General features: G+C 59.6%; 65 protein-coding genes and 2 tRNA genes. 56 read left to right on the forward strand and 11 right to left on the reverse strand.

What is annotated here, in order from left to right:
- The first annotated feature begins 196 nt into the window (after positions 1-196).
- From rpsJ to Q0106_RS02650, 29 genes are all read left to right on the forward strand, one after another.
- Positions 197-508, forward strand: coding sequence for a 30S ribosomal protein S10 (gene rpsJ, locus Q0106_RS02510; RefSeq protein WP_005431601.1), 312 nt, complete (start codon positions 197-199; stop codon positions 506-508).
- Positions 509-683: 175 nt separating this feature from the next.
- Positions 684-1,328: a 50S ribosomal protein L3 gene (gene rplC, locus Q0106_RS02515; RefSeq protein WP_297608448.1), complete on the forward strand. Its 645-nt coding sequence runs from the start codon at positions 684-686 to the stop codon at positions 1,326-1,328.
- Positions 1,329-1,339: 11 nt separating this feature from the next.
- Positions 1,340-1,957, forward strand: coding sequence for a 50S ribosomal protein L4 (gene rplD / locus Q0106_RS02520; RefSeq protein WP_139688400.1), 618 nt, complete (start codon positions 1,340-1,342; stop codon positions 1,955-1,957).
- Entirely contained in the window at positions 1,954-2,253 is a 300-nt protein-coding gene (gene rplW / locus Q0106_RS02525) for a 50S ribosomal protein L23 (protein WP_139688401.1), read from the forward strand. Before rplD ends, rplW begins: the two co-directional genes overlap by 4 nt.
- Positions 2,253-3,080 (forward strand): 50S ribosomal protein L2, encoded by an 828-nt coding sequence (gene rplB / locus Q0106_RS02530; protein ID WP_139688402.1) that lies wholly within the window; start codon positions 2,253-2,255, stop codon positions 3,078-3,080. Before rplW ends, rplB begins: the two co-directional genes overlap by 1 nt.
- 12 nt (positions 3,081-3,092) lie before the next feature.
- Positions 3,093-3,371 (forward strand): 30S ribosomal protein S19, encoded by a 279-nt coding sequence (gene rpsS / locus Q0106_RS02535; RefSeq protein ID WP_139688403.1) that lies wholly within the window; start codon positions 3,093-3,095, stop codon positions 3,369-3,371.
- Complete coding sequence (rplV, locus tag Q0106_RS02540) at positions 3,372-3,710, forward strand: 50S ribosomal protein L22 (RefSeq protein ID WP_152157512.1); 339 nt, start codon at positions 3,372-3,374, stop codon at positions 3,708-3,710.
- Between the two features lie 17 nt (positions 3,711-3,727).
- Complete coding sequence (gene rpsC / locus Q0106_RS02545) at positions 3,728-4,513, forward strand: 30S ribosomal protein S3 (protein WP_139688405.1); 786 nt, start codon at positions 3,728-3,730, stop codon at positions 4,511-4,513.
- A 2-nt stretch (positions 4,514-4,515) separates the two neighbouring features.
- Positions 4,516-4,932 carry a 50S ribosomal protein L16 gene (rplP, locus tag Q0106_RS02550; RefSeq protein ID WP_005431612.1) on the forward strand — a complete coding sequence of 139 codons (417 nt, stop codon included), beginning with the start codon at positions 4,516-4,518 and terminating at the stop codon, positions 4,930-4,932.
- 18 nt (positions 4,933-4,950) lie between these two features.
- Complete coding sequence (rpmC, locus tag Q0106_RS02555) at positions 4,951-5,145, forward strand: 50S ribosomal protein L29 (protein ID WP_139688406.1); 195 nt, start codon at positions 4,951-4,953, stop codon at positions 5,143-5,145.
- Positions 5,142-5,411, forward strand: a complete 270-nt coding sequence (gene rpsQ / locus Q0106_RS02560; protein WP_139688407.1) for a 30S ribosomal protein S17 — start codon at positions 5,142-5,144, stop codon at positions 5,409-5,411. The genes rpmC and rpsQ overlap by 4 nt, the downstream gene beginning before the upstream one ends.
- Before the next feature lie 240 nt (positions 5,412-5,651).
- Positions 5,652-6,020: a 50S ribosomal protein L14 gene (gene rplN, locus Q0106_RS02565; protein ID WP_139688408.1), complete on the forward strand. Its 369-nt coding sequence runs from the start codon at positions 5,652-5,654 to the stop codon at positions 6,018-6,020.
- A gap of 13 nt (positions 6,021-6,033) precedes the next feature.
- Complete coding sequence (rplX, locus tag Q0106_RS02570) at positions 6,034-6,357, forward strand: 50S ribosomal protein L24 (RefSeq protein ID WP_139688409.1); 324 nt, start codon at positions 6,034-6,036, stop codon at positions 6,355-6,357.
- Positions 6,358-6,365: 8 nt separating this feature from the next.
- The gene (gene rplE, locus Q0106_RS02575) at positions 6,366-6,905 is read left to right on the forward strand and encodes a 50S ribosomal protein L5 (RefSeq protein WP_139688410.1); all 540 of its coding nucleotides are present in this window, start codon (positions 6,366-6,368) and stop codon (positions 6,903-6,905) included.
- Between the two features lie 12 nt (positions 6,906-6,917).
- Positions 6,918-7,223, forward strand: coding sequence for a 30S ribosomal protein S14 (rpsN, locus tag Q0106_RS02580; protein ID WP_139688411.1), 306 nt, complete (start codon positions 6,918-6,920; stop codon positions 7,221-7,223).
- Between the two features lie 16 nt (positions 7,224-7,239).
- Positions 7,240-7,635 carry a 30S ribosomal protein S8 gene (rpsH, locus tag Q0106_RS02585; protein WP_139688412.1) on the forward strand — a complete coding sequence of 132 codons (396 nt, stop codon included), beginning with the start codon at positions 7,240-7,242 and terminating at the stop codon, positions 7,633-7,635.
- A 15-nt stretch (positions 7,636-7,650) separates the two neighbouring features.
- Positions 7,651-8,184 carry a 50S ribosomal protein L6 gene (rplF, locus tag Q0106_RS02590; protein ID WP_139688413.1) on the forward strand — a complete coding sequence of 178 codons (534 nt, stop codon included), beginning with the start codon at positions 7,651-7,653 and terminating at the stop codon, positions 8,182-8,184.
- Between the two features lie 15 nt (positions 8,185-8,199).
- Complete coding sequence (rplR, locus tag Q0106_RS02595; protein ID WP_152157513.1) at positions 8,200-8,568, forward strand: 50S ribosomal protein L18; 369 nt, start codon at positions 8,200-8,202, stop codon at positions 8,566-8,568.
- A 14-nt stretch (positions 8,569-8,582) separates the two neighbouring features.
- Positions 8,583-9,101 carry a 30S ribosomal protein S5 gene (gene rpsE / locus Q0106_RS02600; RefSeq protein WP_139688415.1) on the forward strand — a complete coding sequence of 173 codons (519 nt, stop codon included), beginning with the start codon at positions 8,583-8,585 and terminating at the stop codon, positions 9,099-9,101.
- A gap of 15 nt (positions 9,102-9,116) precedes the next feature.
- Positions 9,117-9,299 carry a 50S ribosomal protein L30 gene (rpmD, locus tag Q0106_RS02605; protein WP_139688416.1) on the forward strand — a complete coding sequence of 61 codons (183 nt, stop codon included), beginning with the start codon at positions 9,117-9,119 and terminating at the stop codon, positions 9,297-9,299.
- Between the two features lie 18 nt (positions 9,300-9,317).
- Positions 9,318-9,752: a 50S ribosomal protein L15 gene (rplO, locus tag Q0106_RS02610; protein ID WP_139688417.1), complete on the forward strand. Its 435-nt coding sequence runs from the start codon at positions 9,318-9,320 to the stop codon at positions 9,750-9,752.
- Between the two features lie 25 nt (positions 9,753-9,777).
- A complete protein-coding gene (gene secY / locus Q0106_RS02615; protein WP_152157515.1) occupies positions 9,778-11,103 on the forward strand; it encodes a preprotein translocase subunit SecY in 1,326 nt (441 codons plus the stop codon).
- A 316-nt stretch (positions 11,104-11,419) separates the two neighbouring features.
- Complete coding sequence (rpmJ, locus tag Q0106_RS02620; RefSeq protein ID WP_139688419.1) at positions 11,420-11,533, forward strand: 50S ribosomal protein L36; 114 nt, start codon at positions 11,420-11,422, stop codon at positions 11,531-11,533.
- A 12-nt stretch (positions 11,534-11,545) separates the two neighbouring features.
- Positions 11,546-11,911, forward strand: coding sequence for a 30S ribosomal protein S13 (gene rpsM / locus Q0106_RS02625; RefSeq protein ID WP_139688420.1), 366 nt, complete (start codon positions 11,546-11,548; stop codon positions 11,909-11,911).
- Between the two features lie 13 nt (positions 11,912-11,924).
- Positions 11,925-12,332, forward strand: a complete 408-nt coding sequence (rpsK, locus tag Q0106_RS02630) for a 30S ribosomal protein S11 (protein WP_139688421.1) — start codon at positions 11,925-11,927, stop codon at positions 12,330-12,332.
- A gap of 110 nt (positions 12,333-12,442) precedes the next feature.
- A complete protein-coding gene (gene rpsD / locus Q0106_RS02635; protein ID WP_139688422.1) occupies positions 12,443-13,069 on the forward strand; it encodes a 30S ribosomal protein S4 in 627 nt (208 codons plus the stop codon).
- Positions 13,070-13,340: 271 nt separating this feature from the next.
- Positions 13,341-14,360: a DNA-directed RNA polymerase subunit alpha gene (rpoA, locus tag Q0106_RS02640; RefSeq protein ID WP_297608463.1), complete on the forward strand. Its 1,020-nt coding sequence runs from the start codon at positions 13,341-13,343 to the stop codon at positions 14,358-14,360.
- 193 nt (positions 14,361-14,553) lie between these two features.
- A complete protein-coding gene (rplQ, locus tag Q0106_RS02645; RefSeq protein ID WP_297608466.1) occupies positions 14,554-14,982 on the forward strand; it encodes a 50S ribosomal protein L17 in 429 nt (142 codons plus the stop codon).
- Positions 14,983-15,104: 122 nt separating this feature from the next.
- Positions 15,105-15,491 carry an RNA-binding S4 domain-containing protein gene (locus Q0106_RS02650; RefSeq protein WP_297608469.1) on the forward strand — a complete coding sequence of 129 codons (387 nt, stop codon included), beginning with the start codon at positions 15,105-15,107 and terminating at the stop codon, positions 15,489-15,491.
- A gap of 107 nt (positions 15,492-15,598) precedes the next feature.
- On the opposite strand, the gene hemB is transcribed toward Q0106_RS02650, so the two are convergent.
- The 5 genes from hemB to Q0106_RS11860 form a co-directional block, all read right to left on the reverse strand.
- Positions 15,599-16,612 carry a porphobilinogen synthase gene (hemB, locus tag Q0106_RS02655; RefSeq protein ID WP_139688426.1) on the reverse strand — a complete coding sequence of 338 codons (1,014 nt, stop codon included), beginning with the start codon at positions 16,610-16,612 and terminating at the stop codon, positions 15,599-15,601.
- A 5-nt stretch (positions 16,613-16,617) separates the two neighbouring features.
- Complete coding sequence (yihA, locus tag Q0106_RS02660) at positions 16,618-17,322, reverse strand: ribosome biogenesis GTP-binding protein YihA/YsxC (protein WP_297608472.1); 705 nt, start codon at positions 17,320-17,322, stop codon at positions 16,618-16,620.
- 135 nt (positions 17,323-17,457) lie between these two features.
- On the reverse strand, positions 17,458-18,504 hold the full coding sequence (locus Q0106_RS02665; RefSeq protein WP_297608475.1) for a GMP reductase: 1,047 nt from the start codon (positions 18,502-18,504) through the stop codon (positions 17,458-17,460).
- Between the two features lie 121 nt (positions 18,505-18,625).
- Positions 18,626-20,011 (reverse strand): diaminopimelate decarboxylase, encoded by a 1,386-nt coding sequence (gene lysA, locus Q0106_RS02670; protein WP_297608478.1) that lies wholly within the window; start codon positions 20,009-20,011, stop codon positions 18,626-18,628.
- Between the two features lie 12 nt (positions 20,012-20,023).
- Positions 20,024-20,233, reverse strand: coding sequence for a lipoprotein (locus Q0106_RS11860; protein ID WP_366139468.1), 210 nt, complete (start codon positions 20,231-20,233; stop codon positions 20,024-20,026).
- Between Q0106_RS11860 and cyaY the strand changes: the two genes are divergently transcribed.
- Positions 20,174-20,473 (forward strand): iron donor protein CyaY, encoded by a 300-nt coding sequence (gene cyaY / locus Q0106_RS02675; protein ID WP_297608481.1) that lies wholly within the window; start codon positions 20,174-20,176, stop codon positions 20,471-20,473. The genes Q0106_RS11860 and cyaY overlap by 60 nt on opposite strands.
- A gap of 144 nt (positions 20,474-20,617) precedes the next feature.
- Here cyaY and Q0106_RS02680 read toward each other — a convergent pair whose 3' ends face one another.
- Entirely contained in the window at positions 20,618-22,984 is a 2,367-nt protein-coding gene (locus Q0106_RS02680) for a PBP1A family penicillin-binding protein (protein WP_297608484.1), read from the reverse strand.
- 274 nt (positions 22,985-23,258) lie between these two features.
- On the opposite strand from Q0106_RS02680, the gene Q0106_RS02685 reads away from it, so the two are divergent.
- The 13 genes from Q0106_RS02685 to tatC all read left to right on the forward strand — a co-directional run bounded on the left by Q0106_RS02685 (position 23,259) and on the right by tatC (position 31,345).
- A complete protein-coding gene (locus Q0106_RS02685) occupies positions 23,259-23,756 on the forward strand; it encodes a thioesterase family protein (RefSeq protein WP_297608487.1) in 498 nt (165 codons plus the stop codon).
- Positions 23,757-23,759: 3 nt separating this feature from the next.
- Entirely contained in the window at positions 23,760-24,575 is an 816-nt protein-coding gene (locus Q0106_RS02690; RefSeq protein ID WP_297608490.1) for an ABC transporter ATP-binding protein, read from the forward strand.
- On the forward strand, positions 24,576-25,352 hold the full coding sequence (mlaE, locus tag Q0106_RS02695) for a lipid asymmetry maintenance ABC transporter permease subunit MlaE (protein ID WP_297608493.1): 777 nt from the start codon (positions 24,576-24,578) through the stop codon (positions 25,350-25,352).
- 24 nt (positions 25,353-25,376) lie between these two features.
- Positions 25,377-25,847 carry an outer membrane lipid asymmetry maintenance protein MlaD gene (mlaD, locus tag Q0106_RS02700; RefSeq protein ID WP_152157527.1) on the forward strand — a complete coding sequence of 157 codons (471 nt, stop codon included), beginning with the start codon at positions 25,377-25,379 and terminating at the stop codon, positions 25,845-25,847.
- Positions 25,848-25,851: 4 nt separating this feature from the next.
- Positions 25,852-26,619, forward strand: a complete 768-nt coding sequence (locus tag Q0106_RS02705) for a VacJ family lipoprotein (RefSeq protein WP_297608497.1) — start codon at positions 25,852-25,854, stop codon at positions 26,617-26,619.
- A gap of 38 nt (positions 26,620-26,657) precedes the next feature.
- The gene (locus Q0106_RS02710; RefSeq protein WP_297608500.1) at positions 26,658-27,332 is read left to right on the forward strand and encodes an ABC transporter substrate-binding protein; all 675 of its coding nucleotides are present in this window, start codon (positions 26,658-26,660) and stop codon (positions 27,330-27,332) included.
- Entirely contained in the window at positions 27,329-27,598 is a 270-nt protein-coding gene (locus Q0106_RS02715) for an STAS domain-containing protein (protein ID WP_297608503.1), read from the forward strand. The genes Q0106_RS02710 and Q0106_RS02715 overlap by 4 nt, the downstream gene beginning before the upstream one ends.
- Positions 27,599-27,676: 78 nt before the next feature.
- Positions 27,677-28,930, forward strand: a complete 1,254-nt coding sequence (gene murA, locus Q0106_RS02720; RefSeq protein ID WP_297608505.1) for a UDP-N-acetylglucosamine 1-carboxyvinyltransferase — start codon at positions 27,677-27,679, stop codon at positions 28,928-28,930.
- A 153-nt stretch (positions 28,931-29,083) separates the two neighbouring features.
- A complete protein-coding gene (locus tag Q0106_RS02725; RefSeq protein WP_139688439.1) occupies positions 29,084-29,431 on the forward strand; it encodes a histidine triad nucleotide-binding protein in 348 nt (115 codons plus the stop codon).
- Positions 29,432-29,445: 14 nt separating this feature from the next.
- Positions 29,446-29,694, forward strand: coding sequence for a Sec-independent protein translocase subunit TatA (tatA, locus tag Q0106_RS02730; RefSeq protein WP_152157532.1), 249 nt, complete (start codon positions 29,446-29,448; stop codon positions 29,692-29,694).
- A gap of 16 nt (positions 29,695-29,710) precedes the next feature.
- A complete protein-coding gene (locus Q0106_RS02735) occupies positions 29,711-29,851 on the forward strand; it encodes a hypothetical protein (RefSeq protein WP_297608508.1) in 141 nt (46 codons plus the stop codon).
- Positions 29,852-29,884: 33 nt separating this feature from the next.
- Positions 29,885-30,523, forward strand: a complete 639-nt coding sequence (gene tatB / locus Q0106_RS02740) for a Sec-independent protein translocase protein TatB (RefSeq protein ID WP_152157533.1) — start codon at positions 29,885-29,887, stop codon at positions 30,521-30,523.
- A gap of 15 nt (positions 30,524-30,538) precedes the next feature.
- Positions 30,539-31,345 carry a twin-arginine translocase subunit TatC gene (gene tatC, locus Q0106_RS02745; RefSeq protein ID WP_139688442.1) on the forward strand — a complete coding sequence of 269 codons (807 nt, stop codon included), beginning with the start codon at positions 30,539-30,541 and terminating at the stop codon, positions 31,343-31,345.
- A gap of 121 nt (positions 31,346-31,466) precedes the next feature.
- Here tatC and Q0106_RS02750 read toward each other — a convergent pair whose 3' ends face one another.
- Positions 31,467-32,687, reverse strand: a complete 1,221-nt coding sequence (locus Q0106_RS02750) for a trypsin-like peptidase domain-containing protein (RefSeq protein ID WP_297608512.1) — start codon at positions 32,685-32,687, stop codon at positions 31,467-31,469.
- A gap of 43 nt (positions 32,688-32,730) precedes the next feature.
- On the opposite strand from Q0106_RS02750, the gene Q0106_RS02755 reads away from it, so the two are divergent.
- The 11 genes from Q0106_RS02755 (at position 32,731) to Q0106_RS02805 (ending at position 45,972) form a co-directional block, all read left to right on the forward strand.
- Positions 32,731-33,483, forward strand: a complete 753-nt coding sequence (locus tag Q0106_RS02755) for a Nif3-like dinuclear metal center hexameric protein (RefSeq protein WP_297608515.1) — start codon at positions 32,731-32,733, stop codon at positions 33,481-33,483.
- 286 nt (positions 33,484-33,769) lie between these two features.
- Positions 33,770-34,390 (forward strand): glutathione S-transferase N-terminal domain-containing protein, encoded by a 621-nt coding sequence (locus Q0106_RS02760; protein ID WP_297608518.1) that lies wholly within the window; start codon positions 33,770-33,772, stop codon positions 34,388-34,390.
- 36 nt (positions 34,391-34,426) lie between these two features.
- Entirely contained in the window at positions 34,427-34,891 is a 465-nt protein-coding gene (locus Q0106_RS02765; RefSeq protein WP_297608521.1) for a ClpXP protease specificity-enhancing factor SspB, read from the forward strand.
- Positions 34,892-34,918: 27 nt separating this feature from the next.
- Positions 34,919-34,994: transfer RNA gene (locus Q0106_RS02770), tRNA-Thr, on the forward strand.
- Positions 34,995-35,419: 425 nt separating this feature from the next.
- Entirely contained in the window at positions 35,420-36,181 is a 762-nt protein-coding gene (locus tag Q0106_RS02775; protein ID WP_297608524.1) for an ESPR-type extended signal peptide-containing protein, read from the forward strand.
- Between the two features lie 126 nt (positions 36,182-36,307).
- Positions 36,308-37,612 (forward strand): IS21 family transposase, encoded by a 1,305-nt coding sequence (istA, locus tag Q0106_RS02780; protein WP_297608526.1) that lies wholly within the window; start codon positions 36,308-36,310, stop codon positions 37,610-37,612.
- The gene (gene istB, locus Q0106_RS02785) at positions 37,609-38,457 is read left to right on the forward strand and encodes an IS21-like element helper ATPase IstB (protein WP_297608528.1); all 849 of its coding nucleotides are present in this window, start codon (positions 37,609-37,611) and stop codon (positions 38,455-38,457) included. Before istA ends, istB begins: the two co-directional genes overlap by 4 nt.
- A 46-nt stretch (positions 38,458-38,503) precedes the next feature.
- A complete protein-coding gene (locus Q0106_RS02790) occupies positions 38,504-39,112 on the forward strand; it encodes a DNA-binding protein (protein ID WP_297608530.1) in 609 nt (202 codons plus the stop codon).
- A gap of 317 nt (positions 39,113-39,429) precedes the next feature.
- Entirely contained in the window at positions 39,430-43,587 is a 4,158-nt protein-coding gene (locus Q0106_RS02795) for an autotransporter outer membrane beta-barrel domain-containing protein (protein WP_297608532.1), read from the forward strand.
- Positions 43,588-43,766: 179 nt separating this feature from the next.
- The gene (locus Q0106_RS02800; RefSeq protein ID WP_297608536.1) at positions 43,767-44,237 is read left to right on the forward strand and encodes a helix-turn-helix domain-containing protein; all 471 of its coding nucleotides are present in this window, start codon (positions 43,767-43,769) and stop codon (positions 44,235-44,237) included.
- Positions 44,227-45,972 (forward strand): AAA family ATPase, encoded by a 1,746-nt coding sequence (locus Q0106_RS02805; protein WP_297608539.1) that lies wholly within the window; start codon positions 44,227-44,229, stop codon positions 45,970-45,972. The genes Q0106_RS02800 and Q0106_RS02805 overlap by 11 nt, the downstream gene beginning before the upstream one ends.
- Before the next feature lie 109 nt (positions 45,973-46,081).
- Here Q0106_RS02805 and prmC read toward each other — a convergent pair whose 3' ends face one another.
- The 3 genes from prmC to hemA all read right to left on the reverse strand — a co-directional run bounded on the left by prmC (position 46,082) and on the right by hemA (position 49,456).
- The gene (gene prmC, locus Q0106_RS02810) at positions 46,082-46,915 is read right to left on the reverse strand and encodes a peptide chain release factor N(5)-glutamine methyltransferase (protein WP_152159014.1); all 834 of its coding nucleotides are present in this window, start codon (positions 46,913-46,915) and stop codon (positions 46,082-46,084) included.
- Positions 46,916-46,935: 20 nt separating this feature from the next.
- Complete coding sequence (gene prfA, locus Q0106_RS02815; RefSeq protein ID WP_297608542.1) at positions 46,936-48,012, reverse strand: peptide chain release factor 1; 1,077 nt, start codon at positions 48,010-48,012, stop codon at positions 46,936-46,938.
- A 154-nt stretch (positions 48,013-48,166) separates the two neighbouring features.
- Positions 48,167-49,456: a glutamyl-tRNA reductase gene (gene hemA, locus Q0106_RS02820; protein ID WP_297608545.1), complete on the reverse strand. Its 1,290-nt coding sequence runs from the start codon at positions 49,454-49,456 to the stop codon at positions 48,167-48,169.
- Between the two features lie 156 nt (positions 49,457-49,612).
- Between hemA and Q0106_RS02825 the strand changes: the two genes are divergently transcribed.
- Together Q0106_RS02825 and queC are read left to right on the forward strand one after the other, a co-directional pair.
- Positions 49,613-50,164 (forward strand): hypothetical protein, encoded by a 552-nt coding sequence (locus Q0106_RS02825; protein WP_297608548.1) that lies wholly within the window; start codon positions 49,613-49,615, stop codon positions 50,162-50,164.
- Positions 50,165-50,190: 26 nt separating this feature from the next.
- Entirely contained in the window at positions 50,191-50,928 is a 738-nt protein-coding gene (gene queC / locus Q0106_RS02830) for a 7-cyano-7-deazaguanine synthase QueC (protein WP_297608550.1), read from the forward strand.
- Between the two features lie 52 nt (positions 50,929-50,980).
- On the opposite strand, the gene Q0106_RS02835 is transcribed toward queC, so the two are convergent.
- A tRNA-Phe gene (locus Q0106_RS02835) sits at positions 50,981-51,056 on the reverse strand.
- Positions 51,057-51,182: the final 126 nt, after the last annotated feature.

Raw genomic sequence — 51,182 nt, forward strand, 5'->3', positions numbered from 1 at the left:
CTATTCGCGAAGGCGGCCACACGGTCGGCGCCGGCGTCGTTGCCCAGATCATCGAATAATTGCTGAGAAGCTTAGATTTTTTCGCTTCTTCAAAGAGGAGCGAAAAAGTCCCTGATTCGACTTGATCGACAGAGGGAGCGGGGTTATACTCCGCTCCCTCTGTTCTTTTAACTGTTCTTTTTTCTAGGAAAACGAAATGCAGTCTCAGCGCATTCGCATCCGCCTCAAGGCCTACGACTACAAGCTCATCGACCAGTCCGCTCTCGAGATCGTCGATACCGCCAAGCGCACCGGCGCTGTCGTTCGCGGCCCCGTTCCTCTTCCCACGCGCATCCAGCGCTTTGACATCCTTCGTTCGCCGCACGTCAACAAGACGAGCCGTGACCAGCTCGAAATCCGTACGCATCAGCGTCTGATGGATATCGTTGATCCGACCGACAAGACGGTTGATGCTCTGATGAAGCTCGACCTCCCCGCCGGCGTGGATGTCAAGATCAAGGTTCAGTAACCTTTTCAGATTCAAGCTAAAAACTCCGGCGATTTCGATTGCACGAAGTGCCGGAGGTCGCTAGAATCGCGCCTTTCTTGTCCCCAAACAGATTTTGTTTTGTCTATTTGAAGCAGAATCAGGGACATTTTTATGAAACCGGTCCCGGCCAATCGCAGCCGGGGTGGAGAAAACAATGAGTGAAAAGCTCGGCCTCGTCGGTCGCAAGATCGGCATGACGCGTATCTTCACGGACGACGGAACGACCGTTCCCGTGACCGTGCTCGACGTGTCGAACAACCGCGTCACCATGGTCAAGACGCAGGACACCGACGGCTACAACGCCGTTCAGGTCGCGTACGGCACGAAGAAGCCCTCGCGCGTCAACAAGCCGCTCGCCGGCCAGTTTGCCAAAGCTGGCGTCGAAGCTGCCTGCACCCTTAAAGAGTTCCGCATCGATGCGGAGAAGGTCGCCGAATTCAAGCCCGGCCAGGCCCTCTCTGTCGAAATCTTCACGGAAGGCCAGAAGGTCGACGTGACGGGTACGACCATCGGTAAGGGTTTTGCCGGCGCCATCAAGCGCCACCACTTCTCGTCCAACCGTGCTTCCCACGGTAACTCCGTGACGACGAATGCCCCCGGCTCCATCGGTAATCGCCAGGACCCGGGCCGCGTGTTCCCCGGCAAGCGCATGGCCGGTCACCTCGGTGACGTCCGCCGCACGACCCAGAATCTTGTGGTCGCCCGCGTTGACAAGGAACGCCAGCTTCTGCTCGTTCGCGGTGCCGTTCCGGGCGCCAAGGGCGGTGAAGTCATCGTTCGTCCTGCTGTTAAGGCGTAAGGAGCGAAACAATGGAACTCAATATCCTTAACGAACAGGGCAAGGTCGAAGCTGCTGACGCCGTGTTCGCCCGCGAATACAACGAAGCCCTCGTGCATCAGATCGTTGTCGCCTTCCAGGCCAACGCTCGTCTGGGCACCCGCGCTCAGCTCAACCGTCGCGATGTTCATCACTCGACGAAGAAGCCCTGGCGCCAGAAGGGTACCGGTCGTGCCCGTTCGGGTATGACGAGCTCGCCGCTGTGGCGTGGTGGTGGACGTACATTCCCCAACACCCCGGACGAAAACTTCAGCCAGAAGGTCAACAAGAAGATGTTCCGCGCTGCCATGGCTTCGATCTATTCGAAGCTCGTGACGGACGCCCGCTTCGCTGTCGTTGAAGCCCTCAAGGCTGAAACGCCGAAGACCAAGGACTTCGCTGGTCAGCTCAAGACGCTCGGCCTCAACGAGCGCACTCTCATCATCATTGGTGAGGAAGAACTTGACGACAACATCATTCTCGCCTCGCGCAATCTGAAGGATGTGCTCGTCGTTACGCCCCGCTATGCGGATCCGCTGTGCCTTCTCTACTTTGACAAGGTCGTGGCCACCAAGGCGGCTGTTGCTCAGATCGAGGAGATGTTGGCATGAATCAGGAACGTCTGATGAAGGTGCTCGTCGGTCCCATCGTCTCCGAGAAGAGCACGATGATCGGCGAAAAGCACAATCAGTGGTCTTTCGTCGTCGTCCCGGATGCGACGAAGTCCGAGGTTAAGTCCGCTGTTGAACTGCTCTTCAAGGTGCAGGTCAAGGCGGTGCAGATTCTGAACCTGAAGGGCAAGCAGAAGCGCTTTGGCCGCTTCATGGGCAAGCGCAATGACGTCCGCAAGGCGTACGTCACGCTCGCTGAGGGTCAGGAAATCAAGTTCGAGCAAGAGGTGATGTAATGGCTCTCGTCAAACTCAAGCCGACGTCCCCCGGCCGCCGTCATGCGGTCAAGGTTGTCAACAAGGAGCTCCACAAGGGTAAGCCCTGGGCCGCTCTTGTTGAGAAGAAGAATCGTACGAATGGCCGCAACAACAACGGTCATATCACCTGCCGTCATAAGGGTGGCGGTGCCAAGCGTGCGTATCGCATCATCGACTTCAAGCGCGATAAGGATGGAATTCCCGCCCGCGTTGAACGCATCGAATACGATCCGAACCGCTCGGCCAACATTGCTCTCGTGCTTTATGCCGATGGCGAACGCCGCTACATCATTGCTCCGAAGGGCCTGACGGTTGGTCAGCAGATCTTCAATGGTCCCGAATCCCCGATCAAGGCCGGCAATACGCTCCCGCTGCGTAACATCCCGGTCGGTTCGACGATTCACTGCATCGAGCTGCTCCCGGGCAAGGGTGCTCAGCTTGTGCGCGCTGCCGGTGCTTTCGGCCAGCTGATCGCCCGCGAAGGCGAGTACGCTCAGGTCCGTCTGCGTTCTGGCGAAGTCCGTCGCGTTCTCATCGAGTGCCGTGCCACCATCGGCACCGTCGGCAACGAAGAGAACAGCCTGCGCGAGCTCGGCAAGGCCGGTGCCAAGCGCTGGCGCGGTATCCGTCCGACCGTTCGTGGCGTTGCCATGAACCCGGTGGACCATCCGCACGGCGGCGGCGAAGGCAAGACCGGCACTGGCCGCGCTCCTGTCACGCCGTGGGGTCAGCTCACGAAGGGCTATCGTACCCGCAACAGCAAGCGCACGGATTCCATGATCATCCAGCGCCGTAACCGCAAGTAAGGGAGCCCTAGAATGTCTCGCTCTTTGAAAAAAGGCCCGTTCGTTGACGGGCACCTCATGAAGAAGGTTGAAGCCGCCCAGGCGAGCCGCGACAAGCGTCCGCTCAAGACCTGGTCGCGTCGCTCGACGATTGTTCCGGAATTCATCGGTCTGACCATTGCCGTTCACAACGGCCGTCAGCATGTTCCGGTTTACATCAATGAAAACATGGTCGGCCACAAGCTCGGCGAATTTGCGCTCACCCGCACGTTCAAGGGCCACAGCTCCGGCGACAAGAAGGTGGGTAAGTAAATGGAAACGACAGCTAAAGTTCGTGGCGTTCGCCTTTCCGCCCAGAAAGGTCGCCTCGTTGCTGACCTCATCCGCGGCCAGCAGGTGGGCAAGGCTCTCACGATTCTGGAGTTCACCCAGAAGCGTGCTGCCGGCATCATCCGTAAGGCGCTTGAAAGCGCGATTGCCAACGCCGAGCACAATGACGGTGCTGACATCGATACGCTTTATGTGAAGACGATCCATGTGGAAAAGGCTGCTACGCTGCGCCGTTTCGGCGCCCGCGCCAAGGGCCGCGGTACGCGCATCAACAAGCAGACGAGCCACATCTACATCACCGTCGGCGACGGCGAAAGCTAAGAAACAGGTGAATTACCATGGGTCAGAAAATTAATCCCACCGGCTTCCGCCTCCCGGTTACGCGCAACTGGACGTCGCGTTGGTACGCGAGCGGCCGCGATTACCCGAGCACTCTCCAGGAAGATCTGAAGGTTCGCGCCTTCCTCCTGAAGAAGCTCCGCAATGCGTCCGTCGCCCGCGTTCTCATCGAACGTCCGGCCAACAATGCGCGCATCACGATCTTCACGGCTCGTCCGGGCATCGTGATTGGCAAGCAGGGCGCTGATATTGAAGCTCTCAAGGCTGAAGTTCAGAAGATGATGGGCGTGCCCGTTCACGTCAACATCGAAGAAGTTCGCCGTCCTGAACTTGACGCTCAGCTCATCGCTGACGGCATCACGCAGCAGCTCGAAAAGCGCGTGATGTTCCGCCGTGCGATGAAGCGCGCCATGCAGAACGCCATGCGCCTCGGCGCTCTCGGCATTAAGGTGCAGTCCTCCGGCCGTCTCAACGGCGCGGACATCGCCCGTGACGAGTGGTACCGCGAAGGCCGCGTGCCTCTGCAGACGCTTCGCGCCAACATCGACTACGCCACGAGCGAAGCTCACACGACGTACGGTGTTGTCGGCGTCAAGGTTTGGGTCTACAAGGGAGACAACTTCGGCGCGGAAGAACCCGCTGAAGCCCAGGCTCCGCGCGAAGACCGCCGCGGCCGCCGCTCGGATCGCAACGGCAAGCCCGGTGCGCGCCGCAACAACGGCCGTCGCAACGATATGAAGCAGGACCGTGCTCCCCGCAAGCCGGCTGCTAAGGACGGAGAATAACGATGCTGCAGCCTAATCGTCGCAAGTACCGCAAGGATCAGAAGGGCCGTAACTACGGCCTCGCCACCCGCGGTGCGAACGTTTCCTTCGGTGAGTTTGGTCTGAAGACGCTTGAGCGCGGCCGCATCACGGCCCGCCAGATCGAAGCCGCACGCCGTGCCATTACGCGCCACATCAAGCGCGGCGGCCGCGTCTGGATTCGCATCTTCCCGGACAAGCCCATTTCCTCGAAGCCTGCCGAAGTCCGTATGGGTAACGGTAAGGGTAATCCTGAATACTGGGTTGCGCTGGTCCAGCCGGGCCGCGTGCTCTACGAAATGGACGGCGTGGAAGAGTCGCTCGCCCGCGAAGCCTTCGCGCTCGCAGCTGCCAAGCTGCCCGTGAAGACCACGTTCGTTGTCCGCCAGGTCGGCATGTAATTACAAGGAGACACGGACATGAACGCTAAGGAACTGCGTGCCAAGAGTGAGACCGAGCTCAAGCAGGAACTGCAGGAACTTCTGAAGACGCACTTCAAGCTGCGTATGCAGAAGGCCACCCAGCAGCTGCAGAACACGGCTTCGCTGCGTCAGACGCGTCGCGACATCGCGCGCGTTCGCACTATCCTCACCCAGAAGGCGACCACGAAATGACCGAACAGACGAAGGAATCGCTCACCCGCACTCTCATCGGTGTGGTCACGAGCAACAAGATGGACAAGACGGTCACCGTTCTTGTCGAGCGCAAGGTGAAGCACCCGCTCTACGGCAAGTATGTCGTCAAGAGCAAGAAGTACCACGCGCACGATGAGCTCGCCTGCGGCGAGGGTGATCGTGTCGAGATTGAGGAAGTTCGCCCCGTTTCCAAGACTGTGTCCTGGAACGTGACGAAGATCCTCACGAAGGCCGAAGTCCTCTAAGAAAGTCGAGCGGGGTGAAAAAAATCACCCCACATCGCTTGCAAAGTAACTGAACGTTCAGTTATATTTGCACCCCGTCGCCCGGATGCCACTTCTGGTGGGATTCCGGGCGATGCATTTCTTAGTCCGTCGTCCGCACATGCCATTGCTGCATGACTCGCGCGGATGATCGGACCTCATCCCCGCCATACGGGGCCAATACTGTCCGCGTATGCGGAATAAGTTGGGAATTTTTCAGTAATGATTCAGATGCAAAGCCGACTGGACGTCGCCGATAACACCGGTGCGCGTTCGGTCATGTGTATCAAGGTGTTGGGCGGTTCCAAGCGCCGCTACGCCAACATCGGCGACGTCATCAAGGTGACGGTCAAGGAAGCTGCTCCGCGCGGCCGCGTGAAGAAGGGCGAGGTCTACAACGCTGTTGTGGTCCGTACCGCTCACGGCGTTCGTCGTCCTGACGGCTCCAAGATCGCCTTTGACGGCAATGCCGCCGTCCTCCTCAACAGCAAGCTCGAGCCGATCGGCACCCGTATCTTCGGGCCGGTGACTCGTGAACTGCGCACTGAGCAGTTCATGAAGATCGTGTCGCTCGCTCCTGAAGTCATCTAATTGAGGAGAGAAAATGCAGCGCATTCGTAAAGGCGACCAGGTTGTGGTCATCGCCGGCCGCGACCGCGGCACCAAGGGCACGGTTCTCGCCCGCGTTGACGACCGCCACGTTCTCGTGGAAGGCGTCAATGTCGTGAAGAAGGCCGTTCGCCCGAATCCGACCCTCGGCATCGAGGGCGGCATCGTCGACAAGACCCTCCCGATCGATCAGTCCAACGTTATGCTGGTCAATCCGGAAACGGGCAAGGGCGAACGCATCGGCTTCAAGGAAGTTGATGGCAAGAAGGTTCGCGTGTTCAAGTCCAATGGCGCCGTTGTCGGTGCCAAGGCCGAATGAGGGTACCCATGTCGCGTTTCAGCTCCCTTTATCACGACACCATTGTCCCCGAACTCATGAAGAAGTTCGGCTACAAGACTGTCATGCAGGTTCCGCGCATCACCAAGATCACGCTCAACATGGGCGTTGGTGAAGCCGTTAACGACAAGAAGAACATCGAATTCGCCGTTGGCGACATGACCAAGATCGCCGGCCAGAAGCCGATGGTCACCCGCACCCGCAAGGCTATCGCGAACTTCAAGATCCGCGAAAACATGCCGATCGGCTGCATGGTCACCCTCCGTGGCGAACGCATGTACGACTTCCTTGATCGTCTCGTTACGATCGCCTTCCCGCGCGTTCGCGACTTCCGTGGCGTGTCTGGTCGTGCTTTCGACGGCCGCGGCAACTACAACATCGGCCTCAAGGAACAGATCATCTTCCCGGAAATCGAATACGACAAGATCGATTCGATCCGCGGCATGAACATCTCCATCACCACGACGGCTAAGACCGACGAAGAAGCCAAGGCTCTCCTCGCTGGTTTCAGCTTCCCGTTCCGCAACTGAGGTTGACGCAAAATGGCAAAACTTGCTCTCATTAACCGCGAAGCCAAGCGCCGCGCGACGGTCGCTAAGTTCGCGGCCAAGCGCGCCGCCCTCAAGGCGATCATCAACGACGCTACCCGCTCGATGGATGAACGTCTCGAAGCCCGCGCACAGCTCGAAGCGCTGCCGCGCAACGCTTCCCCGGTCCGTCTGCGCAACCGTTGCGCGATTACCGGTCGTCCCCGTGGCAATTTCCGTAAGTTCGGTCTTTGCCGTGAAATGATTCGTGACGCCGCCATGCGCGGTGACATCCCCGGCCTCCAGAAGGCCAGCTGGTAAGCGAGGAGATTGCGAAATGAGTATGAGTGATCCGATCGCCGACATGCTGACCCGCATCCGCAACGGTCAGATGGTCGACAAGGCCGCGGTGGTTATGCCTTCCTCCAAGCTGAAGGTTGCCATCGCCAAGGTCCTCAAGGAAGAAGGCTACATCGAGAACTACGAAGTGGCGGCTAACAACGGCAAGAACGAGCTCAACGTTACGCTCAAGTACTATGCCGGCCGTCCGGTTATCGAACGCCTCGAGCGCGTGTCCCGTCCGGGCCTGCGCATTTACAAGAACCACGACAGCATCCCCCAGGTGATGAACGGTCTCGGCATCGCGATCGTTTCGACCCCGAAGGGCGTGATGACCGATCGCGCTGCCCGCGCGGCCGGCGTCGGCGGCGAAGTTATCTGCTACGTCGCCTAACCCGAGGAGTGTGAAATGAGTCGTATCGCTAAGATCCCCGTCACCATCGCCAAGGGCGTGACCGTTACGCTCACCCCCGAATACGTGACCGTCAAGGGTCCCGTCGGCGAAGTGAAGATGCACGTCCTGCCGCTCGTCAAGGTTACCGAAGCTGAGGGCCACCTCCACTTCGAGCAGCTCGATGAGTCCCGTGAGTCCAACGCCAACGTCGGCACGATGCGTGCCCTCGTCAATGACATGGTGAAGGGTTGCTCGGTCGGCTTCGAAAAGCGCCTCGCCCTCGTCGGCGTGGGCTATCGTGCCCAGGCTCAGGGTGACAAGCTCAATCTGTCGCTCGGCTTCTCCCATCCGGTTGTGCACCACATGCCCGCCGGCATCAAGGTTGAGACGCCCACCCCGACTGAAATCATCATCAAGGGTGCTGACAAGCAGAAGGTTGGTCAGACGGCTGCTGAAGTTCGCGCTTATCGTTCCCCCGAACCCTACAAGGGAAAGGGTGTCCGTTATGCGAACGAGCATGTCGTGATCAAGGAAACCAAGAAGAAGTAATTCGGACGTTAGAAGATGATCAACAAGAAACAAAGCCGCCTGCGTCGCGCCCGCGCCACGCGCGCCCGCATTCTGCTGCAGAAGGTCGATCGCCTGACGGTCCATCGTACCAATCTGCACATCTACGCCAGCATCATTTCGGCCGACAATGGCCGCACGCTCTGCTCCGCCTCCACGGTCGAGCCGGAAGTGCGCGCTCAGCTCGCCAACCAGACTGGCCGTGGCGGCAACGTCGCCGCTGCCAAGATCGTTGGTGCTCGCATCGCCGAAAAGGCGAAGGCTGCCGGTATTGAAACCTGCGCCTTCGACCGCTCTGGCTACCGTTACCACGGCCGTGTCGCCGCGCTCGCTGAAGCTGCGCGCGAAGCCGGCCTCAAGTTCTAACCGAGGTGCTGGCAATGGCTAAGGTTCAAGGTAAAAACGCGGTCGAAGAACAGGACGACGGCCTGCGTGAAAAGATGATTGCGGTCAACCGCGTCAGCAAGACCGTCAAGGGCGGCCGTATTCTCGCTTTCGCAGCGCTCACGGTTGTGGGCGACGGCGACGGTTCCATCGGCATGGGCACGGGCAAGTCCCGCGAAGTGCCGCAGTCCGTTACGAAGGCTATGGAACGTGCCCGTCACACGATGAAGCGCGTCCCGCTCAAGAACGGCACGCTGCATCACGCTGTTGAAGGCCGTCATGGCGCTTCCCGCGTCATCATGATGCCGGCTCCGGAAGGTTCCGGCGTCATCGCCGGCGGCCCGATGCGCGCTGTCTGCGACGCTGTCGGCATCCGCAACGTTGTTGCGAAGGCCTACGGCTCGACCAATCCGTACAACCTCGTCCGTGCGACGCTCAACGCCCTCGAAAACCTCCGCTCGCCCGCTGAAATCGCGGCCAAGCGCGGTAAGACGGTCGAAGAGCTGCTCGGCTAATCCGGAGTCCAAGACATGTCCGAAAAGAAGACCATCAAGGTCACTCTGGTGAAGAGCCCGATCGGGACGAACGCGGATCACCGCGCCACCGTTCTCGGTCTCGGCCTCAAGAAGATCGGCCAGACGCGCGAGCTCGAAGATACGCCCGCCGTTCGCGGCATGATCACCAAGGTTGCGTACCTCGTGCGCGCTGAATGATCCGAAGGATGACCCAAAATGCGTTTGAATACCATCAAGCCCGCTGAGGGCTCGAAGCACGCTCACCATCGCGTTGGCCGTGGTGTCGGCTCCGGTTGGGGCAAGACCGCGGGTCGCGGTCACAAGGGCCAGAAGTCGCGTGCCGGCGGCTTCCACAAGGTCGGTTTCGAAGGCGGCCAGATGCCGATGTATCGCCGCCTCCCGAAGCGCGGCTTCACGTCCCTCTCCCGCAAGTTCGTCGAAGTGGTTCGCCTCTCCGATCTCGAACGTCTCGGTGTCGATGAAATCGATCTGCTCGTCCTTAAGGAAGCTGGCGTTGTTTCGACGCTTGCCAAGGACGCTCGCGTGATCCTGTCGGGCGCCATCACCCGCAAGGTGACGGTGCGCGGCCTCGGCGTGACGAAGGGCGCCCGCGCTGCCATCGAGGCGGCCGGCGGCTCCGTCGCAGAGTAAGAGACAAACTGCAAGAGGATAGGACGTGGCGAATAGCCCCAGCTCAAAGCAGCAGTCAGGCCTCAGCAAGTACGGCGACCTTAAGGGTCGCCTGATCTTCCTGGCGCTTGCACTCGTTGTATACCGCATCGGCGCTCATGTGCCGGTTCCCGGTATTGATCCCGATATGCTCCAGCAGCTGTTCAATCAGCAGCAGGGCGGCATTCTCGGGCTGTTCAACATGTTCTCCGGCGGTGCTCTCTCGCGCTTTTCCGTCTTCGCGCTCGGCATCATGCCGTACATCTCGGCATCTATTATTTTCCAGATGCTGTCGTACGTGCTGCCGAGCCTGGAGGCGATCCGCAAAGAGGGTGAACAGGGCCGCAGAAAGATCACGCAGTACACCCGTTACGGGACGCTGCTGCTCGGTCTTTTCCAGGGCTTTGGCATCGCTGTAGCGCTCGAAACGCAGCCCGGGCTCGTTATTGATCCCGGGTTCCTCTTCCGCATTACCACGACCGTTTCGCTTCTCACGGGCACCATGTTCCTCATGTGGCTCGGTGAGCAGATTACCGAACGCGGTCTCGGCAACGGCATTTCGATCATCATCTTCGCAGGTATTGTGGCCGGCCTCCCGAACGGCACGAGCGGACTTTTCCAGCTTGTGTCGACCGGCGCCATCAGCCCGCTTGCCGCGATTTTCGTGATCGCCATCGTCCTCGCCGTCACTGCTTTCGTGGTCTTCGTTGAGCGCGGCCAGCGCCGCATCACGGTCAACTACGCCAAGCGTCAGATCGGCAACAAGATCTATGGCGGGCAGAGCTCTTATCTGCCTCTCAAGATGAACATGTCGGGCGTTATTCCCCCGATCTTTGCTTCGTCGCTGATTCTGTTCCCGGCCACGCTGGCGGGCTGGTTTACTTCGGGTGATTCCACTCGCTGGATTCGCGACCTCGCGGCCGCGCTTTCGCCCGGACAGCCGCTTTACACGCTCCTCTACGCAGCGCTCATCATTTTCTTTGCCTTCTTCTACACGGCGTTGGTCTTCAACCCGAAGGAAACGGCTGAGAATCTGAAGAAGAGCGGTGCCTTCATTCCGGGCATTCGTCCGGGTGAGCAGACGGCGCGTTACATTGACCGCGTGCTCCTGCGTCTTACGCTCGGCGGTGCGGCTTATCTCGTCTTTGTGTGTCTTGTCCCTGAGTTCCTTAACCTCAAGTTCAATGTTCCCTTCTACTTCGGCGGCACTTCGCTGCTGATCGTTGTGGTCGTGACGATGGACTTCATGAGTCAGGTTCAGGCGTACATGATGACGCACCAGTACGAAAACCTGCTGCGGAAAACCAATTTCCGCGGTCTCACCCGGAAGTGATCATCTTTCGAAAGTTCAGGTTCTGAACTTTCGAGTTCGATCGCTTCCTCAGGCGGAAGAGACCAAATTGCTTTGAAAGGGCGGCATGTGCTGCCCTTTCAGGCTGAATGGAAAGCTCAACTTCCCACTGATCATTCCGGTCAGCGGGAAGTTGCTCTCTATAAAGCTTTCCCCCTCGCACAACCGTTACGGAGGCAAATTTTTGAAGCCCGGGCCTCTATTCGGTTGCGCGTTTCCGTAATGTCGATTATTATTCGACGTTTCTGCCGTGTGGGCATCGAAATTCCAAGCTCATCAGCTTGTGGAGATTATTTAAATGAAGGTTAGAGCTTCAATTAAGAAAATGTGCCGCAACTGCAAGATCATCAAGCGCAAAGGCGTTGTTCGAGTGATCTGCACTGACCCGCGTCACAAGCAGCGTCAAGGCTAAAGAGGTAACACAATGGCTCGTATCGCCGGTATCAATATTCCGCCGCAGCAGCATGCTGAGATCGGTCTCACTGCCATTTATGGCATTGGCCGTCCGCGTGCCCGCCAGATTCTCAATGCTTGCGGCATTCCCTGCACGAAGAAGGTCCAGGACCTCGACGACGCTGAACTCGAACGCATCCGTGATGCCGTTTCCAAGTTCACCGTTGAAGGCGATCTCCGTCGTGAGATCCAGCTCTCGATCAAGCGTCTGATCGACCTCGGCACCTATCGTGGCATGCGTCATCGCCGCGGCCTCCCGGTCCGTGGTCAGCGTACCCGCACCAACGCTCGCACCCGCAAGGGCCCGCGCAAGGTTGGCGTCACGCTCAAGAAGTAATTAAAGGTTAGTTATGGCTGGCAACAACTCCAAGTCCTCCGCTACCGCCCGCGGCCGCAAGAAGGTCCGCAAGGTCGTTACGGAAGGCATCGCTCATATTCACGCCTCGTTCAACAATACGATCGTGACGATCACCGACCGTCAGGGCAACTCCATCGCTGCCTCGTCGTCGGGTGCGCAGGGCTTCAAGGGCTCGCGTAAGTCCACCCCGTTCGCTGCTCAGGTTGCTGCGGACCACGCTGGCAAGATCGCCCTCGAACATGGCCTGAAGAACATCGAAGTCCGCATCTGGGGCCCTGGTCCCGGCCGCGAGTCTTCCGTGCGTGCGCTTAACGCGCTCGGCATCCGCGTCACCTCCATCCAGGACGTGACTCCGGTCCCGCACAACGGCGTTCGCCCCTCCAAGCGTCGCCGCGTCTAATACTCCAGAATTATTCATTCTGTTGTTGAATCCCGCGTCCGTTGTTCCGCATGCTGAGGCGGCACGGACTGAATGTAGGGAGTCCTACAGGATAAGAGAGGCATTTTTAAATGGCACGATATCTCGGTCCCAAGCTCAAGCTTTCGCGTCGCGAAGGCATTGACCTGAATCTGAAGAGCGCCCGTCGTTCGTTTGAGTCCAAAGTCAAGGACGTCGGCTCCAAGCCGGGCCAGCACGGCAAGATCTCCGGAGCCCGCATGTCCGACTATGGCAACCAGATGCGTGAAACGCAGAAGGCCAAGCGCATGTACGGCGTTCTCGAACGTCAGTTCCGTCGTTATTTCGCTGAGGCTTCCCGCCTCCGCGGCAACACGGGCGAAAAGCTCCTTCAGCTCCTTGAGAGCCGCCTTGACAACGTCGTTTACCGCATGGGCTTCGGCTCGACGCGCGCGGAAGCCCGCCAGCTCGTCAGCCACGGCGCTATCGAAGTGAACGGCCGCAAGGTGAACATTCCCTCCTACTCCGTTCGCGCCGGCGATGTGATCGCCGTCCGTGAAAAGGCTCAGAAGCAGGTCCGCATCGCCGAGGCTCTCGACCTCGCGCAGCAGAACGGCTTCCCGGCCTGGGTTGAAGTGGATGCCAAGAAGTTCACCGGCACCTTCAAGACCCTTCCGGCCCGCGACGAAGTCGCTCCGGAAATCAACGAAGCGCTCATCATCGAACGCTACTCCCGCTGATCTGGGAGGATCCTCTGGGCACCGGACATTCTGTTCGGTGCTCTCCGGGTCGAAAGATCGATGCACACACGGCGAAACGCGGCTCCTTTCGAGCCGCGTTTTGTTCTTGAATCCATCCGCAAAATTCTCTTTGATTCCGCAAAGGATTTTGCTGATGCATTTAAAATGCATCTGTTTAGGGACAGCTTGCGCCACCTGCAATCTGTCCGCCTTTTCAGCCTTATCGGTGTAACGAGCCGAGGGTATTGAACTAAAAGGAACTTGTTTAGAGATGGCTAATACAGCTCTCCTGAAGCCCACCAGCGTCGACGTTGACGTTGATCCGCAGAACCCCAACCGTGCCGTCATCACGCTCGAGCCTTTTGAACGCGGCTACGGCCACACGCTCGGCAATGCTCTGCGCCGCATTCTTCTTTCCTCCATGGTCGGCTTTGCCCCCACGGAAGCGCAGATCACCGGCATCGTTCATGAGTATTCTCAGATCGACGGCGTTCTCGAAGACGTGGTCGACATCCTTCTCAATCTGAAGGGCGTTGTCTTCAAGCTCGAAAAGCGCGATGAAGTCACTGTGATGCTCCGCAAGGACGGCGAAGGCGTCGTCACCGCTGCCGACTTTGATCTTCCGCACGACGTTACGGTCCTCAATCCCGATCACGTCATCGCTCACCTCTCCGGCGGCCGCCTCGAGATGCAGGTCAAGATCGAAAAGGGCCGCGGCTATCAGCCCGGCGACGTCCGCGGCTTCCGCGACGACTACTCGAAGAGTTCGATCGGCCGCATCATCATGGATGCCTCCTTCTCGCCGATCCGCCGCGTTGCCTATCAGGTGATGGCTGCCCGCGTTGCTCAGCGCACCGACCTCGACAAGCTCGAGATCACGATTGAAACCAACGGCGCTATCGGCCCGGAAGAAGCGCTGCGCGAATCCGTGCGCATCCTCCAGGATCAGCTCGCCGTCTTCGGCTCCATCCATCCGGAACAGGATGTTGAAGGTCAGAAGACTGAGGATTCGTCGAACAATCCGCCGCCCCTCGATCCGATCCTTCTTCGTCCGGTCGACGATCTTGAACTCACCGTTCGTTCGGCCAACTGCCTCAAGGCAGAGAGCATCTACTTCATCGGCGACCTCATTCAGCGCACTGAGAACGAGCTTCTCAAGACGCCGAATCTCGGCCGCAAGTCGCTCAACGAAATTAAGGAAGTCCTCGCCGCTCACGGCCTTACGCTCGGCTCCAAGCTCGAGAACTGGCCGCCTGCCGGTGCCGGCACCCCGGGCCTCACGGACCGCTGAAATTTCTGAGCCCTAAGGCTTGATTACGGAAGGCGCGATCATATAAAATCGCGCCTTTCGTACATTAGTACGTCTTACGAGCGCCTCCACCCGACCGCTTCACTTCGCGTGAAGATAGAAGATGACGGGGAAGAGCGCTTCTGCAGTGCCGGCTTCTTCCGCCGGCCGATTTTTAGATTCAAGGAAATATAAAATGCGTCATCGCAACGGCTATCGCAAGCTTAACCGCACCTCTGCTCATCGTCTCTCGATGCTGCGCAACATGGCTTGCTCGCTCATCACGCACGAAGCCATCCGTACGACCCTTCCGAAGGCCAAGGAACTCCGCCGCGTTGTCGAACCCCTGATCACGCTCGCCAAGGAGCCGACGGTCGCCAACAAGCGTCTCGCCTTCAATCGCCTTCGTGACCGCGACGTCGTCGTCAAGCTCTTCAACGAAGTTGCTCCGCGCTTCGCCAACCGTCAGGGCGGCTACACCCGCATCCTGAAGATGGGCTTCCGCAACGGCGACAACGCTCCGATGGCCTACATGGAACTCACCGAACGCGCCATGCCGGTTGAGGAAGTTGCTGCTCCGGCTCCCGCCGCTGCCGCCCCCGCCGAAGACGTCAAGGCTGAATAATTGCCTTGAGGCGCATCCCGCATGACTGCGGGATGAGGTACGAGAAGCCCGTATTTCCCTCGCGTGGAAGTGCGGGCTTTTCCATATCCGATCGTATATTGACCCGAGGGGGAAAGCCCATAATGGAATCCATGCGCATCGATAAGTGGCTCTGGGCTGCGCGCTTCTTCAAGACCCGCTCCATTGCTCAGGATGAAGTGGGACTCGGCCGCGTGCTGATCGGCGGTCAGCGGGCAAAGCCTTCGCGCGACGTCCGCGTGGGCGACAGGCTTGAAATTCACCGGGGCGAAGAGGTCTTTACCGTTTATGTCGAAGGGCTTTCTGCTGTGCGCGGCCCGGCTTCGCAGGCGCAGCTGCTCTATCGGGAAACGGAAGAAAGCATGAAGGCGCGCGAAGAGCGGCGCGCCATGATGAAGCTTGCCTTCGAACCCTCGAGCACCATTCGCCAGGGGCGTCCCACCAAACGGGAAGGGCGCGAACTCCGCCGCTTCAAGGAAGATTTCCGCTGATCGTGCGCTCAAACAAAAAGCCCGCCGTTCTTCCGAAGAGAACAGCGGGCTTTGCGGCCTGATGCGTTCATTGCCCCGCCCATCTCAGGGCTGGCGGACCTGGCTCATCAGTAGTTGTAGCCTTCCTTGATCCAGCGGGCAACGTCAAGCGCACAGTAGGTAAGGATGCCGTCGGCACCCGCACGCTTGAAGCAGACCATAGTCTCGAAGGTGATCTTCTTTTCGTCGATCGCGCCGGCAGCAGCGGCGAACTTGATCATCGCGTATTCGCCGGAAACGTGATAAGCAAAGGTCGGAGCGCCGAACTCCTGCTTCACGCGCCAGAGAACGTCGAGGTAGGGAACGCCCGGCTTCACCATGACCATGTCAGCGCCTTCGGCAAGGTCGAGCCCCACTTCCCAGAGGGCTTCGTTGCCGTTCGCCGGATCCTGCTGGTAGACGGCCTTATTGGACTTGCCCAGATTCGAGGCGGAGCCCACGGCATCGCGGAAGGGACCATAGTAGGAGGAGGCGTACTTGGCCGAATAGGCCATGATGCGCGTGTGGATGAGGCCTTCATCCTCGAGCGCCTTGCGGATGATGCCGATGCGGCCGTCCATCATGTCGGAGGGAGCAACAACGTCTGCACCCGCCTTGGCCTGGGCCATCACCTGCTTGACGAGCATCTCAATCGTTTCGTCGTTGAGGATGTAGCCCGTTTCATCGATGAGGCCGTCCTGACCGTGCGTCGTGTAGGGGTCGAGCGCGACGTCGCACATGACGCCGAGCTGCGGATAAGCGGCCTTAAGCGCCTTGACGGCGCGCGGAATAAGGCCGTCCGGGTTGGCGGCTTCACGGCCGTCCGGCGTCTTGAGCGCATCCTCAATGTGGGGGAAAAGCGCAATCATCGGAATGCCGAGCTCGACGCACTCGCCGGCGACCTTCAGCAGCTCGTCGATCGTGAGACGATCCACCCCGGGCATGCTCGGAACGGGTTCGCGGCGGGCGGTTCCCTCCATCACGAAGACCGGAAGAATCAGATCATTCGGCGTGACGACGTTCTCGCGCATCAGACGGCGGGAAAAATCGTCGTGGCGCATGCGGCGCATGCGCACCATCGGATAGGCACCAAGAGTTTGCATTTCAATTACCTCTCGTTTGTTCCGGAGATGTCGCTCCGGACGGATGAAGTGTTTTCGCCTTCCGCAGCAGGTGCTGCTGAAGCCGGAGCCGGAAGCCAGGATTCAAGCGTTTCGATCAGCTGATCAACGCCTTCGCGCTTCAGGCCCGAGAAAAACTGCACGGAAACCTGGGGGCCGAAGGCGGCGGCGCGCTCCTCGGCCTTTCGGAGCGTCTGACGGCGCTCCATGTTCTTGATCTGGTCGCACTTGTTGAGGAGCCAGAGCTGACGCACTTCGGGACGCCCCCGCATGAAGTCGATGAGCCATTCATCGGTCGGCATGAAGGGACGGCGCGAATCCATCACGATGACGAGTCCGGCGAGCTGACGACGGCCGGCGATGTAGCCGCCCACCAGATCGGACCAGGATCCGCGCACGGATTCATTCGCCTTCGCGAAGCCGTAGCCCGGCAGGTCCACGAGGCGGCCGACCGTTTCGCGGGCCTTCCCGTCGGGCGTTTTCCGCGAGAGCTCAAAGAAGTTGATGAGCTGCGTGCGGCCGGGGGTTTTCGACGCAAAGGCGAGACGGGTCTTTCGCGTGATCACATTGATCGTTGTGGACTTCCCGGCGTTGGAGCGTCCGGCAAATGCGATTTCAGGCTCAATCGAGGTCGGCAGACCTGAAAGCTTGGCGGCTGAAATCTGAAAGCGGGCGGAATCGAAAAGGCTCACGTGATGGGTTTCCCAAAAGTGCGCCGGCGGCAATGCCGCCGGCTGAAAGCATCATTATTCTAGGATTGAGAGCTTACAGGCGCGTTAATGCGGGCGCCTGGCTCTGGCTCATGAAAAGATGAGCGCTCCGGGACTTCAGAGCGTATGCCCGAAGATGTCGTTGGTCTGCATGGAGGTGCGGATGAAGGTGGTCCGCATCGTGAGCTCCTTCAGACGCTTCGCGCCCACGTAGGTGCAGGCGGAACGCACGCCGCCGAGAATGCCCTGAACAGTACCCTCGACGGGGCCTCTCGCCGGAAGCAGCACGGACTTCCCTTCAGCGGCGCGGTATTTCGCAACGCCTCCGGCATATTTGTCCATGGCGTCCTTGCTGCTCATGCCGTAGAAGCGCTTGAAGGTCTTCCCGTCAATCTCAACGATTTCGCCCGCCGCTTCATCGTGTCCGGCGAGCATGCCGCCGAGCATCACGAAGTCTGCGCCGCCGCCGAAGGCTTTGGCGATGTCGCCCGGAACGGTGCAGCCGCCGTCGGCGCAGATGCGTCCCGAGAGACCGTGGGCGGCGTCCGCGCACTCGATGATGGCCGAGAGCTGCGGGTAGCCGACGCCCGTCATTTTGCGCGTGGTGCAGACCGAACCCGGGCCAATTCCGACCTTGATGATGTCAGCGCCGGCGAGGACGAGTTCTTCAGCCATGTCGCCCGTGACGACGTTGCCCGCCATGATGACGTAGTCGGGACAGGCCTCGCGCGCCTTCTTCACGAAAGAGACGAAGGCTTCGGTGTAGCCGTTGGCGACGTCGATGCAGAGATACTGAATAGCGCCCTTCGGGGCCTTCTTTTCCACGGCAAGGAACTTTTCCCAGTCGGCGTCGGAAATGCCGAGCGAATAAAAGGCGGTGTGCTTCTCTTCGAGCCTGGAGAAGAAATCGACGTATTCATCCACCGAATAGTGCTTGCAGAGCGCCGTCGACATGCCGTGGCGGCCGAGCGCGCGGGCCATTTCGAAGGTGCCCGTCGTATCCATATTGGCCGCGATGATGGGAATCGCATGGTATTTCAGGGGCGAATGACGGAATTTGAATTCGCGGGTGATGTCGACTTCGCTTCTGCTCGTGAGCGTGGAACGCTTCGGGCGGATGAGCACGTCCTTGAAGTCCAGACGAATGGTGTTCTCAATATGCATCGCGGGGCACTCCTTCGGGATGAGCGGAGCCCGGGCGGAGGCTCCGTAAACGCAAAAACGCCGCATTCCGGGGCGATTACCCGGAATCCGGCGTTAATTGATTCTACAGACTTTTGCGTATCTACTGGATGTTCATGCCGAGAGATTCAGCAAACAGACTGCGCACGGCTTCTTCGGACATGCCGGGATTCTCCACCAGACCGAGCGCTTCCTCGTCCCGCGTGAGGTCAAGCGCCGTCTGCGGACGGCGCAGAGGAATGATGCGGTCGTGGTCGACGAGCACTTCCATCGGAAGCGGCCGCGAGTTGTAGGTCGAGGCCATTGCCATGCCGTACGCGCCCGCCGTGCGGATGGCGAGGAGGTCGCCGGCTTCAATCGCAAGATTGCGGTCATTGCCGAGGAAGTCCGTGGATTCGCACACCGGCCCCACGATATTGAGGATTTGCCGCCGGGCCTTCGGATTCGGAACCACCGGTTCGATCAGGTGGTAGCTCCCGTAGATGGCCGGGCGGACGAGCTCGGTCATGGAGGCGTCCACAATCGCGAACTGGCGTTCGAAGAGCCCTGACTTCAGGTACTGCACTGTTGTGAGGAGGACTGCCGCCTGAGCGATGACGGAGCGGCCGGGCTCCACGAAGATTTCAATGTCGGGAACTGAGACTTCCGTGCGGACCGCCCTGATGAGGGCAGGGATCAGTTCGGAAGGCTCAAGGGGCTTTTCGTCCGGGTGATAGGCGACGCCTGCGCCGCCCCCGAGATCAATGTGGTGCAGAACGATGCCGCGGCGCGCGAGTTCGTTGACGAACCCGGCGAGGACGGTCACCATGCGGAGATAGGGTTCCGCCGACTCCACCTGGCTTCCGATGTGGCAGGAAATGCCTTCGATCCGGATCATCGGGAGCTTTGCGGCTTTTTCGTAAAGAGGAATCACCTCAGTGAGCTTCACGCCGAACTTGCTGTCGCCGAGTCCGGTGGCGACATGCGCGTCGACGTGGGCATCGATGTTGGGATTGACGCGCACGGAAACGTGCGCCTCAATGCCGAGTCGCTCCGCGACGGCATGAATGCGGTCGAGCTCGGCGGGCGACTCAATGTTGAAGCACTTGATCCCGGCGCGAAGCGCGAATGCTATGTCGGAGACCGACTTCCCGACGCCGGAGAAGACGACCTTCTTCGGATCTCCGCCCGCTTCGAGCGCGCGCAGGATTTCTCCGCCGCTCACGCAGTCGAAGCCCGCTCCCTGGCGGGCGACAAGCTCGAGGATGCCGCGGGTGGACGCTGCCTTCACGGCGTAGCAGACCTGGTGGGGTTCAGCGCCGAAAGCCTTTTCATAAGCCTCAAGCCGCTCCACGATCCCGGCGCGCGAGTAGACGTAGAGCGGCGTGCCGAACCGGCGGGCAAGGTCCCTGAGCGGAATGTCCTCGCAGAAGAGCTCGCCCTCAGGGGAACGGTAGAAGGAAAGACCCGGGGAAAGCTCGTCCGGACGGGTAAGATTGCGGTCAGCCATTGTCATCTCTCATTACCTCCCGGACTGAAAGGTGCCAGACTGGGCGGGTTCGCCCGGCATGTAGAGCGGCCCCTTGAGGCCGCATCCGGAAAGGACGAGGCACAGGGCCAGAGCGATGCCGGCAGCGCCGGCGGCAAAGGATTTTTTCATGGGAAGAAGGAAATGACGGAAACGGAATTTCTGGAAAAGGCCGAGGCGGAAATGAATCGCCTTCAGGACCATATTGAATCGAAGTACGAGGATGCCGACTGCACAAGGAGCGGAAACGTCCTCACGATTGAGCTCGAGGACGGCGCTCAGGCAGTCGTCAACATCCAGACGCCGATGCAGGAAATCTGGTTTGCCTCGCATCTGGGAGGCATGCATTTCAGGGAAACGGACCGGGGCTGGATCAATCCGCGCGACGGACGCACGCTCGAGGAAACCGTCGAGGGCGCAATCGATGCGCTCATGAGCCGCTAGCGCGCTCTCCGCTCGCTTCTGATGGGGATCCCCCTTGAGGCGAGTGCTTTTCATTTTATCCAGCGAACTTCGTGAGGCGCTTCCCGCAAAGGGGAAAAGATCCGCCGGAAAGACGGGTCTTTTCCTCAGAAGCTCTGCGGCGCGTCAGAAGATCTGATCGCGCACCAGGTCGCGGGCATCCAGATCGCCCGAGAAGGCGTCGCCCCCCTTCACCGGGTCGCGGTAGTAGTAGAGGCCGTCCCTTTCAACAACGGATTCAGGCTGAATGCGGACCGTTTCCGGCACATCCTTCAGGGCCGTCCTCATGAAGTCGACCCAGATCGGGAGCACCAGGCCGCCGCCGGTTTCCCGCGAACCCAGGGGCTTGGGCTGGTCGTAGCCCATCCAGCCGACGGCAACCGTGTTGCCCGCATAGCCGCAGAACCAGGCGTCCTGGCTGTCGTTCGAGGTGCCGGTCTTTCCCGCGATGTCGTCGCGCTTCAATTCCCTCGTCGCCCGGCGGGCGGTGCCGTTGATGGCAACCCGGTGCAGAAGCGAATTCATGACGAAGGCGTTTCTTTCATCAATCGCACGGATCGAGGGGTCGCCCGCCTGGCGGTTTGTCGCCTGCATGAGTGTCGCGCCCTGCGCGTCCGTCACCCGGTCGATGAGATAGGGCTGCACGCGGTAGCCGCCGTTCGCGAAGACCATGTAGCCCCCGAGCATCTGCCAGGGCGTGACGCTGCCGGCACCCAATGCCATCGGGAGATTCGCAGGGTGGTTCTTCCCTGAGAAGCCGAAGCGCTCGATGTACTGCTGCGCATAAGCGGGCGTGATCGACTGCATGATGCGGATCGTCACGAGGTTCTTTGAAAGTTCGAGCGCCCGGTAGAGCGGCATCGGACCGTCAAAGCGCCCTTCGTAGTTCTTCGGCTCCCAGAGCTTGTTGCCCGTGAGCTTGGGGTCGATCGAAATGGGTGCGTCGTTGATGACGGTGGACGCAGTGAAGCCCTTTTCGAGCGCTGCGGAGTAGATGAAGGGCTTGAAGCTCGATCCGGGCTGACGCCACGCCTGCGTGACGTGGTTGAACATGTTGAGGTTGAAGTCGAAGCCGCCTACGAGCGCCTTCACCGCACCCGAATTGAAGTCCGCGGCAACAAAGGCCGTTTCGACGCGGGGCACCTGTGCAAGGGTCCAGGTTTGAGCCGCGTTCTTCCCTGTCAGCGGGTGCATCACGCGGATGACCGACCCCGGGCGGAGGGGCGTGATGCCGCGCGCGGGCTTCTTTGCAAGATGGCGGCGGCCGAACCGGAGGCTTTCCTTGTCGAGCGTGATGGTTTCTGATGGGGAGATCGCCGCCACGATCTTTTCGGGCGACGCTTCCGTCACGACGGCAGGGAGCATGAAGGGCGAGGAAGCCGTTTTGGAGAGCGCGGTGCGGATGGCCTTTGCACGGTCGCCGGCGCTTCCGAGCTCCACAAAGTCCTCGGGGCCGCGGTAGCCGTAGCGGCGGTCGTACGTGATGAGCTGACGGCGCACGGCATCAACCGCAGAGCGCTGCTCGTCCATGCGGATCGTGGTGTAGACGTTAATTCCGCGAGAATAGGTTTCGTCGCCGAAGATGTCGAACATCAGCATGCGGGCGAGTTCAGCGGCGTAATGCGCCGTCACCTTGTCGGCGCTCGCATTGGCGTTGGCCGGAGCATCTTCCTCCACCACGCGGCGAACCTGCATCGGGAGCGATTTTTCCGTCTGGTAGGTGAGGTCGTCGATGTGTCCGAGGTCGTACATGCGCCTGAGCACGTAGTTCCTGCGCATCGTTGCGCGCGTCGGATTCGCAATCGGGTTGTAGGCCGAGGGCGCGACCGGAAGGCCCGCGATGGTCGCGGCTTCACCGACGGAAATGTCGGTGAGCGGCCGGCCGAAATAGGTTCTCGCCGCGGCGGCGAACCCGTAGGCGCGCTGACCGAGGTAGATCTGGTTCATGTAGATCTCGAGAATCTGGTCCTTCGTGAGCTCGTGCTCGATCTTGAAGGACATGGCGATTTCATAGAGCTTTCGCGTGTAGGTGCGCTCGGTCGTCAGAAAGAAGTTTCTCGCCACCTGCTGCGTGATGGTGGAGCCGCCCTGACCGCGACGGCCCGTGAGGATGTTGATGAGCGCCGCGCGCACGATGCCTGTGATCTCAATCCCGGGGTGCTCGTAGAAGCCGTCGTCCTCGGCAGAGAGGATCGCGTACTTCACGTGGTCCGGCACGTCGGAGAGCTTCACGAAGTCGCGCCGCTCCTCGCCGAATTCGCCGATCAGCTTTCCGTCCGCGCTCCAGACGCGAAGCGGCACCTTGGGGCGGTAGTCCGTGAGGGCGTCAATGGGAGGAAGCTCCCGATAGATGTATGCGAAGACAAAGACGAGAAGCAGAATTCCGGAAAGAGCTCCGGCTGCGCCGATGCCGACAACCCATTTGAGAACGCGCCAGAAGGCGGAGGGTCTGGAGGATTTCTGAACCTTCTTTTTGGAGCGGGCAATCGGCACGGGCGGAGTCCTCAGGAGGATGAATGGAGACGGAAAGGAAAATGTCCGTGATTATAAAAACTGCGCCTCTCTTCTGTTCCCGCTTCATTGGACTGCGGCAACAAGCTTTTGCAGTTTTTCCGCTGAGATAATGCTTCCGGCGGGCCTTCCGGCAGCGTATCGACCCCGGGCTCTGTCGTAAAATTGTCCGCTCCATGGACTGTGCGCCCGGAAGTTGTGCCGGGCATTTTTTGGCAGTCCGCAATGAACGGTCGTTCACTTTTCTTCCGCATTCATGTCCGCAGCGCGCATTTATCACGAAAGCCTTGTCGTGGGGCCCGAATCCATTGATATTCAGGGGCACGTCAACAACCGCGAGTATCTCCGGTGGATGGAGCATGCCGCGACGGCGCACGCCGCAGAGATCGGCTGGGGCATTGAGGCGCTTAAGGCCGCGAAGCGCGCCTGGGTTGCGCGCGAGCACTGGATTGAATATCTGCGCCCGAGCTTTGAGGGAGAAAAGCTTGACGTCTACACCTGGATTCAGAGCGCTCACGGGGCGGCGAGCCTCAGGCGCTATGCAATCCGCCGGGGCGAAACGCTTCTCATGGTCGGCGCGACCGAGTGGGTCTACATCGACGCCGAGCGCGGCCGTCCCGTGCTTCTCCCCGAAGCCGATCTCGCGCACGTGGCGCTTGTCGCTGCCGACGACCCGGAACTCAGGACGCTCGGGATCGCGCGGCCGATACGGTTTTCGCCCGGCGCGAATCTGCTCGGACTCAAGGAGGCGTAACCGGTGGCGCTTGAAACCTATCTTTCGATCAAGAATCTCTCCTTCGGCTACGGCAGCCGCCGGATTCTCGAGAATGTCTCGATGGACTTCGGCCGCGGCAAGGTGGTCGCCATCATGGGCGGCTCCGGCATGGGGAAAACGACGCTCCTGAAGCTTATCGGCGGGCTCCTCACGCCCGACGCGGGCGAAATCCGTGTCGGCGGCGAAAAGCTCGATCCTGCGGACCGCAGGGGCCTCTACCGGCTGCGTCGCCGCATGGGGATGCTTTTTCAGTTCGGCGCGCTCTTCACCGACCTCTCCGTCTACGACAACGTTGCCTTTCCGATCCGCGAGCAGACGAATCTTGATGAAGAGACCGTGCGCGATCTCGTTCTCATGAAGCTCAATGCCGTGGGACTGCGCGGTGCGGCGAATCTCATGCCGGCGGAAATCTCGGGCGGCATGGCGCGTCGCGTCGCGCTCGCGCGCGCCATTGCGCTTGATCCGGCCCTTATTCTTTACGACGAACCCTTCGCGGGGCTCGACCCCATTTCGATGGGCGTGACGGCGCGCCTCATCCGGTCGCTCAACGACGCGCTGGGCGCGACTTCGCTCATCGTCACGCACGACGTGGCGGAGACCTTTGAGATTGCCGACTACGTCTACATGATTTCGGACGCGCGCGTGGCGGCCGAGGGGGATCCGGCATCGCTCAAGGTGTCTTCCGACCCCTTTGTGAAGCAGTTTGTCGGGGGACTTCCCGACGGCCCGGTACCCTTCCAGTACCATGCGCCCGACTATGCTTCGGATCTTGGATTCAAGAGCGGGAGGAACCAGTAAATGACGGACCTTCTCGCAAAGCTCGGCGCCTGGGTGCTCGGGCTCTTCGCATCGACCGGGCGCTTCGGCATCTTTTCCGGTCAGGTGCTTTCGCGCCTCTGGGGCGCGGGATTCGGCAACATCATCCAGCAGATCCACTTCATCGGAAACTATTCGCTCCTCATCATCGGGGTGTCGGGTCTGTTTGTGGGTTTCGTGCTGGGACTTCAGGGCTACTACGTGCTCGTGAGCTACGGGAGCGAGGAAGCGCTCGGCGTGCTTGTTGCGCTTTCGCTCGTGCGCGAGCTCGGTCCCGTCGTCACGGCGCTCCTTTTTGCCGGACGCGCCGGAACGGCGCTCACGGCTGAAATCGGCCTCATGCGCTCGGGCGAACAGCTCGCCGCCATGGAAATGATGGGCGTCGACCCCTTCCGGCGGGTGCTCGCTCCCCGCTTCATCGGCGGATTCGTCGCGATGCCTGTGCTCGCGCTCATCTTTTCCGCCGTCGGCATCATCGGCGCCTGGATCGTGGGCGTGGGCCTCATCGGCACCGACAGCGGCTCCTTCTGGTCGCAGATGCAGGCGGCCGTCGACATCTTCCATGACGTCGGGAACGGCTTCATCAAAAGCGTCGTCTTCGGCATTGCCGTGACGCTTGTCGCCCTCTATCAGGGCTATGCCTCGAGACCCACCCCGGACGGCGTGGCGCATGCAACGACGATTACGGTCGTCGTCTCCTCGCTTCTCGTTCTCGGACTCGACTTCATCATGACGGCCTCGATGTTCACCGTGGTTTGATTTTCTTCCAGTAGAGAAAGAAAAATGCAGAAAAATCGCTCTCTCGAAATAATGGTCGGCTTCTTCATCGTGCTCGGCTTTGCGGCAGCGCTCTTCATGGCGCTGCAGGCGGCCAACCTCGGAAGCTTCTCCTTCGGACACAAGACCTATGCCGTCACGGCGGACTTCGACAACATCGGGGGTCTGAAGGCCCGTGCAGCCGTGAAGAGTGCCGGCGTCGTCGTCGGGCGCGTGCGCTCCGTCGTCTTTGATCCGGAAACCTTCCAGGCGCGCGTCACGATGGATATGGACGCCCAGTACCCGTTCCCCGACGACAGCTCGGCCAAAATTCTCACTTCGGGGCTTCTCGGCGAACAGTATGTCGGCATTGAAGCGGGCGCAGACGACAAGAACCTTGAGGAAGGTTCGGTCATCCGCCGCACGCAGAGCGCCGTGGTGCTTGAGAACCTGATCAGCCAGTTCCTCTATTCAAAGGCTGAGGACGGCGGGAAGTAAAAAAATGAAGAAGCAGATATTGAGGCCTGCCGCAGGGGCAGCGCTCTGCGCCTCGCTTTTCCTTGCCGGGTGCGCGCAGGTGCCGCCCAATGCGGGCGAAAACCCGGTTGATCCGTATGAGGCCTTCAACCGCAACGTCTATGCCTTCAACGATGCGCTCGACCGCGCGGTGGCTAAGCCCGTGGCTGAAGCTTACGTGGCCTGGACGCCCGGCTTCGTGCAGACCGGGGTTTCGAACGCGATGGACAACCTCGGCGAACCCACGAATACGGTGAACAACCTCCTGCAGGGCAAGGCCGACAAAGGGATCAGCACATTTTTCCGCTTCCTCGTCAATTCCACCTTCGGCATCGCCGGGCTCTTTGACGTCGCCTCCGAAATCGGACTAGAAAAGGCGCCCGAGGACTTCGGGCAGACGCTTGGCGTCTGGGGCGCCGGAGAAGGCTCATACCTCGTCCTTCCGGTGCTCGGGCCTTCGTCGACCCGCGACTGGACGCGTTATCCGGCAGGATGGGCCACGAGCCCGACCACCTGGGCGCTCTGGGATGAGGACTGGTACTGGAGTGCCGGCCTCTGGGTCGTCGACGGGCTCGACACCCGTGCGCGGCTTCTTGAACTTGAGAAATTCCGCGAGTCGACCGTTGACGAATATGCCGCCGTTCGCGATGCATACCTGGCGGCGCGCCGCCGCGCGGTAGCGGACGGCGAGGCCATGGATGCCGAAGAAGAGCTTGAGACGCTTACGCCGCTCGACTTCGATGACGAGGAATAAGGTCCCGCAGGACAAAGATCATTGGGAGAATCAATATCATGCAGCGCAGAACATTTCTTACGAGTTCGCTCATTGCGGCCGCCGCAGCCGCAGCGCCTCTCCTTCCCGCCCGGGCGGCCGGGAGCCTCCCCTATGACGACAAGGGCGACCCCTTTGCCTTCGTGGTGGATCTTTCCAATGCCGTGCTCGAGCGGATCCGCGGCAGCGACTCCCTGAAGTCGGGCAATATTGACGCCCTTCGCGAGCTCGTTGACGGCATCATCATGCCGGCGACCGACTTCACGATGATGACCCGCATGACGGTGGGGCCGAAGTGGAGAACGGCGACGAAGGAGCAGAGAGCCGCGCTCGAGGAAGGCTTTGAGACGCTCCTCATGCGTGTTTATGCGGGCGGACTCTCCGCAGTCAAGGATCAGAAGTGCGAACTGAGGCCGACGCGCGTCAAAACCGTGCGTCCGGAAATGGTGATCCGCACGCTCCTCACGAGCGGTTCGGAAAATCCCATTGCGCTCGACTACCGCATCTATCAGGCGAAGGACAAGAGCTGGAAGATCGTCGACGTCAATATCGAAGGGATCTGGATGGTGGAGAACTACCGTTCGCAGTTTGCGTCCGTTCTGTCGCAGGACGGCGTCGACGGGTTGATCAAGCTCTTCAATGAAAAGGGAGCCGAGCTCGCCGAAACCATGAAGAAGAAAGAGGCTTCGAAGTGAGAGTCGCTGAGGAAGTCATCGACTTCGAGAATGCTCCGGCCGTAAAGAAGGAACTCCTCGCCGCACAGGCAGCGGGCGACTTCACGGTTGACCTTTCCAACGTGAAGCGCGCCGACAGTGCGGCGCTCTCAGCTCTTCTTTCGGCACGCAGAAAAGCGGAGGCTTCGGGGAAGGATCTCGCGATCGAGTGCGTCCCCGCAGACCTCAAGACGCTTGCGCGCCTTTACGGTGTTGAGGCGCTCCTCAGGCTTCCAAAGGAAAAGTAAAGCGCGCTGAGGCCCCGGGCTTTCCGGTCCGATACCTCTTTCCCAACAGAACAACCGATTTTCTAAAAAGCAGTATTCATGGAAAAGCTCAAGATCCGCGGCGGACGCCGCCTTGTAGGCGAAGTCCGCACCAGCGGTGCAAAGAACGCGGCGCTCCCGATTCTCTGTGCGTCACTTCTCACGGCCGGAGACCTGAAGCTCACGAACGTGCCCGATCTCGCCGACGTGCGCACGATGCTTCTTCTTTTGGAAGGCATGGGCGTGAAGATCCGGCGGGAAGGCCATGAAGTGACCCTCAACGCGGGGGCGCTGACGAGCACCGTTGCGCCCTACGAACTCGTCAAGACCATGCGCGCGTCGATCCTGACGCTCTGCCCCCTCGTGGCGCGCTTCGGCGCCGCGCGGGTGAGCCTCCCCGGCGGCTGCGCCATCGGAGCCCGTCCGGTGGATCAGCACATCAAGGGGCTGAGAGCGCTCGGGGCCGAGGTGAAAATCGATCACGGCTACGTCGACGCCTCGTCGCCGCGTCTGAAGGGCGCGCGCATCATCACCGACATGGTGACGGTGACGGGTACGGAAAACCTCATGATGGCTGCGGTTCTCGCAGACGGCGAAACCGTCATTGAAAATGCCGCCCGCGAGCCGGAAGTGGTGGATCTTGCCAACTGCCTCATCGCCATGGGGGCGAAGATTGCCGGGGCAGGGACCCCCACCATCGTCATTGAGGGCGTGAAGACGCTTCACGGCGCTGAACACAAGGTCGTTGCCGACCGCATTGAGGCGGGGAGCTACCTCTGCGCAGCGGCGGCCACGCGGGGCGACGTCCTCGTCACGCATTGCGTGCCCGGTGACCTCGAGGCCGTGACGGCGAAGCTTCGCGAAATGGGGGCCTCCATTGAAGCCGGTGCCGACTGGCTGCGCCTTCGCATGACGGGGCGCCCCAAAGCCGTCCGGATCCGCACGACCCCGCATCCGGGGTTCCCGACAGACATGCAGGCGCAGTTCATGGCGATTGCTGCGATTGCGGAAGGCTCTTCGGAAATCACGGAAACGATCTTTGAAAACCGCTTCATGCACGTGCCCGAACTTGCCCGCATGGGGGCGAAGATCTGCGTCAGCGGCCATACGGCCGTCGTCACGGGCGTGGAAGCGCTTGAGGGCGCAGCCGTGATGGCGACCGACCTCCGGGCTTCCGCGTCCCTCGTGATTGCGGCGCTCGCCGCCCAGGGTGAAAGCACGGTCGACCGGCTTTACCACCTCGACCGGGGCTACGAGCACATGGAGGAAAAGCTCCGCGGGCTCGGCGCCGATGTCGAACGCATTCGAAGCTGAAAAAGCCTAGACCTTGGTACAGGTTGACCGATCAGCCGCTATCATCCAATATTCATGCTGAGGGACGTCTTGTTTCAGGCGTCCATCAGGCAAACCTTTTTCTCAAAAAAGCGGGAGCGTTTTTTATCGAAGCGCTTCCAACAGGAACGAGACATGTCGGACTGCATCTTCTGCAAGATCGCTGCGGGTGAAATTCCCTCCAGCAAGATTTACGAGGACGACGACGTCGTCGCCTTCAGGGACATTCATCCTCAGGCGCCGGTGCATTTTCTGATTATTCCGAAGAAGCACATCACGTCGCTTGCCACGGCAGAAGCGGCCGATGAGCCGCTTTTGGGTAAAATGCTTGGCCTGACGCGCACCCTTGCGCTTCAGGAAGGCTGCGCAAACGGCTTCCGCGTGATCATCAATACCGGCCGCGACGGCGGTCAGGAAGTTCCGCATCTGCATGTGCACGTTCTGGGCGGCCCGCGCCCCTGGAAGCGCACGACTGAATTCTGATCTAGGAGTACAAAATGGGTTCTCTTTCCGTCTGGCACTGGCTCATCGTCCTCGCCATCGTCGTTCTCGTCTTTGGTACGGGCAAGCTGAAGAACATGGGCAAGGACCTGGGCGGCGCCATCAAGGGCTTCAAGGAAGGCATGCGCGACGCGGAGGATAAGCCCGCCGACAAGGCTGCTGATCCGAAGGAAATCCCGCAGCAGGCCGCCGCCAAGCAGGCTGACACGATCGACGTCGAAGCCAAGGACAAGCCGAAGGCCTGATTCCTCGAGAGCCCTCATGCCGGACGCTGAACGGCTTGCCGCAGAGGGCTCGATGCCGCAGGCGCTTGTCAAAAAGTCCTGCGGCTTTCTTGAGACGCGTGAAGTGCTTCCCGCGTCTTCTTATGTGTCGCCAATGGACCGCGGCAGCTCCTCATGAGTTGTCCGCGGCCTTTTGCAGTGAAGAGACGTCATGTTTGATTTCGGTTTCAGCGAAATGATGATCGTCGGCGTCGTTGCGCTCATTGTGCTCGGGCCAGAGAGGCTCCCGCTCGTTGCGCGCAAGACCGGCGAGTGGATCGGCAAAGCGCAGCGCTTCGTTGCGCAGGTGAAGTCCGACATTGATCGGGAGACCGAGCTCTCCGAACTCAAGCGCATTCAGGATGAGGCGAAGAATCTCGCGAACGACGTGAAGTCGACCGTGGAGAGCCAGGCCTCGAGCATTGAGTCTTCGGTGAAGTCCGTGGCCGATGAGGCGAATGATGCCGGCAAGGCCGCCGAAACCGCCTTCAATGAAGCGAAGAGCAGCGTTGCCGGAACGCCCGCGGAGGCGAATTCGGGCGTGGCTTCCGCCAAGGACATCAATGAGGTCTACGGCTGGGGCGACGCGAGCACCGACAGCGAAATCATGACGCCCGCCTACGCGTGGAACGAGCCCAAGACCTTCGCGAAGCGCTACCACTCGGGTCCCTCCGTCGACGAACTCGCTCAGGAAATCGAGCGGCTTCGCCGCGAACTCGGCATGCGCGAAACGACATTGGGCGGCGCGGGCGGACGGCGCACCGGGATGGCTCCCCGCGCGAAGAGCCTCCGTACCCGTATCTATCGATAAGAGAGAGTGTGAGAAATGACCGATCAGAAGCCGGTGCTTGAGGCGCCTGACGATCCCGCGAACGAGCAGCCGCTGGTGGCGCATCTCATTGAGCTGCGCAACCGCCTGATGAAGTCCGTGATCGCGATCGTGGTGGTGTTCGCCTGCCTCTCGCCCTTCATGAAGCAGATCTTCGACTACCTGTCGCAGCCGCTGATGGTGGCGCTTCCGCAGGGCGCGAAGCTCCTTGCAACGGGCGTGGTGGCGCCTTTCTTCGTGCCCTTGAAGGTAACGCTTTTTCTCGCCTTCCTGATTGCGCTCCCGATCGTGCTCTATCAGATCTGGGCCTATGTGGCGCCTGCGCTCTACAGAAGCGAAAAGCGCCTTGCGCTCCCGGTTCTCATCAGCTCCATCGTGATGTTTGCGGTCGGCATGGCCTACTGCTACTTCATCGTCTTCAGGATGGTCTTCCAGTTCATCGCCGGGTTCTCGCCGGATTCGGTGAACTTCGCGCCCGATATTGACTCCTACTTCAGCTTCGTCCTCACGATGTTCCTCGCCTTCGGCCTTACCTTTGAAGTGCCGATTTTCGTGGTGGTTCTGAACCGAGTGGGTTTTGCGTCCTGCACGAAGCTGAAGAAGGCCCGTCCCTACGTGATCGTCGGCGCCTTCGTGATCGCGGCGATCTTCACGCCGCCCGATGCCCTGTCGCAGATTCTCCTCGCGCTTCCGCTTGTCGTTCTCTACCAGGTCGGCATCTGGTGCGTTCAGGCCTTCGGAAAGACCGATGATGAGGTCGAGGAAATGAAGGAAAAGAAGGCGGAGGAAGACGCAGAGGGCTGATAGGGCCCTGAACCTAAGCGGAAATTCTTTCTTCCCTTCAGTAGAAAAAGGCGCCTCTAATCACCCGGGGCAGGGTGGAAGGGCGCCTTTTCTTTTGCCTGGTGTGTGGGAGCCCCGGTCGTCAGCGGCTTCTTTCCTCAAAGTCGCCTTCCTCTTCGGCAGGCGACGGAATGATGGCTTCCTTTTCGAGCGATCCGCGCGGACGCTGCGAGGCCACGACGTGCTTCGTGAGCGTGCGGTTGCCGCGGAGGATCTTCACTTCCACGTCGGTGCCGGGCTTCAGCCGGGCAATGATCTGCAGAAGGCGGTTCGCGCGGGCAATGGGCTGACCGTTCACTTCGAGAATGACGTCAAAGCTCCGGATGTCGGCCTTGGCAGCCGGGGAATTCGGAATGACCTGCTTCACCATGACGCCCGAGCGCACGCGCAGACTCAGGTCCTGAGCAAGTTCCTGGGAGAGCTGCCGGGGCACGAGTCCGATGTAGCCGCGCTCCACGGTCTGGCCCGCCATCATCGCGGGGAGCACCGTGCTCACGATGGAGCTTGGAATCGCAAAGCCGATGCCGACAAAGCCTTCAACATGGTCGGGCGAAAAAATGGCGCTGTTGATGCCGATGAGTTCGCCCCGGAGGTTGACGAGCGCGCCACCGGAATTCCCCTGGTTGATGGCGGCATCGGTCTGGATGAAGTCCTCGTAATTGTTGAGCCCGAACCCGTGACGGCCGAGGGCGGAGATGATGCCGGAGGTGACGGTCTGACCCACGTCGAAGGGGTTCCCGATCGCGAGAACGGTCTGACCCACGCGAAGTTCGGAGGAGTCGCCGAGACGGATGGCGGGAAGGTCCTTCGCCTTGACCTGAAGGAGCGCGAGGTCGGTTTCGACGTCGTTCCCGCGGAGCGTCGCCTCATAGGTGCGCCCGTCGGAGAGCGCGACGAAGATGCTCCGGATGCCGTCGACCACGTGGAAGTTGGTGAGAATGTCGCCGTTTGAGGAGACAATGACGCCGCTTCCGAGCGCCTTCAGATGAAGCTCCGGATCCTGATTCCAGTCGACCCCGAGCTCGTCGGCGCGGCTCATGCGGACGGTCTTTCTCGTGAAGATGTTGACGACCGAAGGTGCGGCGATGCTGACGGCGTTGCTGTAGTCGCCGCTCATTGCGAGAAGCGCGAGATCCTTTTCGAGCGGGTCTTCCGCCTTCGGAGGATTCGGCGCGGGATTGGGTTCCGGCGCCGGGAAAAAGGTCTTCCAGACGAGCGCCGCTGCGCAGCCCACGGTAACGGCCTGAGCAAAAAGAAGCCAGAGCTGCTTGAGACGTGCCGTTTTAGCCTTTGGCGCTACCATGATGGTCTGGAAAAGATTTGGCTTTTAGAAAAGGAGAAAAGAGATGAAGGCAAAAGCCCTCATAGAGTTTCTGGACGGCGTCCTGAAGCCCGGAGAATTCAGAGATTATGCTCCGAACGGACTTCAGGTTGAGGGACGTGAAAACATCTCTTCGATCGTCCTCGGGGTGAGCGCTTCGCTCGGACTCCTGGAGGCTGCCGCAGCGAAGGGAGCCGACGCCGTTCTCGTGCATCACGGCTGGTTCTGGCGCGGCGAGGATGCGAGGATCGTGGGCGTGAAAGGCCGCCGCATCCGGTGCCTCATTGAAAACGGCATGAACCTCATCGGCTACCACCTGCCGCTCGATGCGCACCCAGAGGTCGGAAACAACGCCGAGCTCGCGCGCGTTCTCGGGCTCTCGATCGATACCCGCGCGGGCGAATACGGGCTCCTACATGCCGGGGAAATCCTTTCGGGCCCCATGACGGCTGCGGAATTTGCCGATCGCGTTGAAAAAGCCCTTCACCGGAAGCCGCTTCTTGTGGGGCCGGCGGATAAATGCGTTCGCCGCATCGGCTGGTGCTCGGGCGCCGCTCAGGATGAGCTTGGAGAAGCCGCTGCCCTCGGTTGCGACCTTTATCTCTCGGGCGAAATCCGCGAGCACACGACCTTTGAGGCGGTGGAGCTCGGCGTTCCTTATCTTGCGGCCGGCCATACGGCGACGGAACAGTTCGGCATTCAGGCCCTCGGGCGCCTGATCAAGGAGTCGTTCCCGGAACTCGAGATTGAATATATCCCGCAGGAAAATCCGGTCTGAGGACTCCGGGCAGAGAGGCTGAGGCGCCCCGCGTCGTTCCTGCACGCTTTCAAACGGCAGGAATTGACGCGTCAGATCAAGTCGCAATACATTTATTTACAAAAATATATTCCCTTCTCTGACAGAGATAGTTCATTGAAATTTCATGGCTTTGAAATTGTTACGTAACTATCTTTAGGTACAATTTATATCTTTCGTGCCCGAGGCGCTTTCATCAGGGGAAGGCGTTCCAGAGATCCAAAGGTGGTCCCCGGGGCACTCAGCATCCGCTCAAGGCTAAAACACGATGATGTATCTCTACTCGGGCCCGACCTGCCCGTTCTCTCAGATGAGCCGCATTCTCCTTAATGAAAAGGGATGCGAATTCGAAGTCAAGTCGGTTGACCTCGACGGCGTTGTGCAGAACGAGGAAGATCTTGCGGTCGTCCGCATGAGCCCGTACGGTGAGCTTCCGGTCCTTACGGAACGCGACCTTCTTCTCTACAACGTCTACGTTGTGAATGAATACATTGACGAGCGCTTCCCGCATCCGCAGCTGATGCCCGCGGACCCGGTCGGCCGCGCCCGCACGCGCCTCTTCCTCCATGTGCTCGAGCGCGAACTCTTCCCCCATGTGAAGGTGCTTGAGAACGCCCGCTCGAACGAAGACCGCCGCGCGCTTGCCCGCCGGCGTCTGCGCGAAAACCTCGACATTCTTTCGATGCGCGTGGGCGATACGAAGTTCCTCCTCTCGGACGACTTCGGCATGATCGACGTGGTGCTCGCTCCGATTCTCTGGCGCGTTCCCTACTACGGCATTCAGCTCTCCGCCACGGCGACGAAGCTTGAGATCTATGCCCAGCGCCTCTTTGCGCGCCAGTCCTTCATCGACTCGATGACGGCCCAGGAACGCACGATGCGCAAGTGAGGCTTCAACTGTGCATTTCCCGCAAGGGGGATGCACATGCTGAAACCCATTTTTCTGAACCCGCAATTCATGCGGGTTTCCTTTCAGAGTGTCGAGGATGCCGCCATGAGCAGCTACCAGAATCTTCGGGCGATCATGATTGACGCCGTTCGGGAATACTGCGCCGAACATTATTTCCGCCCCTATATCTGGGTGGAAGTCGACAGCGCCTGCCGGGTGCCGACGGAATACGTGAAAGACGGGATGATCATTCTCGACATCGACGACGAAGCGGTGCGGGGCTTCCAGATGAATGACGAATACCTCTCCTTCGAAGCGCGCTTCGGCGACGAGACGGATTCGATGGAAATCGTCGTTCCCCTGAACCGCGTCGTTCATGTTGCGGCTGCCGAGCAGGCCGTTGAGGGAGCCTCCTTCATGGCGAGCCCGACGAGCCCCGAACTGCTCGAAAAACTTACGGGCAGCAGCGTTGCGCCGCGGCGCCCGATGCGAATCAAATAACGCATTTTTCTGTATAATCCGCTTTCCGCCTCTTTAGCTCAGTTGGTAGAGCAACCGCCTTGTAAGCGGTAGGTCAACTGTTCGAGTCAGTTAAGGGGCACCAGGTTCTGAATCCCGTATCGCTTCGCGCGGTGCGGGATTTTTATTTAATATCAAAGAGAAAGATTCCGTTTAGGTAGAGAAGGACGCTCATGGCGGAAATAGAGAGAGACGAGGGAAGAGCGTCTTGAATCGGCAGGCGCCCGGCTTCTTTCCGGGCAACCCGACCGCCCGATCTGAAAAACAATCGCGCTGTTGCAGCTATCCAACTTTACTTTATATAAGGGTATACCATACACCCCCCCCCTAGCAATATAATATTTGCTATTAACTATATGAAATTTAAAAGCATACTAGGGTAAACACTACACATTCTTTTTAACTGAACTTCGTAAGCTCCACGCAGTGCTTTCTCAAGAGCACCGCTCCGGCTCGCGCATCCCACTCGAGTGTGCCGGGGCATCCGATTCAACTTGGAGTTTTAAGTTCATGAACACAAATTTCAAAGTGGTCTTCAACAAGGCGCGCGGCGCTCTGATGGTGGCCAATGAGATCACGTCGAGCGTCCAGGCCAAGGGCACGAAGACTGTTGTTGCGGCAGCTGTTGCTGCGGTGATGGCGGGGGTTGCCGGGACGGCGATGGCTGCGAACAATGGAGAGAGCGTAGAAATTACGGGCACTCTCGTTGCGCAGCCTGCGGATCCGTCTGGCACAGAATACAAGGCTGACGGCGTGACGGTTGTCGTTGATCCCACGACTGACAACTATGCATGGGGTTCTAAGGAAGGAATTACCAACACTCTCGGCACTGATTCAGTTGTCACGCTCAAGAACGGCACTCTCCAGGCCGTGAATGTTGCGCAAGACGTCAACGCCGTGAAGGGCTACGGCACGATCGACATCCAGGCGACGACAGGCGCTGCTTCCATTACGGAAACAACGGGTTCAGATGAAGCTCGTACGTTCGACAAGCTTGATGTGAACTTCACGGTTCACAATTCCAAGGAAGACAATAAGGGGTTAAACGCGACTTTGACGCTCTCGGGAGCGGGCACAACGACTTTCAGCGAAGGCACGATGAAAGTTGTTGCCGACGAAAAGTCTGACGGCGACAAGGCTCTTGGTGTGGCAACCTTGACTTCGACCGGCGCGCTGCAGTTTGGCGTTGCATCAGACAAGGCTACAGGCGGCACGGTAACCGATCATGGCAAGGCCTACAACTTTGATGTTAAAGCCAAGGCTAAATGTTAAGCGCGGATCTAAAATGCACCAGTAACGCGAGATAAAAGTGCACCACCCCGTGTGGGGTGATAGATGTCAGGCAACAGCACTCTGTATCACAATGGAGTTCCCTTTGTTACAACCAGGGAGACTCATGTGATACATGATTTTCAAATCCATCGGATTCGCGAGCTCCGCAAGCGCGGCTACAGCCAGCGCCAGGTCGCGAAAGAATTGGGCATCAACCGCCGAACGGTGCGCAAGCATTGGGATGCCGGACCTGATGCGGCAATGACGCCCCGGTCGCGAAAGCGGCAGCGTGTTCTGGAGCCCTTTGCACAGAAGATCAGAGAGCTTTATGCACAGCATCGAAACTGCGACGTAGTCAGGCAGGAGATCAGAAAAGACAAGGCAATCCCGCCGGTTGCTCTGCGCACGATTCAGGAGTTTCTTCAGCCGTACAAGCGCGAGCTGGCAGTTGAGGAGCAGAAGCGCAAACGCGCGGACTCCCGAATCCTGTCGGCTCCGGGCGATTACTTTCAGGTCGACTTCGGCAGCAAGTTCGTTGAACTTCACGGCGTAAGGCGCAGGGTCCACCTACTGGTCTGCTCCCTGCCGTATTCAAAGCGCGTCTTTGCCTATGCCTCACTGGATGAGAAGCAGGATTCGTGGTTTGAGGGCATCGAACGAGCTCTGACCTTTTTCGGCGGGAGGCCGCGGTGGCTTACATCCGACAACGCCAGCGCTCTTGTAGACGATCCGGCTAAGCGCAACAGCCGGTCCTGCCGGCTCAACAGGCTGTTCAGGGCATTCTGCAAGCACTGGGGCTTCCTGGCTGTTACCTGCAAGCCTTACTACCCCGAGGCCAAGGGCCACGTCGAGAAGATGGTCGGCTACGTCAAGGGGAATGCAGTTGCAGGCCGGAAATTCGAGTCTCTGGCGCAGCTCAATGAGCACCTGGCGCAGTGGGCGCGTGAGGTTGCCGATGTGCGCGAGATGCGATGGCTGCCGAAAGACGACATCCGAATTCCCATAGATCGCTTCAATCAAAAAGAGTTCTGTGAGCTTAAGCCGCTTCCGCCGAGGTCCTTCAGGGATGTGCGCGAGATGTACCGAAAGGTTGGAGCCAAAGGCTTGCTTACCATCGACAACCAGAAGTATCAGATGGATGCAACTTACGCTCATGCTGAGGTGCGTATTGAAATCAAGGGCAGAACGATTTCAGTATTCCAAGGCAAAAACCTTATCCGCATCTTTCAGGAGACCTCTGACGCCGTGCAGGTTACCACGCTTCCTCCGATCGACCCCTCTCTGGTGCCTCCGTTTGGAGCAACGGATCCAACCTTGCGGCCTGAGCCGCAGGATCCTCTGGAAAGAGATGAGGGTTTATACCACAACCCTTTGCAAACGCCGCTTGAGATCTATGACGACATCACCAAGTTCAAGGGAGAGCCGAAATGATGGAAGAAAATGCAACAGGCAATCTCAATGCCTTGTGCAGACGCCTGAAGCTGAACTACCTAGATCAGCAGCTCGAAACCGTTCTTGAGGCAGCCAAAGCCGGACGGTATTCAGCGGCGGAAACGCTCGAGTTTGCCCTTTCCATCGAAGTCAGCAATCGGGAAGCCCGCCGCATCGACATCGGCATGAAGGTTGCTCATTTCGAATCCGTGAAGCGGCTGGAAGACTACGACTTCAGCCTGATGCCGGCTTTGGATGAAAGCATCATCCGGGATCTTGCCCGCCTGGAATGGGTAAGCAGCGGTGCAAATGTGCTCTTCCTCGGCCCTCCGGGCGTCGGCAAAACTCATCTTGCCATCGCCCTTGGGCGTGAAGCCGTCAAGGCCGGCTACAGCGTGTCCTTCGTACTGGCGAGCGACTTGATGGATGAGCTTGAAAAGGCTTCAAGAGACAACGACCTCAAGCGCGTCATGCTCAAGTACACCAAGCCGCGGGTGCTGATCATTGATGAGATCGGGTATCTGCCGATTCGAGCTCAGACTGCGCACTTGTTCTTTCAGCTGGTGAGCGTCCGCTACAAGAAGCACCTGAGCATCGTCATGACGGGCAATCGGCCGGTAAGCGAATGGGGGCTCGTATTCGGAGATCCCACCGCCACCTCGGCGATTCTCGACCGCACGCTGCATCACTGCGAAATCGTTGCCATACGCGGCGAGAGCGTGAGGATGCTGGAAAAGCGCCGTGCCGGGCTGGTTAAAGCGAAGGACTCGGCAGCGACAGCCGAGGTGATTTCCGCCGCAAAGACCGAAGCCCGGAATCTGGCGGAAGTGGATCCTGAATTGTGATTGTTATGATACTGTACAGTGTTACATTACATTTTGGAGTTGGAAAATGGGACTGAAAGAGGACATATACGCCTTGCTCGATAAGGCGGAGGCTGAAAGCAAAGAAGTGCCGACGCTTCGCACCATCCGTGCCGAGCTCGGGAAAGGATCGCTGACAACCATCTCCGAGGCCGTAAAGACCTGGAAGCAGGAACGCATCCGCCGCGTCAGTCCGCTGCCGGATGGCTTTGACGAGGACCAGAGCAAAACGCTTTCGAGCTGCATCTGGGGGCTTGTCGAACCCATCATGCAAAAGACGCTTGATCAGCTTCGGCAAGCAGCAGATGCCCGCATCCATCTGCAGGAGAAGGAATCCGAGAAGCTTAAGGAAGCGGCCGAGGAAGTCCTTGCGGAAGCGGAAGCCAGGACCAAAGAGTTTGACGTCCTGCGGCGTGAAGCGGAGGACCTGAGGGTGAAGGTTGCTCAGAGCGAAGAGGCTTTGAAGGCCGTGCGCGAGGCGCTTGCCGCCAAAACACAGGAGCTCTCTGCTCTGATGGAGCAGCACCGCGCTGCGCTCGACCGCGCCGCCGCCGCGGAGGCAACCTGCGCAACGATGCGCAAGATGATCCCGCTCCTCGACCCTCAGCATGTCAGAAAGGGAACTGTACGTACATAATGTATCAACAACAATGTAGCGCTGTACTGTAACGCGTTACGTACACCAACTCAGGACAGCCGGGCGGCGGCTGTCCTGCGGCGGCCAGGGCCGCCGCCAGCGCGGGACCACGGCCCGCGACGCCGCTGCGGGGGCATGCCTTTGTCGCCCTCCGGGCTCCAAAGGCATGCCCCCGCTTCACAGCAATTCAACTAACGAGTGGTGCACTCTTAATCCGCGCAACTGGTGCACTTTTATCTCGCGCTTGACAGGCTAAAGTTACCGGCAAGAGCGTTGATTATCAGCAGGGTACCCTGACGAATGCTGCTGACTTCACGATGACCGGTGAAACGGTCACGATTGGTGAGGATGTTGCGTTTGCCAATACCGGCGTGCTGCGGCTTACCAGCACTGGTAAGAACCAGAATGATGCTGTTACGCTGAACGCAGCTTACAACGCGACGGATGCAGCCAACAGCGGCGGCAAGCTGATCATTTCCGGCGCGGCAGTTCTGGGCGGTGACGTTACTGCCAAGTCCATCAAGATCGGTGCTGAGAATGCGGATCTGACGAAGGAAACGAGTGACGTCATCCTGACCAATGGCGGCGTGATTTCGGCAGGCAAGACTGTTGATACAGACGCTCTGACATTTGCCTCTACGGACACGCTGACGGTCAATGGCACGCTCGTGTCTGATAAGACGACGGTTGCTCTCAAAGGTACGGGACTTACCGTTGATGAAACAGCTGACCAGAAGACGCCCGCTACAGCATCCCTTGGTGAAGTCGTGGTTGAGGCTGCGGCTAAGCAGGGTGAAGAGAATACCTTCACGCTGACAAACAATACGGATGTTGCCGTTACTGCGACTTCTCTGACGGTTAATCCGGATGTCGCTGAAGATACGACCAATAATGTCAACGCGGCTTATGCTGGTGAGTTCAATCTTGCTTCCGGCGACTTTACGGTCGGCGCCCTCAATGTTGGCGTAGGCGGTAAGGTAGCGATCACGAACGCGTCTAAGGTTTCAACGCTGACGGTCAACGCTTCCGGCGCTTCGACCAACAACGGCACGATCATTCTGGGCTCTAACGGCAAGATGGTTGTTGCAGCTGGCGTCGAACTGACGAACGGCAAGGATGCTGTTATCGGTGCTGATAGCTCAACGGGTACTGCTCAGGGCACCCTTGAGGTCTCCGGTACGATGAAGAATCACTATAAGGCAGCAACTACGGATCCCAAGGCTGATGCCGAAAATGGTTATTTGAAGGTTGCCGCGCTCAACGTCAAGAATGGCGGCCTTGTTGTGTCCGAGCTCAATGAAGGCTACGGCGTCACGAAGACCACCCTTGAAGAAGGCGGCAAGCTGCAGACGTCGCTGAACGGTAAGCTTCAGGAGAAGACCGACAAGACAAACAATGCGCTTGCTCTGATCGGCACTTTCAACCTGAATGGCGGTTCGATCGTTGATGCTAATGATGCTCAGATCAAGGACTTTATCCTTGGTACTGACGTTACGCTCAATGTTCAGAGCTCTTACAACGACCTCGGTACGGTTCAGCTGAATGGCGCTTCCGGCAGTGCTTTGAATGTCGAAGCTGACAGCACGATTGCTGCTCTGGACGTTCAGAAGGGCGCTGTGACGGTTGACAATGACAGCACGCTCACCGTCACCAGCCTTAAGACCGCTACCGGTACCACGGTCACTGTTAAGGATGGCGAACTTTCTGCCAGCCTTGCGGCTCTTGGTCTCAAGCTTGACAACAAGAGCTTTGTTCCGGCATCAGGTTCGTCGAGCAATGTTGCTGATGATACGATCGTTCTGAACGCAAACGGTACGTTGGCAGTGACGGGCTTGACGAGCGCCGATACGGTTGATCTGACGGATGTTCTGACCGAACTTTCGGTGAAAACTGGTGCAAAGGGTCTTGTGCATCTCGGCGGCGCGACGCTCGTGAAGGGTGATACCGCCATTGATGCCACCAAGGATGTCGAGTACGACACCATTAAGGGCTTCACCTCGGATAGCCTCCAGCTCGCGACGATCGTCAAGGTTCCTGAAACGATTACTCAGTCCGGCGACTACGGCAAGATGAAGCTTGCTGATGGAAAGAAGCCGCTTACGATTGACGGGGTCTCTCTGACTCTCAACGGCGATGGACAGCTGGTTTCCTATGATGAAAAGGTCAGCGGCACGACGACCAACAAGCTCGCCGATGTCTCTCTGAGCGGCGCGGCCAGCCTGATCGTTGCCGGCACGAGCACTGCTGAAGCGGTTCTCGGTTCCGTGACGACGGCGAATGACGGCGATAAGACGGAATTCGGTGTCGAGGATGCTCGCAATGTGACCGTGAAGGGTGACGTTGAGGTCAATGAACTCTGGACCGATAAGGACGCCTCTCTGACCATCGTCAAGAAGGATGGTGCTGAGACGGCTCCGGAAGTCACCGTCGAGGATCTCTTCGTTGAAGGTACGCTCGTTGCGGCGGATTCGACGGTTACCATCACGAATACCGAGTCTTACTTTGTCGCAAACCGTACACCTGCGGAGTATCTGGAAGACGTTTCCGAAATCGCAGGCAGCGCCACAGTTAAGGGCCTCAATACGAAGGGAGACCTTCTGGTTACGGGCAACGCCAAGGTGACCGGAGACCTTGAGGCTACTGGTAAGATCGTTTATGTCGGCAATAACGCTTCTGCCGGCGCTCTCTCTGTCGGCAATCTCAAGACCGGCGTGATCTTTGCTGATCCGGCTTGGGATGTTGAAGGCGCGGTCCACAGCAGCGTTGCCGTCAAGACGGCTGCTGAAGGCACCCTTGTCGAAGCCGGCCGCAACTCCATCGTTGCGTTGGGTACGGACTCGGCTGAAAAGGCTGCTTCCTACGTCAATGGCGCTAAGTCCGGATTCATCGGCTTTACGCTGGCTGAGACCCCGACCTCTGGCGAAGATGAGGTTTCCGCCTACGATACGCTGACGGTTAACTCCGTTCTCTATGTCGATGGTGGAAAGGCTGAAGGCCAGGATGCCGTGACGTATGTCGGCGGTGCTGCGGCCAATGACAAGACGATTGAGACGCGTGCCGATTCTCCGTCGAGCTCCAATTCGGTTGTTGTGGCGAAGAACAGCATGCTCGTGATCGACCTCAACACGGTTGATACGACGGGCGCTACGGCTGTCTTTGATAAGGCTGTGGAGCTTGACGAAGGCTCCATCGTCTATCTCGACAATGTCGCCAACGGCCAGACGGTCAAGGTGAGCGCGACAGAGCTGGATGATCGCGGTGCTGACGTCGTCTTTGAAGGCGATCTCCTCATGGACGTCGTTCAGGGTGAAGGCGCTGCCGCCAACACCATGACGGTTGAGATGTTCAATAAGGCTGAATTCCAGGATGAGTTCGGTGATGTCGCCGGCTTCGACGCTGCCTACGGCATGTTCGAGGAAGGCAAGAACCTCAACAACAACTCGTCTTCGGCGCAGTTCAACAAGTGGCTCTATTCGTCCGCCAATGCTCTGACCTCTGTCCAGGGCACTGACGGCCGCTACAACAGCCCGACCGCTCTTCGCACGATCGCCAATGACGTCGCTTCCCTCGGCGCCACCACCGGCGTTCAGACGCTCACGATGGATGCCGTCAACCAGATGGCTGACACTGTTGCCACCCGCAACAGCATCCTCACGCAGCGTGCTCAGGGCGTCAACGTCTGGGCCGACGTGAACGGCGGCAAGTTCGAAGCCAAGAAGCTCTTTGACGGTGCGGGCTACTCGTCCGACATCTACTCGGGCGTCCTTGGTCTCGACTACCAGTTCTCCTGCAATGCCGTCCTCGGCGCCGCTCTCACGATCGGCACCGCTGACACGGACAGCAAGAACTCCGGCGTCGCTGCTTCGACCGATACCGACCTCGTCGGCTTCTCGGTCTACGCCTCGAAGACCTTCGCCGACATCTGGAACGTTGCGGCCGACATCGGCTACATGAGCGCTTCGAACGACGTCAAGGCCAACGGCTACGACCACGCCTGGAAGTTCTCGCAGGATACCGATGCCTTCACGGTGGGCGTCCGCGGTGAAGTCCTCACGAAGGCCGGCGCCGTGAACATCGTTCCGCACGTTGGTCTCCGTTACACCCAGCTCTCCACCGACGGCTTTGAAGCCGGCTATGTGACCGACATCGACGACCAGAACATCTTCCAGATGCCTGTCGGCGTTGCCCTCTCGGCTGACTTCGAAACCAACGGCTGGACCCTTGCTCCGAAGTTCGACCTCTCGGTCGTTCCGACCTTCGGCGACAAGGATGCTGATCTCAAGCTCGGCATCAACGGCGTCTCCGCCACCGACGATCTCTCGGTCCGCGTGATCGATTCGAACCCGGTGCAGGCGACCCTCGGCATCAACGCTACGAACGGCGACTGGGGCTTCGGTCTCAGCTACAAGCTGGGCGTCGGTTCCGACGAGCGCATGAACAACTCGTTCAACGCTCAGGTCCGTTACGCGTTCTAAGCCTTTATGGCTCTGCCTCTGAAGTCCATTCAGAGGCAGCAGACGCGAGTGCGTGAGGAGCACCAGGGGAGTCGTCAGACGCTCCGGCCGCTCCTCACCCAAAGCCTTTTTGAAGAGCCCGTTTCCTCGAATGCGTTTCGGGAAACGGGCTCTTTTTTACCCAGAAGTTTTTCCAGACTATGGCGATTAAAGGGAAAACGGTGCCGTCGGACGCGTTCCTTTTCACGAAGCGCGAGCGCCCGGACTTTCACTCCCGGGAGACGCGGCTTGCGGCGTTCAGGCTTTTTGAAGCCGGCGTCGGTTACGTCAACGCTTCCGTGAAGCTCGGCATTTCAATGAATACGGTCCGCGACTGGTCGCGGAAATACCGGAAGGGCACCTTTGAGGTGGATGTTCCGGAGAAGTTCTTTCATTACACGCCGGCGGTGAAGCGCCGCATCGTGAAGCTTCGCGCCAAAGGCCTCACTTGGCGCGAGCTTGAGGAGGAAACCGGCGTTTCCGCAAGCACCTGCCGCAAATGGGTGCGGGAGGCCGCTGAAGCTGAGGCGCAGAAAGACGCCGTTACGGCGGACTCCGTGGAGCGGATGAGCCCCGGTCTGCCGATCGTCTGGACGGGAACTACGAAGAGAGAGATTAAGAATGAAGATTGAACGCGTGTGCGTGCACAACTACCGATCGATCATCGATGCGGAAGTCCGGGTCGATGATTACCTCCTTCTTGTCGGCGCCAACAATGCCGGCAAGACGACTTTCCTTAATGCCATAAGGCTCTTCTATGGCGATATCAAGTGGGAGGATGACGACTTCCCCTGCAACAGGAAGGAGGACAACGAGGCCTGGGTTGAGATCGAATTCCGCCTCAATGACGTCGAGTGGGAGAATCTTGCTGACGTCTACAAAGACAACGCGGATCAGAAGCTCACGCTTCGCCGGTATTTCAGGTCGCCGGACAAGGTGAAGGCTAGAAGCGACAACGTCTACGCGGTGCAGGGCGAAGCGGTATCGGAGACGCTCTTTTATGGCGCGAAAAGCGTCGGCGTAGGAAAGCTCGGGACGCTCATTTATATTCCCGCCATTGTGACTCAGAACGAGCAGATGAAGCTCTCGGGTCCGAGCCCATTCCGGGAGCTCATGAAGCTCCTGGTTGAAGGCCGGATGATGGCGAGCACTGAATTCCAGAATGTTGCCGCCGCTATTGATAGCCTCAATCAGGCGGGCAATCAGGCCAACGGCTTCTTCTCGGCTTTTACGGCTCCAATGAATGCGCGCCTCCAGGCAGACTGGGGCGTGAATATGGGGCTGCAGGTCAGCCTCCCCAAAACCGAGGACATCCTCAAGACGATGCTGTCGGCGTCTTTCTCGGATCAGGCGCTCAATAACGCCGAGATCGAGTTCGGCCGCTTCGGACAAGGGATGCAGCGCTCCGTCATCAATCTGCTGATTGAACTGTTGCCGACATTCCAGACGCAGAATGCCGTGAAGACCAAGGCTGGAAAGGATTCGGAGAAGAAGGAATTTTCTGCGGATTTCCTGTTGATTCTCTATGAAGAGCCGGAGGCGTTCCTCCATCCCTCCCAGCAGATTCTCCTTGCAAGAAAGCTCCATGATCTCGGCGCGCAGCCCGATCGCCAGGTCATCGCTTCTTCACACTCCAGCGTGTTCGCAAGCCGCAAGGTGGATGACCTTCATCAGATGGTTCGGTTTGAACGCGTAAATGGCCGGTCTCACGTCTATCAGCCGGGGTTGGGGAAGATTCGTCAGAAGCTCGCAGACGTTTCGAGGGAGTTCGAGACCCGGGTAAGGGTTGGAGGCAAGGCAAGCGGGGACCCGAGCCAGCTTCAGAACCGCGACGAATATTTCTTCTCGCTCTGGCTCGATGCTGAGCGCGCCGGAGTCTTCTTTGCCAACAAAGTCTTCCTCGTTGAAGGTCCGACGGAAAAGGTGCTCTTTGAATATCTGCTCTCCGACGTTTGGGCGGATCAACTGCAGGAGCTCGGGAATTTCGCAATTCTCGACTGCAGCGGCAAATTCAACATTCCCCGCTTCATGCAACTCATGCACGCCTTCGGCATCAAGTTCGGCATCATGATCGACGACGACAATGGCAGGACGACGAAAGAAGGCATTTCGCATCAGGCGCTCAACACGGTGATCAAGGAAATGTGCGGCCGCGAGGGCTTGAAGGAGGAGAGCTGCGCCGATCCCGTCATGCTGCCTGACTGCCTGGAAAAGTTCCTGGGGCTCCAGGTTCCTTCCCGGGGGGATTTCAAGCCGTCGGAAATGCTCGCTGCGCTTCAGGATCCGGCAACTTTCGCGAAGCTGCCGCTGAATGAACTGAAGGCAAAATTCCGCAGTGCGATGGGGCTTCCAATATCGATCCCCTGATCAACCCCTCAACCTTCCATAACGATTCGGGGCGCGCCGGATAAGCACGCCCCGATCTCTAAGAACCTGAAGTCGATCCATCAGGCGGATCGATCGAACCTTCCTCTCATCAGTCCGCCCGGCGCCCCATCGTCACGCGGTCGTTGCCGCCATAGTCCTTGCGGGTCCGTACGGCGGCAAACCCGGCCTCTTCAAGCATCTGCCGCACGTCGTCGCCCTGGTCGTAGCCGTGCTCGAGAAGAATCCAGCCGCCGGGCGCGAGATGCGCCATGGCGCCCGCCACAATGGTGCGCAGGCACTCAAGCCCGTCGATGCCGTCCGTGAGGGCGCCGATCGGCTCGCACTCGAGGTTTCTCAGGTGCTCGTCATCGGGCCGGATGTAGGGCGGGTTGCTGACGATCAGATCGTAGACGGCGTCGGCCGCCACGGCATCCCACCAGAAGCCTTCGGCAAAGGTAATGGGAGCGTGGAGCGCCTCGGCATTCCCTTTCGCGATTTCAAGGGCGTCCGAGGAGGCATCGGTCGCTGTTACGGCGGACCCCGGGAGTTCCAGCGCCAGGGTGGCGGCAATGCAGCCGCTTCCGGTGCCGAGATCAATGATTCTGGGCTTAGGCGCCGCGACAAGAAGCGCCTGCTCGATCAGAACTTCGGTGTCGGGGCGCGGTATGAGCACCGCGTCCGTCACATGGAAGTGGCGCCCGTAGAACTCCTGGCTTCCGGTGAGGTAGGGGATCGGGGTGCCGGCGGAGCGCATGGCAACGAGGAGGTCGAAGCGCATGATCTCCTCTTCGGAAATTTCCTCTTCGTCGTGCGCGATCAGATTCTCGCGCGAGCGCCCCGTCACGAAGCCGAGCAGAATCATCGCTTCAAAGCGTCCGATCACCGGGCTCGCCTTGGCGAGCTGAGCCCGGATGGAAGGTCCGATCTGCGTTTCCTCTGCCATTCTCTCGTCTCCTTCCCTTCTTAAGCGAGCTGAGCCAGGGCTTCCGCCTGGTGCTCTGTGGTGAGCGCCGTGATGATTTCCTCAAGGTCGCCGTTCATGATGGCATCAAGCTTATAGAGCGTGAGGTTGATGCGGTGGTCGGTCACGCGCCCCTGCGGATAGTTGTAGGTGCGGATGCGCTCCGACCGGTCGCCCGACCCGATGAGGGATTTGCGTTCAGAGGCTTCCTTCGCATGCTGCACCTCGACCTGGGCCGCATAGATGCGGGAGGCGAGAATCTGCATGGCGCGCGCCTTATTCTGAATCTGGCTGCGTTCGTCCTGGCATTCGACCACGAGCCCCGTGGGGAGGTGCGTGATGCGCACGGCTGAGTCCGTCTTCTGAATGTGCTGCCCGCCCGCGCCCGACGCGCGGAAGACGTCGATGCGAAGTTCTGAAGGGTCGAGCTTCACTTCCTCAATTTCGTCGAGCTCAGGGAGCACGGCCACCGTGCAGGCCGAGGTGTGAATGCGGCCCTGCGTTTCCGTGACGGGCACGCGCTGCACGCGGTGTCCGCCCGATTCGAACTTGAGCTTCGAATAGGCGCCGCGGCCGATGATGCGGACGATCGCTTCCTTGTAGCCCCCGAGTTCGCTTTCGTTGCGGGAGACGATTTCGGTCTTCCATCCCTGGCTCTCCGCGTAGCGGAGATACATGCGGAGAATGTCGCCCGCAAAGAGCGCCGCTTCGTCGCCCCCGGTGCCCGCACGGACTTCAAGGAAGATGTTCCTTTCATCGTTGGGGTCCTTCGGGATGAGTTCGAGCCGGAGCGCCTCCTCGAGATGCTCGAGCGCGTCCTTCGCCTTGGCAATCTCTTCCTCAGCGAACTCGCGCATCTCGGGGTCTTCAGCGAGTTCTTCAGCCGTTTTGAGGTCCGCTTCCGCGCTTTCGTACTGGGCAAGCTTCACCGCGACCGGTTCGATTTCGGTGCGCTCGCGCGAAAGATCGCGGAACTTATTCATGTCGGCTGCGGTTTCCGGAGCCGCAAGCATGCGGTCGATTTCCTCGAGCCGCCGGGAGAGCGCGGAGAGTTTCGAGCGGACGGTGTCGTTAAGCATGTCTTTGGTGCGAAAGGATTCAAAAAAAGCTTGTGTGTCAAACCGATGTGAAGGATAGCGGTTTCGTGAAGGACGGGCTTGGTCTTTCAGAAAGATCCATAACAAAACGGGACCCGCTAGAGGTCCCGTTCCGTGGCGCTTCGCGCTTCCTTCCTTACCGGTCGTGCCGGCGGTAGAAGCGGTCGAGCATGCGCTCCATCAGATCGCGGTCGTCGGAGGTGAGGCCTTCGCCGTTTCTCAGGAGAATCGTCGGGTCATGGAGGAGCTTGTTGGTGAGGCCGTGGGCGAGCATTTCAAGCACCTCTTCGGGCTTGTCGCCGTGATGGAGGTGGCGAAGCGCCCGGGAGAGCTCCTCGTCCCTCAGGTAGTTTGCGCGGTCGCGAAGCGACTGAATGGTGGGGACGGCGGAGCGGAGCTTCAGCCACTCAACAAAGTCCGCCACGCGCAGGCCGATGATCGTTTCCGCCTGCGAGATTGCGGCCTGGCGGGACTGCTTCCCTTCGCTCACGACCTTCCCGAGGTCGTCGACCGTATAGACGTAGACGTCGTCGAGACGCTCGACTTCAGGCTCCACGTCGCGCGGCACCGCGAGGTCGACGATGAACATCGGACGATGGCGGCGCTCGGAAATCGCGCGCTCGATCATGCCGAGGCCGATGATGGGAAGCGCCGAGGCGGTGCAGGAAATGACGATGTCGTAGTTGCCGATCGTTTCGGGGAGCTCGGAGAGCGGAATCGCATCCGCATGCACCGTGCGCGCGAGCGTCTGGCCGCGCTCGACCGTGCGGTTCGCGATCGTGATCGACTGCGGCTTCTGGGCGGCGAAGTGCGCCGCGCAGAGCTCAATCATTTCGCCTGCGCCCACGAAGAGGATCCGTTCCTTCGAAAGGTTTCCGAAAAGACGAAGCGCAAGGCGGACGGCGGCGGCCGCCAGGCTCACGGAGTTGGCGCCGATGGCGGTCGCCGTGCGGACTTCCTTCGCCACCGTGAAGGTGGTCTGGAAGAGGTGATTGAGCATCACGCCGAGGCCGTGGCATTCGCGCGCGATCTTCTCGGCCTTCTTCATCTGGCCGACGATCTGCGTTTCGCCCAGAACCATCGAGTCGAGGCCCGAGGCCACGCGGAACGTATGGTGCGCGGCCTCCTCCTGCTCGAAGGTGTAGATGTGGGGTTCGAGCTCGGAGCGCTGAACGCCCTTCTTGTTGGCGATGAAGGAAAGAATGCTCTCTTTCGCGGCGCCCGTATCCTCGCAGGCGACGTAAAGTTCCGTGCGGTTGCAGGTGGAAAGCACAGCGGCTTCATGAATGCCGCCCTGGGGCGTGCCGCTGAAGCGCTCGAGCATATGCGCGATCGTCTCGGCGATTTCATCCGGTCCGAAGGCGACGCGTTCGCGGACGGAAAGCGGAGCGGTCGTATGGTTGAGGCCTAAAGCGAGAAGCTGCATTTCGAGGTGCTGCCGCAGTGAGCATTCCGGACGACGGGGCCGGCCGGAGCCTGAAACGGCGAAAAGGTTATTCTTTGAAGAAGTCTGCGCATTATAGGTTGCTAAATGTTTCGCAAGCCTTAAGGTGCAGAGCCGATTGATCTCTAAGGCTTTTTGATGGTGAAAACAGATCTTCGCGGAATGGATGCCGGATCGGAACCGGAAGAAGTGCGGGATTCGTCCGATGCGCTTCATGAGACGGCCCGGGAAATGCGCGCGCTCGTGAGAAAGCGCGGCGCGCTCTCTGCCGCTGCCGCCGTGCTTCCCGTGCCGGGAATCGACATCGCGGTGGATGCGGCAACCTTTGCCGACATGCTGATGAGAATCAACCGGGCATTCCAGTTGTCGCCCGAGCAGATAGAAATGCTCCATACCGACGAGCGGCTCGCGGTGCTCACGGCCCTCTCGCAGGTGAGCGCCGTCTTTGCCGGCCGCTACGTGACGAGTGCGGCGGTCCTCACGGTCGTGAAGCAGGCGGGATCGCGCTGGATGACCGGAAAGGCTGCAAAATGGGTGCCCATTGCCGGCCAGGGCGCGGCGGCAGCGCTTTCCTACTGGACGGTCGTGAAGCTCGGCGACGCGCACATTGCCGAGTGCCTGCGCGTGAGAGACCGCGTCCGGGCGCTCCTCGCGGCGCCTAAATCTCCGGATGCTGCTCCGGGCGCCTGACCCTTTGTTTTTTGGATGGATTTCCCATGACAGAATTTTCCGACATCGCTTCCGCCGGCCGCGGCATGGCCGCACTTGTTCTCTTTTCGGGCGGACAGGATTCCACGACGTGCCTCGGCTGGGCGCTTGAGCGCTTCGGGCGCGTTGAAACCGTGGGCGTCGACTATGGCCAGCGCCATCAGGCGGAGCTCGTCTGCCGCGGCAGGGTGCTTGAAAAGATGCGGGCGATGAAGCCCTACTGGGCCGAAAGACTCGGGGAAGACCATATGCTGAGCCTTCCCGTTCTCGGCGAAGTCGCCGACTGCGCGCTTACGGACGAGCGCAGGATTGCCTTCGAGTCGTCGGGGCTTCCCAACACCTTCGTGCCGGGGCGAAACCTTCTCTTCTTTACGCTCGCTGCGGCCATTGCCTACCGCCGGGGCGCGCGGGTGCTCGTGGGCGGCATGTGCGAAACGGACTATTCGGGGTATCCGGACTGCCGCGACAATACGCTGAAGTCCCTTCAGGTAACGCTCTCTCTGGGGCTTGATGCTCCGATCATTCTGGAAACGCCCCTGATGCGCCTCACCAAGGCGGAAACCTGGGAGCTTGCCGAACGGACGGGCGGCGACGAATTCGTGAAGCTCGTGAGGGATGAAACCCACACCTGCTACATGGGGGACCATGAGCACCATCATGCATGGGGCTGGGGCTGCGGCGAGTGTCCCGCCTGCCGTCTGCGCGCGAAGGGCTGGGAAGAGTGGCCGGGCAGCAAGCGCTTCTGACGAAATGAAAAAGCCCGCAGAACCATCCGGCGCTGCGGGCTTCCTGTATTTCTGGTGGCTAGGGACGGAATCGAACCGCCGACACGCGGATTTTCAATCCGCTGCTCTACCAACTGAGCTACCTAGCCACGCGCAACATTTTTTTCTTCGGTTTGTCTTTCGCCGGAGCCCCATCCGTCTTTCACAAAGGAAAGATGAATGGTGGCTAGGGACGGAATCGAACCGCCGACACGCGGATTTTCAATCCGCTGCTC

Source organism: uncultured Sutterella sp., assembly GCF_937923675.1.
GTDB lineage: Bacteria > Pseudomonadota > Gammaproteobacteria > Burkholderiales > Burkholderiaceae_F > Sutterella.

Bases quoted from the DNA above. Each gene is read 5' to 3' on its own strand.
- rpsJ (WP_005431601.1), top strand. From the start codon at position 197: ATGCAGTCTCAGCGCATTCGCATCCGCCTCAAGGCCTACGACTACAAG.
- rplC (WP_297608448.1), top strand. From the start codon at position 684: ATGAGTGAAAAGCTCGGCCTCGTCGGTCGCAAGATCGGCATGACGCGT.
- rplD (WP_139688400.1), top strand. From the start codon at position 1,340: ATGGAACTCAATATCCTTAACGAACAGGGCAAGGTCGAAGCTGCTGAC.
- rplW (WP_139688401.1), top strand. From the start codon at position 1,954: ATGAATCAGGAACGTCTGATGAAGGTGCTCGTCGGTCCCATCGTCTCC.
- rplB (WP_139688402.1), top strand. From the start codon at position 2,253: ATGGCTCTCGTCAAACTCAAGCCGACGTCCCCCGGCCGCCGTCATGCG.
- rpsS (WP_139688403.1), top strand. From the start codon at position 3,093: ATGTCTCGCTCTTTGAAAAAAGGCCCGTTCGTTGACGGGCACCTCATG.
- rplV (WP_152157512.1), top strand. From the start codon at position 3,372: ATGGAAACGACAGCTAAAGTTCGTGGCGTTCGCCTTTCCGCCCAGAAA.
- rpsC (WP_139688405.1), top strand. From the start codon at position 3,728: ATGGGTCAGAAAATTAATCCCACCGGCTTCCGCCTCCCGGTTACGCGC.
- rplP (WP_005431612.1), top strand. From the start codon at position 4,516: ATGCTGCAGCCTAATCGTCGCAAGTACCGCAAGGATCAGAAGGGCCGT.
- rpmC (WP_139688406.1), top strand. From the start codon at position 4,951: ATGAACGCTAAGGAACTGCGTGCCAAGAGTGAGACCGAGCTCAAGCAG.
- rpsQ (WP_139688407.1), top strand. From the start codon at position 5,142: ATGACCGAACAGACGAAGGAATCGCTCACCCGCACTCTCATCGGTGTG.
- rplN (WP_139688408.1), top strand. From the start codon at position 5,652: ATGATTCAGATGCAAAGCCGACTGGACGTCGCCGATAACACCGGTGCG.
- rplX (WP_139688409.1), top strand. From the start codon at position 6,034: ATGCAGCGCATTCGTAAAGGCGACCAGGTTGTGGTCATCGCCGGCCGC.
- rplE (WP_139688410.1), top strand. From the start codon at position 6,366: ATGTCGCGTTTCAGCTCCCTTTATCACGACACCATTGTCCCCGAACTC.
- rpsN (WP_139688411.1), top strand. From the start codon at position 6,918: ATGGCAAAACTTGCTCTCATTAACCGCGAAGCCAAGCGCCGCGCGACG.
- rpsH (WP_139688412.1), top strand. From the start codon at position 7,240: ATGAGTATGAGTGATCCGATCGCCGACATGCTGACCCGCATCCGCAAC.
- rplF (WP_139688413.1), top strand. From the start codon at position 7,651: ATGAGTCGTATCGCTAAGATCCCCGTCACCATCGCCAAGGGCGTGACC.
- rplR (WP_152157513.1), top strand. From the start codon at position 8,200: ATGATCAACAAGAAACAAAGCCGCCTGCGTCGCGCCCGCGCCACGCGC.
- rpsE (WP_139688415.1), top strand. From the start codon at position 8,583: ATGGCTAAGGTTCAAGGTAAAAACGCGGTCGAAGAACAGGACGACGGC.
- rpmD (WP_139688416.1), top strand. From the start codon at position 9,117: ATGTCCGAAAAGAAGACCATCAAGGTCACTCTGGTGAAGAGCCCGATC.
- rplO (WP_139688417.1), top strand. From the start codon at position 9,318: ATGCGTTTGAATACCATCAAGCCCGCTGAGGGCTCGAAGCACGCTCAC.
- rpmJ (WP_139688419.1), top strand. From the start codon at position 11,420: ATGAAGGTTAGAGCTTCAATTAAGAAAATGTGCCGCAACTGCAAGATC.
- rpsM (WP_139688420.1), top strand. From the start codon at position 11,546: ATGGCTCGTATCGCCGGTATCAATATTCCGCCGCAGCAGCATGCTGAG.
- rpsK (WP_139688421.1), top strand. From the start codon at position 11,925: ATGGCTGGCAACAACTCCAAGTCCTCCGCTACCGCCCGCGGCCGCAAG.
- rpsD (WP_139688422.1), top strand. From the start codon at position 12,443: ATGGCACGATATCTCGGTCCCAAGCTCAAGCTTTCGCGTCGCGAAGGC.
- rpoA (WP_297608463.1), top strand. From the start codon at position 13,341: ATGGCTAATACAGCTCTCCTGAAGCCCACCAGCGTCGACGTTGACGTT.
- rplQ (WP_297608466.1), top strand. From the start codon at position 14,554: ATGCGTCATCGCAACGGCTATCGCAAGCTTAACCGCACCTCTGCTCAT.
- Q0106_RS02650 (WP_297608469.1), top strand. From the start codon at position 15,105: ATGGAATCCATGCGCATCGATAAGTGGCTCTGGGCTGCGCGCTTCTTC.
- hemB (WP_139688426.1), bottom strand. From the start codon at position 16,612: ATGCAAACTCTTGGTGCCTATCCGATGGTGCGCATGCGCCGCATGCGC.
- Q0106_RS02665 (WP_297608475.1), bottom strand. From the start codon at position 18,504: ATGCATATTGAGAACACCATTCGTCTGGACTTCAAGGACGTGCTCATC.
- lysA (WP_297608478.1), bottom strand. From the start codon at position 20,011: ATGGCTGACCGCAATCTTACCCGTCCGGACGAGCTTTCCCCGGGTCTT.
- cyaY (WP_297608481.1), top strand. From the start codon at position 20,174: ATGACGGAAACGGAATTTCTGGAAAAGGCCGAGGCGGAAATGAATCGC.
- Q0106_RS11860 (WP_366139468.1), bottom strand. From the start codon at position 20,233: ATGGTCCTGAAGGCGATTCATTTCCGCCTCGGCCTTTTCCAGAAATTC.
- Q0106_RS02685 (WP_297608487.1), top strand. From the start codon at position 23,259: ATGTCCGCAGCGCGCATTTATCACGAAAGCCTTGTCGTGGGGCCCGAA.
- mlaE (WP_297608493.1), top strand. From the start codon at position 24,576: ATGACGGACCTTCTCGCAAAGCTCGGCGCCTGGGTGCTCGGGCTCTTC.
- mlaD (WP_152157527.1), top strand. From the start codon at position 25,377: ATGCAGAAAAATCGCTCTCTCGAAATAATGGTCGGCTTCTTCATCGTG.
- Q0106_RS02705 (WP_297608497.1), top strand. From the start codon at position 25,852: ATGAAGAAGCAGATATTGAGGCCTGCCGCAGGGGCAGCGCTCTGCGCC.
- Q0106_RS02710 (WP_297608500.1), top strand. From the start codon at position 26,658: ATGCAGCGCAGAACATTTCTTACGAGTTCGCTCATTGCGGCCGCCGCA.
- murA (WP_297608505.1), top strand. From the start codon at position 27,677: ATGGAAAAGCTCAAGATCCGCGGCGGACGCCGCCTTGTAGGCGAAGTC.
- Q0106_RS02725 (WP_139688439.1), top strand. From the start codon at position 29,084: ATGTCGGACTGCATCTTCTGCAAGATCGCTGCGGGTGAAATTCCCTCC.
- tatA (WP_152157532.1), top strand. From the start codon at position 29,446: ATGGGTTCTCTTTCCGTCTGGCACTGGCTCATCGTCCTCGCCATCGTC.
- Q0106_RS02735 (WP_297608508.1), top strand. From the start codon at position 29,711: ATGCCGGACGCTGAACGGCTTGCCGCAGAGGGCTCGATGCCGCAGGCG.
- tatB (WP_152157533.1), top strand. From the start codon at position 29,885: ATGTTTGATTTCGGTTTCAGCGAAATGATGATCGTCGGCGTCGTTGCG.
- tatC (WP_139688442.1), top strand. From the start codon at position 30,539: ATGACCGATCAGAAGCCGGTGCTTGAGGCGCCTGACGATCCCGCGAAC.
- Q0106_RS02750 (WP_297608512.1), bottom strand. From the start codon at position 32,687: ATGGTAGCGCCAAAGGCTAAAACGGCACGTCTCAAGCAGCTCTGGCTT.
- Q0106_RS02755 (WP_297608515.1), top strand. From the start codon at position 32,731: ATGAAGGCAAAAGCCCTCATAGAGTTTCTGGACGGCGTCCTGAAGCCC.
- Q0106_RS02760 (WP_297608518.1), top strand. From the start codon at position 33,770: ATGATGTATCTCTACTCGGGCCCGACCTGCCCGTTCTCTCAGATGAGC.
- Q0106_RS02765 (WP_297608521.1), top strand. From the start codon at position 34,427: ATGCTGAAACCCATTTTTCTGAACCCGCAATTCATGCGGGTTTCCTTT.
- Q0106_RS02775 (WP_297608524.1), top strand. From the start codon at position 35,420: ATGAACACAAATTTCAAAGTGGTCTTCAACAAGGCGCGCGGCGCTCTG.
- istB (WP_297608528.1), top strand. From the start codon at position 37,609: ATGATGGAAGAAAATGCAACAGGCAATCTCAATGCCTTGTGCAGACGC.
- Q0106_RS02790 (WP_297608530.1), top strand. From the start codon at position 38,504: ATGGGACTGAAAGAGGACATATACGCCTTGCTCGATAAGGCGGAGGCT.
- Q0106_RS02795 (WP_297608532.1), top strand. From the start codon at position 39,430: ATGACCGGTGAAACGGTCACGATTGGTGAGGATGTTGCGTTTGCCAAT.
- Q0106_RS02800 (WP_297608536.1), top strand. From the start codon at position 43,767: ATGGCGATTAAAGGGAAAACGGTGCCGTCGGACGCGTTCCTTTTCACG.
- Q0106_RS02805 (WP_297608539.1), top strand. From the start codon at position 44,227: ATGAAGATTGAACGCGTGTGCGTGCACAACTACCGATCGATCATCGAT.
- prmC (WP_152159014.1), bottom strand. From the start codon at position 46,915: ATGGCAGAGGAAACGCAGATCGGACCTTCCATCCGGGCTCAGCTCGCC.
- prfA (WP_297608542.1), bottom strand. From the start codon at position 48,012: ATGCTTAACGACACCGTCCGCTCGAAACTCTCCGCGCTCTCCCGGCGG.
- hemA (WP_297608545.1), bottom strand. From the start codon at position 49,456: ATGCAGCTTCTCGCTTTAGGCCTCAACCATACGACCGCTCCGCTTTCC.
- Q0106_RS02825 (WP_297608548.1), top strand. From the start codon at position 49,613: ATGGTGAAAACAGATCTTCGCGGAATGGATGCCGGATCGGAACCGGAA.
- queC (WP_297608550.1), top strand. From the start codon at position 50,191: ATGACAGAATTTTCCGACATCGCTTCCGCCGGCCGCGGCATGGCCGCA.